This is a genomic window from Sphingomonas sp. ERG5, assembly GCF_000803065.1.
Classification (GTDB): Bacteria; Pseudomonadota; Alphaproteobacteria; order Sphingomonadales; family Sphingomonadaceae; genus Sphingomonas.
This window is the reverse complement of the sequence record NZ_JSXI01000076.1, coordinates 1-54,994: the sequence shown is the minus strand read 5'-3', so window position 1 is coordinate 54,994 and position 54,994 is coordinate 1. Positions and strand designations below refer to the sequence as shown.

At 63.0% G+C, this 54,994-nt stretch carries 58 protein-coding genes and 3 pseudogenes (1 of these 61 cut by a window edge); 20 read left to right on the top strand and 41 right to left on the bottom strand.

From position 1 onward, the window contains the following. The 4 genes in view from mobF to OO12_RS24470 are tightly spaced (at most 16 nt apart) and all read left to right on the top strand, a layout consistent with a single transcriptional unit that may run on beyond the window. Window positions 1-2,897, top strand: partial view of a MobF family relaxase gene (gene mobF / locus OO12_RS24480; RefSeq protein WP_020997447.1) — the 3' portion only. 148 nt of this gene lie to the left of the window's left edge; the window shows 2,897 of its 3,045 coding nt (coding positions 149-3,045); its start codon lies beyond the left edge, outside the window; the stop codon is at window positions 2,895-2,897. Continuing rightward, window positions 2,894-3,181 (top strand): hypothetical protein, encoded by a 288-nt coding sequence (locus OO12_RS24475; RefSeq protein WP_034161356.1) that lies wholly within the window; start codon window positions 2,894-2,896, stop codon window positions 3,179-3,181. Before mobF ends, OO12_RS24475 begins: the two co-directional genes overlap by 4 nt. Next, window positions 3,171-3,374 carry a hypothetical protein gene (locus OO12_RS27775; RefSeq protein ID WP_019054080.1) on the top strand — a complete coding sequence of 68 codons (204 nt, stop codon included), beginning with the start codon at window positions 3,171-3,173 and terminating at the stop codon, window positions 3,372-3,374. Before OO12_RS24475 ends, OO12_RS27775 begins: the two co-directional genes overlap by 11 nt. A gap of 16 nt (window positions 3,375-3,390) precedes the next feature. After that, window positions 3,391-3,765 carry a hypothetical protein gene (locus tag OO12_RS24470; RefSeq protein ID WP_020997446.1) on the top strand — a complete coding sequence of 125 codons (375 nt, stop codon included), beginning with the start codon at window positions 3,391-3,393 and terminating at the stop codon, window positions 3,763-3,765. A 62-nt stretch (window positions 3,766-3,827) separates the two neighbouring features. Here the strand turns inward: OO12_RS24470 and OO12_RS24465 are convergent, their stop codons facing one another. Together OO12_RS24465 and OO12_RS24460 are read right to left on the bottom strand one after the other, a co-directional pair. Beyond that, a complete protein-coding gene (locus OO12_RS24465) occupies window positions 3,828-4,199 on the bottom strand; it encodes an HVO_A0114 family putative DNA-binding protein (protein WP_020997445.1) in 372 nt (123 codons plus the stop codon). Then, window positions 4,196-4,555 (bottom strand): toxin-antitoxin system TumE family protein, encoded by a 360-nt coding sequence (locus OO12_RS24460; RefSeq protein WP_020997444.1) that lies wholly within the window; start codon window positions 4,553-4,555, stop codon window positions 4,196-4,198. Before OO12_RS24460 ends, OO12_RS24465 begins: the two co-directional genes overlap by 4 nt. Window positions 4,556-4,799: 244 nt before the next feature. Here OO12_RS24460 and OO12_RS29215 point away from each other — a divergent pair, with 244 nt between their 5' ends. Then, a complete protein-coding gene (locus tag OO12_RS29215) occupies window positions 4,800-4,976 on the top strand; it encodes a DUF5818 domain-containing protein (protein WP_228451650.1) in 177 nt (58 codons plus the stop codon). Window positions 4,977-5,200: 224 nt separating this feature from the next. Further along, entirely contained in the window at window positions 5,201-5,398 is a 198-nt protein-coding gene (locus OO12_RS27770; protein WP_082006772.1) for a hypothetical protein, read from the top strand. 8 nt (window positions 5,399-5,406) lie between these two features. Here the strand turns inward: OO12_RS27770 and OO12_RS24450 are convergent, their stop codons facing one another. From OO12_RS24450 to OO12_RS24360, 19 genes are all read right to left on the bottom strand, one after another. Beyond that, window positions 5,407-8,448, bottom strand: a complete 3,042-nt coding sequence (locus OO12_RS24450) for a conjugal transfer protein TraG N-terminal domain-containing protein (protein WP_020997443.1) — start codon at window positions 8,446-8,448, stop codon at window positions 5,407-5,409. A 13-nt stretch (window positions 8,449-8,461) separates the two neighbouring features. Continuing rightward, window positions 8,462-9,940, bottom strand: coding sequence for a conjugal transfer protein TraH (locus tag OO12_RS24445; RefSeq protein ID WP_020997442.1), 1,479 nt, complete (start codon window positions 9,938-9,940; stop codon window positions 8,462-8,464). After that, window positions 9,940-10,755 carry a conjugal transfer protein TraF gene (traF, locus tag OO12_RS24440; RefSeq protein WP_020997441.1) on the bottom strand — a complete coding sequence of 272 codons (816 nt, stop codon included), beginning with the start codon at window positions 10,753-10,755 and terminating at the stop codon, window positions 9,940-9,942. Before traF ends, OO12_RS24445 begins: the two co-directional genes overlap by 1 nt. 10 nt (window positions 10,756-10,765) lie before the next feature. Continuing rightward, window positions 10,766-12,901, bottom strand: a complete 2,136-nt coding sequence (locus OO12_RS24435) for a conjugal transfer protein TraN (RefSeq protein WP_034161354.1) — start codon at window positions 12,899-12,901, stop codon at window positions 10,766-10,768. A 2-nt stretch (window positions 12,902-12,903) separates the two neighbouring features. Further along, window positions 12,904-13,674: a type-F conjugative transfer system pilin assembly protein TrbC gene (gene trbC / locus OO12_RS24430; RefSeq protein ID WP_020997439.1), complete on the bottom strand. Its 771-nt coding sequence runs from the start codon at window positions 13,672-13,674 to the stop codon at window positions 12,904-12,906. A 14-nt stretch (window positions 13,675-13,688) separates the two neighbouring features. Further along, a complete protein-coding gene (gene traU, locus OO12_RS24425; RefSeq protein ID WP_020997438.1) occupies window positions 13,689-14,711 on the bottom strand; it encodes a conjugal transfer pilus assembly protein TraU in 1,023 nt (340 codons plus the stop codon). Continuing rightward, window positions 14,708-14,974, bottom strand: coding sequence for a hypothetical protein (locus OO12_RS24420; protein WP_020997437.1), 267 nt, complete (start codon window positions 14,972-14,974; stop codon window positions 14,708-14,710). Before OO12_RS24420 ends, traU begins: the two co-directional genes overlap by 4 nt. Further along, the gene (traW, locus tag OO12_RS24415) at window positions 14,971-15,600 is read right to left on the bottom strand and encodes a type-F conjugative transfer system protein TraW (RefSeq protein WP_020997436.1); all 630 of its coding nucleotides are present in this window, start codon (window positions 15,598-15,600) and stop codon (window positions 14,971-14,973) included. The genes OO12_RS24420 and traW overlap by 4 nt, the downstream gene beginning before the upstream one ends. Before the next feature lie 41 nt (window positions 15,601-15,641). Next, the gene (locus tag OO12_RS24410) at window positions 15,642-16,160 is read right to left on the bottom strand and encodes a S26 family signal peptidase (RefSeq protein WP_020997435.1); all 519 of its coding nucleotides are present in this window, start codon (window positions 16,158-16,160) and stop codon (window positions 15,642-15,644) included. Further along, a complete protein-coding gene (locus OO12_RS24405; RefSeq protein WP_020997434.1) occupies window positions 16,144-16,746 on the bottom strand; it encodes a type-F conjugative transfer system protein TrbI in 603 nt (200 codons plus the stop codon). The genes OO12_RS24410 and OO12_RS24405 overlap by 17 nt, the downstream gene beginning before the upstream one ends. After that, window positions 16,733-17,086: a hypothetical protein gene (locus OO12_RS24400; RefSeq protein ID WP_020997433.1), complete on the bottom strand. Its 354-nt coding sequence runs from the start codon at window positions 17,084-17,086 to the stop codon at window positions 16,733-16,735. The genes OO12_RS24405 and OO12_RS24400 overlap by 14 nt, the downstream gene beginning before the upstream one ends. Next, complete coding sequence (gene traC, locus OO12_RS24395; RefSeq protein WP_020997432.1) at window positions 17,083-19,689, bottom strand: type IV secretion system protein TraC; 2,607 nt, start codon at window positions 19,687-19,689, stop codon at window positions 17,083-17,085. The genes OO12_RS24400 and traC overlap by 4 nt, the downstream gene beginning before the upstream one ends. A gap of 6 nt (window positions 19,690-19,695) precedes the next feature. Then, window positions 19,696-20,871, bottom strand: coding sequence for a conjugal transfer protein TraV (locus OO12_RS24390; RefSeq protein WP_020997431.1), 1,176 nt, complete (start codon window positions 20,869-20,871; stop codon window positions 19,696-19,698). After that, window positions 20,868-21,728 (bottom strand): DsbC family protein, encoded by an 861-nt coding sequence (locus OO12_RS24385; protein WP_020997430.1) that lies wholly within the window; start codon window positions 21,726-21,728, stop codon window positions 20,868-20,870. Before OO12_RS24385 ends, OO12_RS24390 begins: the two co-directional genes overlap by 4 nt. 11 nt (window positions 21,729-21,739) lie before the next feature. Further along, the gene (locus OO12_RS24380) at window positions 21,740-23,119 is read right to left on the bottom strand and encodes a TrbI/VirB10 family protein (protein WP_020997429.1); all 1,380 of its coding nucleotides are present in this window, start codon (window positions 23,117-23,119) and stop codon (window positions 21,740-21,742) included. Then, window positions 23,119-23,913 carry a type-F conjugative transfer system secretin TraK gene (locus OO12_RS24375; RefSeq protein ID WP_020997428.1) on the bottom strand — a complete coding sequence of 265 codons (795 nt, stop codon included), beginning with the start codon at window positions 23,911-23,913 and terminating at the stop codon, window positions 23,119-23,121. Before OO12_RS24375 ends, OO12_RS24380 begins: the two co-directional genes overlap by 1 nt. Further along, the gene (locus tag OO12_RS24370) at window positions 23,913-24,485 is read right to left on the bottom strand and encodes a type IV conjugative transfer system protein TraE (protein ID WP_020997427.1); all 573 of its coding nucleotides are present in this window, start codon (window positions 24,483-24,485) and stop codon (window positions 23,913-23,915) included. The genes OO12_RS24375 and OO12_RS24370 overlap by 1 nt, the downstream gene beginning before the upstream one ends. Window position 24,486: 1 nt before the next feature. Continuing rightward, window positions 24,487-24,771 carry a type IV conjugative transfer system protein TraL gene (gene traL, locus OO12_RS24365; RefSeq protein WP_019054103.1) on the bottom strand — a complete coding sequence of 95 codons (285 nt, stop codon included), beginning with the start codon at window positions 24,769-24,771 and terminating at the stop codon, window positions 24,487-24,489. A 69-nt stretch (window positions 24,772-24,840) separates the two neighbouring features. Beyond that, window positions 24,841-25,155 (bottom strand): hypothetical protein, encoded by a 315-nt coding sequence (locus OO12_RS24360; protein ID WP_020997426.1) that lies wholly within the window; start codon window positions 25,153-25,155, stop codon window positions 24,841-24,843. Between the two features lie 346 nt (window positions 25,156-25,501). Here OO12_RS24360 and OO12_RS24355 point away from each other — a divergent pair, with 346 nt between their 5' ends. Both OO12_RS24355 and OO12_RS24350 read left to right on the top strand, forming a co-directional pair. Beyond that, entirely contained in the window at window positions 25,502-25,861 is a 360-nt protein-coding gene (locus OO12_RS24355; protein WP_020997425.1) for a hypothetical protein, read from the top strand. A 90-nt stretch (window positions 25,862-25,951) separates the two neighbouring features. After that, complete coding sequence (locus OO12_RS24350) at window positions 25,952-26,473, top strand: hypothetical protein (protein ID WP_034161352.1); 522 nt, start codon at window positions 25,952-25,954, stop codon at window positions 26,471-26,473. Window positions 26,474-26,711: 238 nt separating this feature from the next. On the opposite strand, the gene OO12_RS27765 is transcribed toward OO12_RS24350, so the two are convergent. Further along, window positions 26,712-27,554, bottom strand: coding sequence for a lytic transglycosylase domain-containing protein (locus tag OO12_RS27765; RefSeq protein WP_228451648.1), 843 nt, complete (start codon window positions 27,552-27,554; stop codon window positions 26,712-26,714). Window positions 27,555-27,961: 407 nt separating this feature from the next. On the opposite strand from OO12_RS27765, the gene tnpA reads away from it, so the two are divergent. Next, window positions 27,962-28,381, top strand: a complete 420-nt coding sequence (tnpA, locus tag OO12_RS27255; RefSeq protein ID WP_020997422.1) for an IS66-like element accessory protein TnpA — start codon at window positions 27,962-27,964, stop codon at window positions 28,379-28,381. A gap of 254 nt (window positions 28,382-28,635) precedes the next feature. On the opposite strand, the pseudogene OO12_RS29465 reads toward tnpA, so the two are convergent. From OO12_RS29465 to OO12_RS24330, 3 genes and pseudogenes are all read right to left on the bottom strand, one after another. Further along, a pseudogene (locus OO12_RS29465) lies at window positions 28,636-28,743 on the bottom strand (transposase); the annotation flags it as partial. 191 nt (window positions 28,744-28,934) lie between these two features. Then, window positions 28,935-29,115, bottom strand: a pseudogene (locus OO12_RS29460) (IS110 family transposase); the annotation flags it as partial. Window positions 29,116-29,224: 109 nt separating this feature from the next. Beyond that, window positions 29,225-30,160 carry an IS5 family transposase gene (locus OO12_RS24330; protein WP_020997421.1) on the bottom strand — a complete coding sequence of 312 codons (936 nt, stop codon included), beginning with the start codon at window positions 30,158-30,160 and terminating at the stop codon, window positions 29,225-29,227. A 173-nt stretch (window positions 30,161-30,333) separates the two neighbouring features. On the opposite strand from OO12_RS24330, the pseudogene OO12_RS24325 reads away from it, so the two are divergent. Beyond that, window positions 30,334-30,726 (top strand): annotated as a pseudogene (locus OO12_RS24325) (transposase); the annotation flags it as partial. Between the two features lie 399 nt (window positions 30,727-31,125). Here the strand turns inward: OO12_RS24325 and OO12_RS28800 are convergent. The 4 genes from OO12_RS28800 to OO12_RS24310 all read right to left on the bottom strand — a co-directional run bounded on the left by OO12_RS28800 (window position 31,126) and on the right by OO12_RS24310 (window position 34,571). Next, window positions 31,126-31,290 (bottom strand): hypothetical protein, encoded by a 165-nt coding sequence (locus OO12_RS28800; protein ID WP_160296903.1) that lies wholly within the window; start codon window positions 31,288-31,290, stop codon window positions 31,126-31,128. A gap of 232 nt (window positions 31,291-31,522) precedes the next feature. Beyond that, window positions 31,523-33,127 (bottom strand): acyl-CoA dehydrogenase family protein, encoded by a 1,605-nt coding sequence (locus OO12_RS24320; RefSeq protein ID WP_020997504.1) that lies wholly within the window; start codon window positions 33,125-33,127, stop codon window positions 31,523-31,525. Beyond that, window positions 33,127-33,375: a hypothetical protein gene (locus OO12_RS29380; protein ID WP_020997503.1), complete on the bottom strand. Its 249-nt coding sequence runs from the start codon at window positions 33,373-33,375 to the stop codon at window positions 33,127-33,129. The genes OO12_RS24320 and OO12_RS29380 overlap by 1 nt, the downstream gene beginning before the upstream one ends. Continuing rightward, window positions 33,372-34,571 carry a CoA transferase gene (locus OO12_RS24310; RefSeq protein WP_020997502.1) on the bottom strand — a complete coding sequence of 400 codons (1,200 nt, stop codon included), beginning with the start codon at window positions 34,569-34,571 and terminating at the stop codon, window positions 33,372-33,374. The genes OO12_RS29380 and OO12_RS24310 overlap by 4 nt, the downstream gene beginning before the upstream one ends. A gap of 167 nt (window positions 34,572-34,738) precedes the next feature. Between OO12_RS24310 and OO12_RS27750 the strand changes: the two genes are divergently transcribed. Beyond that, window positions 34,739-35,494 carry an IclR family transcriptional regulator gene (locus OO12_RS27750; RefSeq protein WP_020997501.1) on the top strand — a complete coding sequence of 252 codons (756 nt, stop codon included), beginning with the start codon at window positions 34,739-34,741 and terminating at the stop codon, window positions 35,492-35,494. A gap of 176 nt (window positions 35,495-35,670) precedes the next feature. Here the strand turns inward: OO12_RS27750 and OO12_RS24305 are convergent, their stop codons facing one another. Then, window positions 35,671-38,676, bottom strand: coding sequence for a Tn3 family transposase (locus OO12_RS24305; protein ID WP_020997500.1), 3,006 nt, complete (start codon window positions 38,674-38,676; stop codon window positions 35,671-35,673). 6 nt (window positions 38,677-38,682) lie between these two features. Further along, window positions 38,683-39,297 carry a recombinase family protein gene (locus OO12_RS24300; RefSeq protein ID WP_020997499.1) on the bottom strand — a complete coding sequence of 205 codons (615 nt, stop codon included), beginning with the start codon at window positions 39,295-39,297 and terminating at the stop codon, window positions 38,683-38,685. A 195-nt stretch (window positions 39,298-39,492) separates the two neighbouring features. On the opposite strand from OO12_RS24300, the gene OO12_RS24295 reads away from it, so the two are divergent. Continuing rightward, the gene (locus tag OO12_RS24295) at window positions 39,493-39,789 is read left to right on the top strand and encodes a BrnT family toxin (protein WP_020997498.1); all 297 of its coding nucleotides are present in this window, start codon (window positions 39,493-39,495) and stop codon (window positions 39,787-39,789) included. Then, window positions 39,755-40,087: a BrnA antitoxin family protein gene (locus OO12_RS24290; RefSeq protein WP_020997497.1), complete on the top strand. Its 333-nt coding sequence runs from the start codon at window positions 39,755-39,757 to the stop codon at window positions 40,085-40,087. Before OO12_RS24295 ends, OO12_RS24290 begins: the two co-directional genes overlap by 35 nt. A gap of 237 nt (window positions 40,088-40,324) precedes the next feature. On the opposite strand, the gene OO12_RS24285 is transcribed toward OO12_RS24290, so the two are convergent. The 6 genes from OO12_RS24285 to OO12_RS29200 form a co-directional block, all read right to left on the bottom strand. Beyond that, complete coding sequence (locus OO12_RS24285; RefSeq protein ID WP_020997496.1) at window positions 40,325-41,401, bottom strand: IS5 family transposase; 1,077 nt, start codon at window positions 41,399-41,401, stop codon at window positions 40,325-40,327. 31 nt (window positions 41,402-41,432) lie between these two features. Next, window positions 41,433-41,606, bottom strand: a complete 174-nt coding sequence (locus tag OO12_RS27745) for a recombinase family protein (RefSeq protein ID WP_020997495.1) — start codon at window positions 41,604-41,606, stop codon at window positions 41,433-41,435. A gap of 210 nt (window positions 41,607-41,816) precedes the next feature. Then, window positions 41,817-43,364: a DHA2 family efflux MFS transporter permease subunit gene (locus OO12_RS24280; RefSeq protein ID WP_006966681.1), complete on the bottom strand. Its 1,548-nt coding sequence runs from the start codon at window positions 43,362-43,364 to the stop codon at window positions 41,817-41,819. A 14-nt stretch (window positions 43,365-43,378) separates the two neighbouring features. Beyond that, window positions 43,379-44,509: an HlyD family secretion protein gene (locus tag OO12_RS24275; protein WP_006966679.1), complete on the bottom strand. Its 1,131-nt coding sequence runs from the start codon at window positions 44,507-44,509 to the stop codon at window positions 43,379-43,381. Window positions 44,510-44,524: 15 nt separating this feature from the next. Further along, complete coding sequence (locus OO12_RS24270) at window positions 44,525-45,511, bottom strand: efflux transporter outer membrane subunit (RefSeq protein ID WP_152616639.1); 987 nt, start codon at window positions 45,509-45,511, stop codon at window positions 44,525-44,527. A 3-nt stretch (window positions 45,512-45,514) separates the two neighbouring features. Continuing rightward, a complete protein-coding gene (locus OO12_RS29200; RefSeq protein WP_152616638.1) occupies window positions 45,515-45,949 on the bottom strand; it encodes a hypothetical protein in 435 nt (144 codons plus the stop codon). A 99-nt stretch (window positions 45,950-46,048) separates the two neighbouring features. On the opposite strand from OO12_RS29200, the gene OO12_RS24265 reads away from it, so the two are divergent. From OO12_RS24265 to OO12_RS24255, 3 genes are all read left to right on the top strand, one after another. Continuing rightward, complete coding sequence (locus tag OO12_RS24265) at window positions 46,049-46,642, top strand: TetR/AcrR family transcriptional regulator (protein ID WP_006966673.1); 594 nt, start codon at window positions 46,049-46,051, stop codon at window positions 46,640-46,642. Window positions 46,643-46,812: 170 nt separating this feature from the next. Beyond that, the gene (locus OO12_RS24260) at window positions 46,813-47,397 is read left to right on the top strand and encodes a recombinase family protein (RefSeq protein WP_020997492.1); all 585 of its coding nucleotides are present in this window, start codon (window positions 46,813-46,815) and stop codon (window positions 47,395-47,397) included. Between the two features lie 4 nt (window positions 47,398-47,401). Beyond that, window positions 47,402-50,380: a Tn3 family transposase gene (locus tag OO12_RS24255; RefSeq protein ID WP_020997491.1), complete on the top strand. Its 2,979-nt coding sequence runs from the start codon at window positions 47,402-47,404 to the stop codon at window positions 50,378-50,380. A 446-nt stretch (window positions 50,381-50,826) separates the two neighbouring features. Here OO12_RS24255 and OO12_RS24250 read toward each other — a convergent pair whose 3' ends face one another. Both OO12_RS24250 and OO12_RS24245 read right to left on the bottom strand, forming a co-directional pair. After that, window positions 50,827-51,471 (bottom strand): glutathione S-transferase family protein, encoded by a 645-nt coding sequence (locus OO12_RS24250; RefSeq protein WP_020997490.1) that lies wholly within the window; start codon window positions 51,469-51,471, stop codon window positions 50,827-50,829. After that, window positions 51,468-52,049, bottom strand: a complete 582-nt coding sequence (locus OO12_RS24245) for a TetR/AcrR family transcriptional regulator (RefSeq protein ID WP_020997489.1) — start codon at window positions 52,047-52,049, stop codon at window positions 51,468-51,470. The genes OO12_RS24250 and OO12_RS24245 overlap by 4 nt, the downstream gene beginning before the upstream one ends. 122 nt (window positions 52,050-52,171) lie before the next feature. On the opposite strand from OO12_RS24245, the gene OO12_RS24240 reads away from it, so the two are divergent. Then, window positions 52,172-52,549 carry a DsrE family protein gene (locus OO12_RS24240; RefSeq protein WP_020997488.1) on the top strand — a complete coding sequence of 126 codons (378 nt, stop codon included), beginning with the start codon at window positions 52,172-52,174 and terminating at the stop codon, window positions 52,547-52,549. Between the two features lie 81 nt (window positions 52,550-52,630). Further along, window positions 52,631-53,260, top strand: coding sequence for a pyridoxamine 5'-phosphate oxidase family protein (locus tag OO12_RS24235; RefSeq protein WP_020997487.1), 630 nt, complete (start codon window positions 52,631-52,633; stop codon window positions 53,258-53,260). Here the strand turns inward: OO12_RS24235 and OO12_RS24230 are convergent. Continuing rightward, window positions 53,241-53,705, bottom strand: a complete 465-nt coding sequence (locus OO12_RS24230; protein ID WP_020997486.1) for a nuclear transport factor 2 family protein — start codon at window positions 53,703-53,705, stop codon at window positions 53,241-53,243. The two genes, OO12_RS24235 and OO12_RS24230, sit on opposite strands and share 20 nt — an antisense overlap. Before the next feature lie 294 nt (window positions 53,706-53,999). On the opposite strand from OO12_RS24230, the gene OO12_RS24225 reads away from it, so the two are divergent. Together OO12_RS24225 and OO12_RS24220 are read left to right on the top strand one after the other, a co-directional pair. Then, window positions 54,000-54,299: a BufA1 family periplasmic bufferin-type metallophore gene (locus OO12_RS24225; RefSeq protein WP_020997485.1), complete on the top strand. Its 300-nt coding sequence runs from the start codon at window positions 54,000-54,002 to the stop codon at window positions 54,297-54,299. Between the two features lie 48 nt (window positions 54,300-54,347). Beyond that, a complete protein-coding gene (locus tag OO12_RS24220) occupies window positions 54,348-54,683 on the top strand; it encodes a BufA1 family periplasmic bufferin-type metallophore (RefSeq protein ID WP_020997484.1) in 336 nt (111 codons plus the stop codon). A gap of 87 nt (window positions 54,684-54,770) precedes the next feature. Here OO12_RS24220 and OO12_RS29455 read toward each other — a convergent pair. Next, window positions 54,771-54,994, bottom strand: a 224-nt coding sequence (locus OO12_RS29455; protein WP_443024601.1) for a hypothetical protein, incomplete at its 5' end; no start/stop codon positions are given.

The following is a 54,994-nucleotide window of genomic DNA, read 5'->3' as shown; positions in this document are numbered from 1 at the left end:
GGGATGCGTTCGAGGCGATCTTGAACGGACATCTGCCAGATGGCGATAAGGTTGGGCAGGTCGAGGGGCGCCGCCTAGGCCTCGATCTAACCTTTTCGATGCCCAAGTCTGCCTCAATCCTGGCACTGGTCTCGGGCGACCGGCGGATTCTGGGTGCACACCTGGCCGCGGTGCGTTCGACCATGGCGCAGCTTGTCGAGAAGCAGTTCGCCGAGGCCCGCAATTACGAACGCAGCCGCAACGGCGAGCCCGAGCGGACCGGCAATCTCGTCTATGCCCTCTTTGCCCATGACACGAGCCGCGCGCTCGATCCGCAAGGCCATATCCACGCCGTGGTCGCAAACCTCACCCGCGATCTCAAGGGCAACTGGAAGGCACTGTGGAACGGTGAGATCTGGAAGAACAATACGACGATCGGCCAGTTCTACCATGCCGCCTTCCGCGCCCAGTTGCAGAAGCTCGGCTACGAGACCGAGGCCGCCGGCAAGCACGGCGCTTTCGAAATCAAGGGCGTGCCAGGCGAGGTCATCAAGGCGTTTTCGACCCGCGCTGCCGAGATCGAGGCCAAGATCGCCGAGATCGGAGCCACAACTCTGGCGACCAAGAAGCAGATCACGCTTTATACCCGCGATCCCAAGCTTGCGGTCGAGGATCGCACCGCGCTGGTTCGGGGATGGCAGGACCGCGCTGCCGAACTGGGCTTCGACGGCAAGCCGCTCGTCGCAGAGGCCATGGCGCGGGTACAGCACCAGGCTAGGCCATCGCTTCGGGAAACCGCCTCTCAGGCTTTCGGCGAGATCGCCGAGCGGATCAGTGCGGCCATGCGTCCACCGAGCGCGCTGGCTGTCAGCGGGACGGCGGCACTGTTCCTCCCCGCTGAAACCATCAAGGCCCAGCACGCGACCGCGTCCGCTATCCGGCACCTTTCCGAGCGAGAGGCGGCATTTTTGCCCCATGCCATCCTGGCGAGTGCGCTCGGCTTCCAGATCAAGGGCCTCGAGGGTGAGGCCGTGGCCGCACGGATCGGGGAACTTATCCGGGAGGGCCACCTCATTCCCGGCAAGTCCGATCGCGCCGACGGCCACTACGACCTGGTGACGACGCCTGAGGCGCTGGCGCGCGAACAGCAGATACTTGACCGCCTAGATGCCGGTGCCGGTCAGGGCCGCGCTTTCATGGCGCCCAATCTGGCCATGGCCCGGCTTCAGGAGGCCGCTCGCGAACTCGGGCTCGAGCGGGCCGGCGTCGATAGCTGGCAGTTGAACGAAGGTCAGCTAGCCGCCGGCGTTGCGATCCTTTCGGGCACCGACCGGTTTCTCAACATCCAGGGCGTTGCTGGCGCCGGCAAGTCGACCCTGCTTGGTGCGCTGGGCAAGGTGCTTGGCGCAGAAGGCATCAAGCTGATCGGCCTCGCCTTCCAGAACAAGATGGTCGCCGATCTGCGCGGCGGTGCTTCAGGCACGATGTCGGTCGAGCAGATGAAGGAAGCCGGGATCGAGGCCTGGACCATCGCCAGTTTCATCAACAAGCATGGTTCGGCGGCAGCCCAGGGATCTGGCGATCGCTTCGAAGCCTCCAAAGCAGCGCTGCGCAATACCGTCATCATCACCGACGAGTCCTCGATGGTCTCTTCGCGCGACATGCTGCGGCTCACCGCAATTGCCGAGCAACTCGATGTCGCCAAGGCGCCGTTCATGGGCGACCGCCAGCAATTGTCGGCGATCGAGCAAGGCAAGATGTTCGCGGTCTCGCAGGCCGCTGGCCAGGCGACCGTGCGGATGGACGAGAGCATCCGTCAGAGGAATTCGCCGCTCCTGCTGGCGGTCGCGGGGCTCTCGAACGAAGGCCATGCCAGCCTCGCGCTTGATCTGCTGGCGGCGCACGGCCGGGTGATCGAGGCGGGTCAGAACCACGTCGCGCGCGCCGCCGAGCTCTGGTTGTCGCTGAGTCCGGAGAAGCGCGGGGCGACGGCGATCTTCACCGCCGGGCGCGACGACCGGACCCAGATCAATAGCCTCGTACAGCAAGGGCTTCTCCAGGAGGGCGCGCTGAGGGGCGAAGGCATCGCGCTCACAACGCTTCAGAGCGCCAATGTCAGCCGCGAGGAACTGCGCTTTGCCTCAACCTACCGGCGCGGCCAGGTCCTCGAGGCGCGGATGGATGTGCGCGAGATTGGCCTCGCGCGCGGTGAATATGCGATTCTCGACATTCGCAAGGACGGCAAGGTCACGCTCGAGAAGGGCGGCAAGCGCCTGAGTTTCGATCCCGACCGGATCGATCCAAACCACAAGTTCGACCGGCTCGGGCTCTATGACCAGAAGTCCATCCGGATCCATGATGGCGACACGGTGTTCTGGCGTGACAAGGATGCCGTCCGCGACATTGCCAAGTCGACTTACGCGAAGGTTATCGAAGCAAAGCCTGACGCGGTCACGGTCGAACTTGCCGACAAGCGTCAGCTTACCCTGCCCGCCAATGACCCCATGCTGCGCCGTCTCGATCTTGGCTATGCGCTCAATGCCCACATGGCGCAGGGCATGACCAAGGCCCATGCGATCGAGGTGATCTCGTCTTCCCAGCGCAACCTCGCGACCCAGCGGACGCAAAATGTCCTCAACACCCGCGCCACTGATGACATGCATGTTGTCACCGATGATCTCGGGGCCCTCAAGTTCCAGCTCGACCGCACACCGGGCAACAAGACTTCCGCGCTTGAGGTAACCGGCAAGGTCGAAGTCGATGCCGGATACACCAATCCCATCGAAACCCGCCAGGTTCCCGAACTGCGCATGAGCCCGGAGCTCAGGGCCAAGCTAGATGCGGTGCTGGGTCCGGTGCCAGAGGCGCCGGTGCGGCAGCTCCCCGTTCCCGAAAAGTCGCTAGGGCTCGACCTGTGAGGCGCCGGCCAATCCCCGCCTTCACCCAGGCACGCGCCACCCGGCTGTTCGATGGCTGTCACGCGACCCTCATCTGGCTTGCGGTGCTCGCCCTCGCCGCACCCGGTTCCGATGTTCAGGCGCTTGCGGTCTGGGCGATGATCGCTGTCGCGCTCGCCGCTGCATTCGTCGCGCTTTGCCCGTCAACGCCGGGCGGATTGGCCGAAAGCGCCGCTTCGAACCCTGCCCCAGCCAGCGTGCGCGGCCCTGCCAACCCAGAAGAGGACCAGACGCATGTCCTATGATCATCAGGAAATCGGCGACTTTGCCAACGAACGCGACGCCCAGGACTGGGCGGAACGAAACAACCTCGATGTCCGCGACCTCCACTACCGCAGTCGCGGCAGTCGGGGCGTTACTCTGAGCGTGCGCCGGTCGGCGCTCGGGGACTCTGCAACCAGCGACCTCTCATATGGCCGCCGGACCGGCTTTTTCTGAAACCAGGAGACCACCCATGAAACTGAAATACCTGTTGTTTGCGCTTCTTGCCGTAGGTGCCCAGCCTTCGCTCGCTGCCGAGCCGGCATCTGGCCTTGGCGAGATTGCGATTGAGCCTGCCGCTGCAGTCACCGCAGTCCGCAGGCAGGAACTCCAGCGCGTCGCCGATGCCCTGACCGCCGAAGCCAGTTCGAAAACAGGCGTGAACACGCGAGAAGCCGTCGAGGCCATCAAGGCGCGGATCAAGGCGATGAAGCGGCCCTCCCCTCATGCCGGGCAGCCGGACTGCGATGATTGTCCTGACAAGGCGGTTGCTCCCCGCCCCGATTCTGCCAGCCAGGTTCGCAACCGCGACTGCATCGACTGCGTCGAAGAAGCGATCCTGGCCTGACCAGACGGCGCGGCCCGGGTCGCCTCCCACCGGGCCGCGCCACCATTTTGGGGATTGCGCGATCAGGCAGCCTGCGCGCGCAACGACAGGTCGAGCCGTATATCGTCGTAATTCACGCGCGGAGCGAGTGCCCGGTTAGGCCGCTTCTCGAAACGCACGAGACCGTAACGCTCCATCGTCTTCAATGTGCGTGACAGATTCGACTTGGCTCGTCCGGTCCGTTCGACCAGCGCCTGCAAGGACTCCGGCTTTTCCTTGGCGATCAGCGCCAGGAGTTCCCGGTTGCGATCGGACAGCACCTTGGCGAGGCTCTCGATAGAAGTGAACCAAACCTTCGGCGCCTGCGCCGACTGCTTCAACTCGCCCCGCGCGATGGCCATGGTCCGGGCTTTGTAGTCCGCCGGGCTGGCGATTCCGATTTTCAACGTCGTCATAGCTTTACTCCTCGCTGCGCCAGCACCGCTTCGACTTCCTTCCAGAAATCGGCCAACAGGCTGGCGGCATCAGCGTATTCGTAGGGCCTGATGGTACGCAGCCGATGCTTGTGGTCGAATGCAGCCGTTTGTTTCGCCCCCGGTCCCGAACCCGATGTCACGGGATGGGCATTGTCGAATCCGACCAGCCGCTCGCCCTTCCCGTCGTGCAGAGTGAGCGAGTAGCGTAAGCCGTGCGGTCTCTCGGGTGAGCTTGCCACACGTTTGACCTCGAACTTGACCCAGTGGTTCCCCGAAGGCTCGATGACAAACACTTCGCCATCGAGCGGAAGCAAGGCACGAGTCGTGCGGCTCATCCACCCTGCATAGTTATCATACGCTGATAACTATGCAACTCGTATTACCGGCAGGGACCTTGGTCGGCCCATTGGATGGGTCACTAGAACGTGCCACTTCCTGCGATGGCTGGGCAAAATCGATCCTGAAGGCTAAGGCCGACCGAGGCCCGCGGGATGCGCCTCAGGCAGTTTCCTCTATCCGACACCAAGCCACTCTATGAATTCGGCCAGTTCCTAATCAACGAGCTTCCATGTCAGAACTATTGAACCCGGTGCTCGCGGACCGATCCTGCGCGACGTTGACGGCGTGTGCTGGCGGCTTGGCTTCGTCGATGAAAGCGCGGCGGATGGACTCAGTGGGCGTGTCCGGGTGCGTGGCCGCATCGTCGATGTCGACCGGATCGAGGTGGAATACGTCGAAGCGCAGGACGGGGTCTGAGCGCAGGATCAGAGGGTCTATTCACCGCACATTATGCGGAGAATAGCTGCCATAATCTCCGCATCGTTTAAGGTCGGGGCGCAGTCGCAGGCAGGGTGGTCGGCGTTTCGCGCCGGGGAGTGCGAGGGTGCGAAAAGGGTGGCGGGGGCTCACCCTTTTTCCTGGCACATCATTGAAAAATCGGCCCGATCAGGGTATCGATTGCCAGAGCAAGGAGCCCCACCATGAACCACGATCGATACGGACTGGATGGGCAACCTATTTATCCGCGTCCCGGGCATTTCGATCACGTTACCGGTCAACAGCTGCCGACTTTTCGCGGCGAAGGTCAGGCTGGGCGCAGCCCCCTTACTATGACGCTGGCGGTCTTTATGGTCATAGCAGGTGCAGCGCTCGCATATATGGCGAATATCTTCGGATAGGCTCACTGTCAGCTTGACCGCTTCGCGACATGCAGATGGTCCCGAGCCGGATTGTCGGGGAACCGCTCAAAGTCCACAGCATATGATGAGCCGAGGCGTTGCTGCACGCGCTCTGCCCATTGCTCGCCCTGCTCGTCCGAAATGTTGTTCCCACGAAAGTCCAGCGCCCGGTTGTCATAATGGGCGGAACCAGCCACGTGCTGGGTACTGTCGTTGCCTGAGGTGACCACGGGCCGAGGGAGTCCGAGCGCCCTTGCCTCCTCTGCCACCACGCCCATGGCCGGAACGAGTTCACCATCCATCCGACCTAGTTGCGCGCTTGGTTTGACACCTAGTCCCAGCTCTCGCGCAAGCTTTGCTCCATCAACCGGTCCATCCGGAGCCGCCAGATGCGTTCCTCCTTCCAAGGGAGAAGCCACGAGCGCCGATGAGCGCCCGGAAGACGGCAGTGCAACGCTGTCCGGCATGCCAAGTTCGGCGTTGCTGCCGATCGAGCCCTTGCCCGCAATATCGGCTACGTCCGCCAGTTCGTCGATGCGCCGATTGCGCAGATCACTCATCAGGTCATCCATGATGTAGCTGATGGCCTGATCGCGCCTTGCGAGATCGCGGTAGTCGAGGCGCGGGTTCGAGATGTCGGGAAGATGCCATTCAGGATGTTCACGCTGCAGGGCCTCGTAGCGATCCTGGATCAAGTTCGACATGTCGCTCGACACCTGGAATCCATGGCTCTCCGCGTAGCTGGCTTCGGACATCATCCTGCCACCAATCTCGCGGTAGCGCGCAGCCGCCGCGCGCCGCTCGTCGGCCTCGGCTATGCGCCAGTCGGTGCCTTCGCTGGCAGTCCGGCTCTGGCTGGCATCGGTGTAATCGGAGTTCTGGCTGAATGTGCCCGACGACCGGACATCGCCGCTGTTGCCACTGACCACGACCCGGCTGCCCACATCCTCGGACTTGTCCGTCCCGCGCGTGACCTGGTTGGTAGCGGAGCGCTCGGTATTTGCGCTCGCATTGTCTCCGGTCTCCTTTCGGCCCGACAGTGCAGCTGACATTGAGGCAGACACACCACTCCCGATGGCACCTTCAAGCGGCGTTCCGATTGTGCCTGTACCCGTAAGCGACGCACTTGTGCCGAAGGTCCTCGCCGAAAAATTCCCACTCGATCGACTGTTGCCCTGCCGCAGGATCAGATCGTCATTCGTGACTTCGCGCGTGGACTTGCCCGACGAGCCCTCGACCATCACATTGCCGCCGACATTATGCGTGTCTGACGAGCGCGACCCGCGCTCGCTTCGCGACCCGCTGACCTCGCTGCTAGCAGCGACCGCACTGCCGAATGTTCCGCGCGAACTGCTCCAGGTCGCCGAGGTGCCATTCTCGATGCGCTCGGCCTCGTTCATGTACCACTGACCCTGGTTCCTGAGATCGCTGGCGTAACCGCGTGTCATCGACGCCTTGAACGGCAGCTGCGAGATGGCGCCGCTGCTGTCGATCACCGTGTGGCCCTCGCCGTATTGATGGTACATCCGGCCATCATCGCCCCGGAATCCTGAATGGGCGGCCCCAGCCATGAGATTGGGCGCCTGGTTCCACTGCGCCATCTGGCGGTTGTTCGCATTGAGATTGCCATGGCTGACATCACCGAAGGCATAGTTGCCGGTGGTCCGCTCGAGCGCGGCCGCATCCGCCCCGCCCTGCGCAGGGGCGAGCATCGAGCCCATGTTGGAGGCGACCGACATGGTGCCGCGCATCACCATGAGAGCAAGCACCGGCACCGACATCATCAGGAACCCCGCCATGGTGGCGACGTCCTGATTGACGGCATCGATCCCGGCCCAGTTCACAAGGCTCACCCCGCCCGCCGCCGCCGCATTGGTCTGCGCTGCGAGGCGGTCCATGATGAACATGTGAATGAGGACGTAGATTGGTCCCCATGCGGCAAGGTAGAAGAAACCGGCAAAATAGCCCTTGAGCGTCGCGATACCGCTGCGCGGAAACAGCAGCAGCGGAAAAACGATCGGGAACAGCGCGTAGAACACGACCGTCAGCACCACGTTCAGCACCGGGATCCAGATCAGTCCCTGCTCGGCCGCAGTCGTCATCGCGTTGCGGGTCTGGGCATCAGCGCGTTGCAGCGCGAAGGAATCGCTGTCAGCATTGCCGAAGTCGAGCTGGGCGGCCTCGAAAGCATCGACCATGCTCTTCTGCTTGAAGAACTGGTTCCGGGTCATGGCGCTGCCGGTGAGTAGCTGCGAGACCACCGGCACATCGGCAGCGAGCTTGGCACCGGCGGCAGCCTGAGTGAGCTTGGGGTACATCGAATGCGCGAAAGGCAGCGCATAGGCATTGATCTCGGTGTCCCACCGCCCATCGATCAGGCCCCAGGCCTCGGCGCAGGTCTTGCCCTCGATATCGACCGTCCCGCCACCGGTATCGGTCAGATATTTCATGCCACGGTTGGTGGCGGCACCCACCCCAAGATCGGCCCAGAGATCGGTCGACTCGCTGAGCAGCTTCAAACTCTTGGTGCCGAGCAGGATGTCGTAATAGGCGCATTGCTTGAGGTAGCCGTCCAAGTTGGCCTTGAACACGGGATTGCGGATCTCGAACCCACGCACCTTGTCCCACATCCGCGCGCCATAGACGAAGCCGCCATTGGAATAGTTCAAGGCCGCCGGCATGACGAAAACGGTCTCGGCGGTGCGGGTGAAATAGTCGCTCACCTGGCTGGTGAACGAGGCCATTACGCCGAGCCCGATCGACACATTGGCGACAGTTGCGGGCGCGAGGCCCGGATTGATGCGGTCGGTGACCTTGATCGTGACCGTCGGCACCATGAGCACGAGGTAGATCAGTGTCGACTGGATGAACCAGCGAAACCAGGCGCGCCAGTCGAGATCCATCGCGGTGATAAGGAGCGCGTAGATCAGCCCCATCACCATTACGACCCGGATCAGCGACTTGAACCCGCCCGAACCGGTCCAGGCGGCGATGGCGTTGAAGGTGTTGACGAGATAATCGCCGCCGCCGACCGTGTAGACCTCGAGCATCCGCCAGCGCCCCTTACTGGACCTGTTGGTTCAAGGTGCGCGAGAAGCGCAGCGCCGCCGACATCTGCGGGCTCAATTGCGTGCGCAGGGTCTTCTCCAGCATCTGCGTGCGCTGGATCAGCGCAAAGGTCTGGTCGAAGCGGTCAGAAGTGCGCGCCGCGATCCCGAGGAAGTTGCGGCGGGTTTCGTAAAGTCCCTCACGCCATTCGCGTAAGCTATCAGCGTCCGCGCCGTTGAAGTCGGACCGCGAATTGATTGCCATGTCGATGAACCGCATGGTCATGGTGGTGACCAGATCGACCGCAACGATTTCGGAAAGGTCGTTGATCTCCTGGGCCGAGATCCCGAACTCGGCGGCCGCGCTCACGGTGATGATCTTGTAGACCGGCACGCTCGCCATGCCGAGAAGCTGGACCTCGCCCGTCGTCAGCGAGGCTCCGGGATCGCGCACCTTGAGGGCCATGGACTCGATAAGCGCGCGCACCTTGGTCTTGATCGCCGCGTTGGGTCCGATCACCATGTCGATCTCGCTGGGGTTCATGCACTTGGTGGTATCCGAGCCGCAGCTCCAGACCTTGTGCGGCGTCGATGACGTGCCATCGAGCATGGCGCTGATCAGCGCGCTATCGGCGGGGCCGATGAACTGGACGCGCGGTTTGCCGCCAGTGCCATTGGGGTCGTAGATCACCGTGCCGACCAGCGTCATCAGGAACTCGCGGAACTGGGCATCGAACCCGCCGTATTTCTTGCCCAAAGCCTCCCAGGTATAGTTGTTGGGCATGCCCGCCTGTTCGCGCATGTCCGGGTCGGAATTTGCGCCCTTCAGGGCCTCGCGCTGGCCGCCGTTGTTGCATTGCTGGCGCGCCTTGGCCCAGTCGGCGACCGCGCCCTGGCTGTTGGCGATCGCCTCGCAGATCACCGAGGAGGCCGTGTCGGAAGTCGGCCACAGCCCGCCCACCAGCGCCTGCGCGGTCTCGCAGCTCGAGATGTTCATCTGGTTCATCTGCTGCACCTTCTGGGCAAGCTCATCCATGACCTTGCCGATTTCGGGCGAGATCGTGTCGATGGCGAGCTTGAAGGCGAAGCCCAGCGCGTTGTTGGCGGTGGCTTTGAGCATCGCCACCAGTTCGGCGGTGTTGATGAACGAGAACGATCCCGCGAACAGGTCGATGCCGCCGCAGCCGGCGCGCGCATGCGGCAGCTGGATGTTGAAGGGCTGGATGTTCTTTTGCGGGAACCGCGACCAGACCGCGCCACCCGAATAATAGCCCGCCGACTGGCCCTGGTAGGCGCTGGGACCCGTGACGTTCCCCTGCACGCCCATCTCGGACATGAAGCTCTGCATCTCGCCCTCGACGCCGGCGAGTGCCGGGGTCGGCGAAGCAAGTACGATCGAGCCGGCGAGCAGGGACCCGAGCACCCGCTTCGAGCCACCCGAAAGCCGGGTCCGGAGCTTCATCGCGCAGCGGCGGGAGGATTGAGACTTGCGCATCAGTAGTCACTCCCGGCGGTAACCTGGGTCAGCTGGAACACCCGCTCCATGATCTCGTCCTGGCTGAGGATGCCGTAACCAATCGGCATGGGCTGCTTGGTTATGCTGTCGAACAGGACGAGCGCGGGCACTTGCCGGTCGGTGCCCATGCCAAGGCGCTCGTATTGGCCGCTATCGACCATGTAGCCGGGGAAGACCGCCGAAGGGCCGCCGTCCATCGAGACGGCGAGCACCGAGAGCCCGTACTTGTCGCTGACGGCTTTGAGGATCGGCGAGAAGATGTCGCAGGCCCCGCAGCTCGAAGCGTAGAAGTAGAACACCCCGTAGCGCTGTGAGAGCTGGGCCATGACCAGGTCGCGGTCGCTCTTGCGCTGGTCGATCCACGCGCGCTTGCCAAGCGTCGAAACCGGGCGCTGCAATGTGTAGTCGAGCCCGGGATCCTGCCACAGTGCGCGCTGCCAGACGTCGGCGAACATCGAGGAGCGATCAAGCTGCTCGCGCTGGAAGCGGACATAGGCAGTGACGTTCTCGGGGCTCGGCTCGAGGATCGCGCGCGCCTTCAGCTCCTCGAGACTGGTACTGATCGCGGCCAGGCGATCCCGCGCGGACGCTTGCGGTACGGCAGTGATCTGCGGCGTCTCCTTCGGCTTTTCGCAGTAGAACCAGGTGCCGAGCCTTCGCTCTTTGCAATAGAGCGCGTCTTCCTGCTGTTCGACTTCGACGCCGTCGCCGTCCGCCGCGATGGCCGCAGGGATAACGGGTGCGACATGTGCCGCCAGCAAAGCCGCCAGTGCGGCGAGCGTACCTCTACTCATGGCGATCTCCTCACGGCTTGTGCGCGGCGTAATAGTCCGCGATTTTCTGCTGGATCTGGACAAGGGCGGCGGCTTCGTCGGGGAGCTTCGCGGCCTCCATGAAGTCGGCGTAGACCTCGGAAAAATCCATCGCGGCAAGATCGAGCTGCTGGAACTCGAAGATCGAGAAGCCTTCGCAGGTCTCGGTCTTGGGCTTGCCCCAGGGCTTGCCGATCTGCGGGCGGCCCTGCTCCTGGAGGATGCGGCTGATCTTCGACTGGAAGCAGCAATAGACGTCCTTCTTGGTGACGCAGATGCCAAGGAAGCTCGATGAGCAATAGGTGCCGACCTTGTGGCAAAGCCCGGCGTCGTCCTTCTCGTCGAGCAGCTTCTCGGCCGCATCGCACAGCCACGGCGTCAGCAGCGGTACGCCCTTGCCCGAGCAGCAGTTCGACAGCCCGAAGACCTTGTGCGAGCAGCTCTCGCGCGTGCCGCGAAACAGCGTGAGCGCGGCTTCATCGAACTCGGCATTGGCCTGACCGAGCGCGTTTAGCGCAACGACGGCATCCTTGAATTCGTCGGAGGCCTCGCGCTCCACGGCTTCGCATTCGCCGTTCACGCAGTAGACGTCGCCGCCGCAGATATACTGGGTGGGTTCCTGAACCGTGCCCGGGATCGGGCAGGTGTAGACGCGCTCGATCACGTCGCAGGTGCCATCGCTGCGCGGCGGATCGTCGAGACAGATTTCGCGGGTTTGCGAGCAGCCCGCAGTCGCCTCGAGCGTGCCGCAATCGTTGCCGCCGCCGACCACGGTCTGGCATTGGTATGTCTTGGTCATTTCCCAGCAGGGCCGGGTGACTGCCACGCCGCCGACGACCCGCGTCTCGTTTGCCGCAGTGCATTGCTCGCTGGCATAGGTGCACGAACCAAGGTCGATGGCGCAGGCGTTGTCGGTCCAGGTCTCGACGAACCATTTCGAGATCGCGCTTTCCGCCGTCATCCCCGCGAAGTTCGACGTGCAGACGTAGACCTCTTCGGGCGCTGCGGGCTCAAGGCAGGTGAGATAGCCGCCTCCGAAAGGGTCGCCGACGAAGTCCCAGGTCTTGCAAAGTGAGCGCTCAGCTAGGCCAGCTGCGGTGGCGCTGGTGGCCGTGCAGCTGGCATTGGAGGCAATCGACCCGCATTGCTGGAGGCCAGTCAGGTATTGCAGCGGCGTGCCGGTGACGGGATCGAAGGTCAGGGCATCGGCGATCCCCTCGCGGTTGCAGCGATAGACATTGCTCACGACCTGAAATGCGCCCGCAGGCGGCGGCTTTGGCACGGTGCCCATGAGGTAGACGTTGGGGTCGCTGACCGGGCTGTCGCAGTCGTAGTAATCGACCGTCAGCGCGTATTCGGGAATCGGATAGCTCGCGGTCCTGCGGCACATGGCATTGCCGGCAAGCGATGCGCAGCCATCGAAACCAGAGCCTGTGACGCAAAGGTATTGGTAGAGCGTCTCGTTCCATTCAGCGACCGACAGGCTGCGGGTGCAGGTCCGCAGCTGCTCCACCACGCTCGAGCCCACGTGGCAGGTCCATTCTGCTGTATTGGCTGTGCCCGAGCCGGGCGGTAGCGGCGTGCAAGCGCCCGTCGAACCATCGGCGCTAATGCCGTCCAGATAGGCGTTCGGATCAGCCTCGATTGCGGTCGCACGCGAAAGATCGCCGCGGGTGACATCGACGGTCGGTCGGGTGGTGGAATTTGCGGTCTGGTAGGCCTCGCTGTTCCAGCCCGCCACCGCGCCATCGCTCTGCATGGCTTCGGGGTTGGTGTAATAGCTCGTCTGGCCCGGATAGGTGTCCTGATAGCCCGGAATCTGTCCGGCCGCGCCCGGAGCCTGGGTCAGTCCTTCGTAGGCACCGCGCAGCGCACTTCCTGTGCTGCGCGCCTCGGCTTTGGCCTCGTCCACGGTCATGGTGCTAGGCGCGGAAGGCGGCGGCGGTGAAGGCGGCGCGATGCCGGGGTCGATCGCGGGAGGTAGGACAGGCAGGTCTTCGATCAGGTCGTCGGGCGGCGGGATATAGACCTGTGCGCTTGCCGGCTCGGCGGTGAGCACTGCGCCGAGGAGCAGCAGTGCTGGCGTGAGCCGGGTCCAGGCTGGCCAAGGGTGGGAGCGCGGCTGCATGGTCAGTCCCGCTTGCGCAAGTTGGCGAGCGCCACGCCGGCGATGCCGGCGCCCGGTCCGCGCGCCGAAGCAAAACTCTCAAGCGCGTATTCGACCGTGACGTTGCCCGCCATGCGGTCGTGGTCGGGTGCGGCGCTCGAGCAATCGAAGCCGTCGCAAAGCTCGTATTCGCGGCCCGTCACCACGAAGGTCGGCGCGGCGGTGACCTTGAAGGCACGGAACAGCCGCGGGTCGATCGCGATATGGGCCTCCTGCGCCTGGTCGGTGACCACCCGTTTCAGGCCCTCGACAAAGGCTTTGGTGCTGCTGTGCGGAAACCCCCGGAACACGACCACGCCCCCAGCCTTTGTCGTGTCGCGGATCAGTGCGCTCAAGGATGACTGCGGCATCGACAGGCTGGCGAAGACCGTTAAGAGCGGCCCCTCGCCCATGGGTGCGCGCGTGTTCGCGGCGGCACCGTCCAGCAGTTCGTCGAAGTCGACTGGCCCGGCAGGACCCTTGGGAAGGCTGGCTGGATCGATCGAGGAAACCGCCTGCAGGCCCTCATCCCTCAGTTCCTCGGCCTCGGCCCGGTGTGCCTCGCCCCTGCCCGCCACCTCGTCGACAAAAGCTTGCGCGTCCTTCACCTCTTCGGTCCCGCGCGCCTTGATTGCGCCGAGATCGAGCCCGTCCACGGTTTGTGCAACGGTCTGGGCGAGCGCGGCCGACACTGCGGCAAGCGCGAGGAACCCCGCCATGCCTGCAAGCGTGGGCCCAGGAAGCTTCCGGATCATTGCGCGCGCCCTCCTCACAGCATGCAGCAGTTGCGCTTGCGCCAGACGAGGTAGCCAAAGTCCTCGCCCTTCACCGGGAAGGACTTGCCGGTGTGCGGAATGATCGTGGTCGCGCCGATCGGCGCGCAGGCGTAGCGACCCTTCACCGTCGAAATGGGATTGGTCATCTGCAGGCGGTATTGCTGTTTGCGCATCACCGGCATCAGGTACTTGTGGCACAGCGCCTTCGAGCCCATCGTGCCCCAAGCGAGCGCCTGGCGGTGGACCTTGTAGAGCATGCGTTCCGCGACGAGGCGCGAGGCCTGGACCTGGGTTACATGGGCCGGGACATGGCCGTTGAGCGGGTACATCGAACCGTTGCAGCCCGCGCACCAGAACATCTGGTCGATCGGCAATTTCGCGGTGGAAGCCACGCAATCCGCGGCGCAGGCGGCCGCGGCGATCGGATTGGCGAAGAGCGCGACTTCGGGATTGAGGATCGAGGTCAGCGCCGAATCCTGCCACAGCGGGTCGAGCTCAGTCACATAGGCGACGTCGAAGGTGGTCTGCTCGAAACAGAGAAAATCGGTGAGGATCTCCATCCAGTAGAGCAGCGGGTAGATGTAGTAGTGCGACTGCCACTGCGAACTGTTCTGGGTCTTGCCGCCGACCTGGCTACGCCCCTGGACATGGCCATTGCCGATATCGAAACCCGGGTTGAGGCTGATCCCGCCAAGATTGGGGAAGCACCAGGCTTTGTTGGTGACATCGATGAGCCGCACCGGCTCCCAGAAGCCGACCGAAATGCCGATGCGCGGAATGGGCGAGCCGCAGGCACAGAGCGGAAAGCTCGGATTCTTGGGATCGGGCCGCGAGCCCTTCCAGATCGAGAGGCCGCCGATTGACAGCGGAAACAGGCACGACCAGCAGACATCGGTGATCGGATTGACGAACTTGCCGTGGCACGTGACCGACGCCGCGCGGGCGGGGCTCGCCGCCGAGAAAGCCATGGCCAGGACGGCGAGCGTCATGACGAAGACATTGCGCAGCGCTTTCATGCCCCCTCCCCTCGCGCAAAGACCTCGTCTGCGCGGATCTTGGCGCGGAAGTAGAACAGGCCATGGATCGGCGCGGCGAGGCACAGCGCGGCCGCGACGAGGGCACCTTTCGGGCCAAGCAGCGCGAGGAGCACTTGCAGCCCGAGCACCGCACCGACGAGGCTGGCGCAGAGCGCCATCCAGACAAGCCGCATGGTCCTGAGATCGCGCGTCTCGGGCGCAGCCTGCGGGGTCAGCATGGCGATGAGCAGCGGGTGCTTCATGTCGCCGGCGCTCCCCTGGGACTTGGCGCCGCTCGCACCAGCGGGATCTCGGCAACCTTGAGCGCGTCACCGGACTGGCTCACCACCGCAGGCGTGTGGCGGATGCCGAAGCGGGCGACGAGCATGCCGCCCTGGTCGAAATAGAGCCGGCGCTGGCGGGGTTTCATCTCATCGAAGGGCGAGCCCGAGACAAAGACGATCTTGGCCTTGAGATCGCTCCAGCTGCGCAGCGCCCAGTCGACTTCGGCGGCGTTGTTGCCGTCGACGAACACCAGGTCCTGGCGCAGCTGCACGAAACCCAGCGGATTGACCCTGGTGCCGCGCGCAGCGATTCTGTTGCCCTTGGTGTCATGAATGTCGTCTTCGGTGACGATCGAGGGATCGAACAGCCATTCGCGCCGCACTGTCGCTGCCGAGAGCCCTTCGACCGGCTTGGGCCGCCGCACGCTGGCTACCGCCTGGTTTTGCATCTGGCGCTGGAGCGCCGCGATCCCGCCCGAGGCTTCGAGCGCGCGTAGCTTCGCCTCGATCGTGGTCAGGAGATCGGTCTCGATGATCGGAAAGGTCTCGCCCATCTGGCCGTGGTCTGCGGCTTGCAGATGTGCCGCGATCGGCCATCCGGTCATGGCAGCAAGGCACGCGCCGAGGGCGAAGAGGCGGGGCCTGGTCACAGGATCGCGTCCCCGGTGCCGATAATGCGGGCCCGGCAGACAAAACCGATGTCGGCATAGCGGCTGTCGAGCCCGTCGCTATGCGCCGTGCCAAGGTAGTAGCAGTGTTCCGGGATACGTCCTGTCGGACCCGGCATGAGCACCTCGCCGCGCCTGGTACGGGGTTTGAGCCGGGCAACTTCTGCCCCGTTGATCAAGACCGCATTGCCCTCGCGAGTGACGAGATCGCCGGGCATGCCGTAAACCCGCTTGGCAAAGGGTGCCGATTTTGGCCCGAAATGTGCCGTGATGATCGGGGTCACCGGCGGCGTGAACACGACAAAATCGCCGCGCTGAGGTCGGCGGTGCTTGTCGATGAAGAACGCCCAGTTGGGCAGCGACTCGGTCGTGTTGATCAGGATTGCGTGATCATCGCGCCAGGCGCTGAGCCAGGCAGTTGCCGCGAGTAGCCAGGCGAGACCCCCGATCGCAAACCAGCGCTGCGCCTGCGGCGAGATCTCAGTAGCCGGGGCCACGGCCCTGCCCCCCCGCCAGCGCGGCTTGCGGCGCTGCTGGCCCCGCCATCGCCGAGCGCATCGCGCCCATCACATCGTTCGCAGCCTCGTTGGGATTGAGCGAGGCTGGCTGCGGCATGCGGACCTTGGTGTAGACTTCCTTGCGCAGGCTCGCGGTGATGTCGGGAACATTGCCGGCGAGCACCGCCTCACCGACCAGCACAATCTGGCCACTCGCGCCGCGCGTCTCCAGATTGCGCTGGATTTCGGCCATGAATGCCCGGGTTTCCGCAGTGACCTGATCGGGCGGTGTTGCCGACCGTGCCTGGGCCTGGACATATTCGCCGACAATCGCTGAAAGCTGGACCCGCGCAATTGGCGGTATGGCATCATCGGCCATCAGTTTTTTGGTAACCCAGGCGCCCCAGAGACCGGCGGCAACCAGGCCGCCAACCAGCGCCACCGGCATCCAGCCCATCCTGCGCGGCGGCGCGGCGGGGAGGACGGCGGCTTGACCTGCGGGGGTCTGCAGCCCAGCCTTGTCCTCAAACAAGGGGCCGTCGCTTGGCGCCGCCGCATCGCCGGATGCGAGCCTATTCCTGGCCATCGGCCTTCTCCTTTATCTGGTTCACAAGATCGGTGAGCGCGCGCCGCCGGAAAAAGCCCGCAGCAAGGAACAGCCCAGCGCTCCACGCCCAGAACAGCGCGCGGAACGCATCCTGGCGTTCGGCCCCGGCGGCGACATAGCGCGCGGCCAGGTTGCCGAGATGAAGCATGGTGCCTGCAAAAGTGAACTGGCCGAGCGCCGCGAAGAATGCCGCCCAGACACCGATCACACAGGCCGCGGTGACGGTCAGCCAGCCCGAAAGGCGCAGTGCGGCATAGCAGGCGTCCTGGAGCCTGCTCGGGGCTAGCCATGGTGGGCAGCGAGGCGCGCTCAGGCTCATTCGGCGGCTTCCATGAATTCGCCCTCGTGGAAATCGGGCGCACCGGGCGGGGGCGGCACAAAATCGGGAAAGGCGACGCGCTCGATCGCATCGGGCAGCGCCATGCCGCCCTTCACCAGTTCCTCGATCTTCGAGAACACGCGCGGGCTCGAGGAATAGAGCGTGGCCGAATAGGGATCGAGCACCAGGCGGCCGACCGCGAGCGTCTCGGGGCCCTTGATCAGCACGTCGGAATATTCGGTGCCGCTCCGCTTCAGCGAGCGCAGCAGGGTTTCGGTATAGCGGTCCATCTCGAAGCGCTGGTGCTTGGCGAGGTCGCTCACCGTCTCTTCCTTCTGCTGGAGCACGACCGACCAGTCGGAATTCTCGAGCGCGGCGAGCGAGCCTTCGGACTTGTAGAAGTCATTGAGGGACTGCGTCGCGGTGATCAGCGAGCCGCCATATTTACGGCAGGTGCGCGCATAGGTCTCGATCGCCTGGCCCATCTGTCCGCCGCCCAGCAGCTGCCAGGCTTCGTCGATCATCGTGAGCTTCGGGATCGAGCGGTCGAGGTCGCGCATGACCCGCAGCGTCAGAAACATGAGCGCCGTGAGCGCGACCGAACGCAGTTCGGGCTTAGAGGAGAGGTCGGACAGTTCGAACACCGTGAGCCCGGCGGAAAGATCGATCGAGCAGGCGCCTTCGAAGAAACGGCCGTAAGTCCCGCCGGTGAGGAACGGCGCCATGGCATCGGCAAGATCGCCGGCGAACGGCGAGGACAGCGCGCGCAAGGCGGCTGCAACATCGTCGATCGTCCCTTCGCGCTGTTTTGCGCGCCAGACCGCGCTCACCGCGGAATCGATGAGGCCGCGCTCTGTATCGGAGAGGCGGTCCTGCTGGCGCGCCATCTGGCCGACGATCGCTTTGAGCATCGCGAGGCATTCGACCTCGTAGTCCTCGCCGTCCTCGTCGCTGGTCAGCGCCGCGACATCGATCATGTCGAAGGGGTTGAGCGAGAAGCCAGAGGAGAGCTTGAACTCGACAAACGCCCCGCCGAAGGCTTTGGCCATGTGTTCGAACGAGCGGCCATCGTCGATAACGATGACCTTGGCCCCTGCCCCCGACATCGCCGCGCAGACATCCTGCAGGAACACCGACTTGCCCGAACCCGACTTGCCGAAGACCGCGACATTGTGGTTGCCGGCTGCGTTCTGGAACGGTGACCAGAAGAAGGGCTGGCCGCGCCGGCCGATGAGCAGCACGTGCGGGATCAGCCCGCCCATATGCTCACCCTGAAGCGGCGCGATCGACGCGGCGGTGGTCGTCAGCATCGTCTTGAAGCGCTTCATGCGCCGCAGGTCCGCCGACAGCCCATTGGGAAACGAAAGCGGCATGGCCGCGAGCAATCCCATGACCTGAAGGTAGCGCTCGTCGATCAGGTCCCACCCGGCCCCCTTGTAGACCGACTTAACCATGCGCTCGTTGATGTCGCCCTTTCCGAGCGGCGAGAGCGCGCCGACGCCGTAGTAGGCCTGACACAACTTGCGGCCCTGACGGATCTGTCCTTGCACGTACTGCCATTCATCGCGCTGCTCGGAGAGCTGGGGGAGGAAGCGCGCCGATCGGCTGTCGGCCAGGCTCGTCGTACGCATGACCTTGAGCCCGGTGCGCGAGGCGACCGCTTCATCGTCCTGGAAGGACAGACCAAGCACGGTCATGACGTTGCAGCCAAAGCGCAGCTTGTCGTTGACCATGTCGCCGATGATTTTCTGGACGTCCCACGGCGCCCATTGCTTGGGCAGGTGACGCACCGCGAAAAAGCGCCAGTCGAAGGTGTCGGGGACGACCTCGCCGATCACCGGGGCGCCGTCGATCTCCTCGCCGGTGGGGCGGAAGCGCTCGGTCTTGAGCACGATCCGGTCGGGCGTGACCTGGGTTTCGAGGTCGCGGCGGATGCACTGCACGTTGATCGGATCGAGCTCGGAATAGTGTTCGGGCCTGTCGGCGTTGTCGACCGAGGGGCAGAGGAAATCGTCGAGGAAGGCGATGAGCTCAACGGGCCCCATATCGCGCGCCGGGATCGAGAGCGCCTGGCAGGTGCCCATCAGGCTGTCTCGCACAGTCGAAAGCATGTCCGCGCCGATCGGGCTTCGCAGCGAAGCGCCCACGCTCAGGATCACCCGATGCGAGCGCACGAAGAAGGGCGCGTCCTTGGAGATCGACATCCACGCCCCGCGCCGCAGCCAGCGCGCGCGGTGCATTGCCGCGCGCCCATAGACGCCCTTGGCAACCACCCGCGGCATGACCCAGTCGGCGATGCGCTCCCCGATCGACGGGCTTTGCCAGTGGATCAGCTGGATCTCGCAGCCCGAAGGCACGGCATCGGAGAGGAACTGCGTCAGGATCTCGCCGCTGCGCTCGTCCGCCCCCACCATCGGGGCGAGCTCGAGGATGAAACCGACAGACTCGGTGTTGATGAACATGCGGCTCTTGGCGTCGAAGCTGCGGTATGGGAGCCAGTTCGACAGCATCGGTGCGCCGAGCAGCGGGCGCTGCGCCTCGGGATGCGCCTCGTCGCCGAAAAGCAGGGTGAGAAAGCTGTCCCAGAAGCTGCGGGCGGCCATGACGCGCTACTCCTCGACCTTGCCGGAAAAACCGGCGGGCGGGTTGGCGACCTTGGGGGCAGGCAAGACCTGGGTTTGTGCCGCAGGTTGCGCGGCGGCCGGCTCTACCGGCCTTTCAAGTGGCGGCGTTTGAACCGTGCCGACGCTGCCCGGCGCCTTGGGGACCCGCGCAAGCTGCGCCTGGACTTCGGACTTGATGGCATCGACCGGCGACGCTGCGCGTCGCTCGGTGCCCCTTGCCCGGGCTTCGGCAACGAGCCTCGGGTCGGGCGGCCCGCCTTGTACCTGCGGGGCGACCAACGCCTGGGTGGGGGCGTCCCTGAACTCCTGAGCGGTGTCATTCATCCCCGGCATTGGCGCAGTCATGGTGCCGGCCAGCGATGCAGGGATCGCAGCTGCGGCATCGCCGCGGCTCGCGAGCTGATCACCCGCATTGGGCTCGCCCGAGGACAACTGCATCCAGCCTCCCTGGTCGGCGACGGTATGGACAATGCGCGGTTCGTGCAGGTTGCCCGCGCCATCGACGTAGGAGGGGAACACAACTTTCAGCACCCGTCGCTCGCGGTGGACGAGACCCTCGCTGGCGGCAGCCAAGCGTCCGCGTCCGGCAGGTGCGAGGGCCGCGACTGGCGCGGGCCTCCGTGCCGATGGCTGAAAGTACGGCCCGGCGGGACTCATTGGCCGTGCGTTCTGGATAACGGAAAGCGCCTGGTCATCGATCACGGTCGAGGGCGCGCAGGTGCCGCCCGGAGCATTGCACGAAAAACTGCCCTTGATGTTGCTGCCCAGGAAGGTGGTGCAGGCCGCCATCTGCGTCGCGGCAAGGCCAAGAACGGCAGCGCCCGCGACTTTCGAGCGCGGCGAAGCCTTGCGCCGGGCCGCCAGCGCGCCGAGCTTTCCGGCAAGCCGCCAGAAGGCGTGGGCAGCCTCGAGTGACATCGAAAGCGCCGACAGGCTCGCAAAGCCAGAGGATCGGCGCCAGGCACGCCGGCGCAAGTGACCGAGTTCCTGGGGCGCGAGGTCCCTGCCAGTGGCAGGGCCAAAGGCGGCGCGGATATCGGTCCACAGGGCGGTGGCTTCTGCGAGGCTCAGCCGCACATCGGGGATCGTCACTTGCCCGCGCGAGCGACGTCTGGCGGCGCGCTGGAATCCCGCAAACTGCTGGTCCGACAGCCAGGTCACGAGCGCGCTCCCTTGAGCCAGGTGACCAGGAACTCCTTGGGGCGGAATCCTTCGATGACTGCGCCGTCCGAGCGGACGATGACCGGGGTTCCGGCAATACCGTTCTCGCGCGCGAAGCGTTCGTTGGCATCGAGCGGCGAAGTGTCGCAGGCGCGGGTGTCGGCGATCGGCTCGCCCGCATAGGCAGCCTTGACGGCGCGGCGGCGGTCGCGCGCACAGAACACCTGGTTGGCCAGATCGCGGCTGCCAAGCACCGAGATCGGCCGCTCGATCACCCGCACGTTGAGGCTCTCGAGCACACCTGAAAGCGCGCGGCAGTAGCCGCAGCGAAAATCGCTGAAGACGGTGACGGTCTGGCCCGATGGATTTCCCCAGACGATGCCGCCGGCCTCGGGCAGTGCGGCCAGGGACATCGTCCGGGGGGCCGCCTGCGCGGCAGCTGTGTTCATTCCGCGGCGCGGCGCTTCGACGGCTTCGGCCTCACGCCGGCTACCCGCAGCGCCGCCTACCAGAAGATCGGGATTGACCTCGAGCAAGCGCACAGCGGTCAGGTCCTGGCGGGTCTGCATGTCGTAGACCCGCCCGATCATCAGGTAGCGCGCGGACTTGTCGACGTAGAACAGCTGCGAGCCTGCGGTCACTTCGCAGACACCGTCGACCACCTGGCAGTTGACGCGGGAGACCTGCGTGCGCGGCAGGCGCTCCTTGAGCAGGGCTGCAACCGACGTATCCTGCGGCGATGGCTTGGCGGGAGCGCCCTCGCCTGCCTGCGCCCAGACCAGCGATGCGCCGCTGCCGAGCGTCACGGCGGCAAGTGCCCAACCTATTTGGCGCAGGTGCAGTTGTTCAAGCTTCATGCGATTTCTCCTCACCCGCTGATGAACACGCCTTCGAGGAAGACGATTTCGACATCGATCCCGGTCGGCATCTCGATCACGGGCTGATACTGCTCGGCCCGCTCGATCAGGTATTTGGAGACCATGTCGGCCGAGGTCGCGACACCCTCGCCAAGCCCGCCTTCGAGGATCTCGCCGGCCCCGAGCTTCGGGCGCTGGCCGTTCACCGAGACATTGGTGCCGGTCATCAGCGAACTGGTGTTGGCCGAGAACCCGCGCCCGAACCCGCCGGCGAGCCCGGCGAGAAACGCCTGTCCGACAAGCGCGCCTTCGCGGCTCACCACCCGGCCGCGGACCCCGGTCTTGCCGCCGAAGGCGATGAAGCCCTTGACGTCCGAGACCGCGTAGCGGCCCCCCGGCTGCGGGCAGGTCATGCGCTGGAGTTTGACGTAGACCTTCTCCGAGGAGAGGTCGGCGCGCGCCGCTCCGTTGACGAGGCAGCCTGCGATATTGGTCGTGAGCAGCCGCCCGTTTTCGTAGACCGAGCGCGCTGGTCCGGTAATCCGCAGCACGACCGGCAAGGGATCAGTCTGGCTCTCGACCCCCGCAATGGCATCGACCCCGACGATCACCTTGGCGACCGCGATCGAATTGGGCGGCAGATAATTTGCGCTGTCGGTAAAGACCGTATTGCCCTTGGGCACCGGTGTGCCGGTCCCACTCGCGCCTTCGCTGAACGAAACCAGGCTCACTTCACTCCCGCGCATCACCGGAAGACCTGCTGCCGAGGCCGCTGCCTGTCCGGCGGGTGTCGTGGGCAGCGGTCCGCCAACCCGCGGTGCGCCGGCCACCTGGTAGCTTGGCGGACTGGTGCGTCCGTAAAGGGCGTTTGGTCCAGCGCTCGCTCCAACCGGCGATTGGCGCGCGGCATTCAGCGCTGCGCGCAGCTGCTCGTTTTCCGTCTGGTAGGCCGACAATACGCGTTCGGTATCGGAGGAAATGGCCCCGCCCTGGCCCCCGCCTGCACCTTGTGCGCTCGCCAGTTGCTGCTCGAGTTGATCGGCGCGCTCCGCCCGGGCGGCGAGTGCGCGCATGTTGTTGTTCATCGACATCATCTGCGCTTCGGACTGCGCGCGCCACTCCTTCTCGGCCATGTTCTTGTTGACCATTTCGTCGACCGAGACGCCTTCGGCGGCTTGCCTGACCTCGGCATCGCTCGCCTTGCCGCTATCGTCGAAGATATAGAGAGAGCCCGCTACCAGCGCTGCGGCGCCTGCTGAACCGAGCAGCAGCATCTGCTTTTTCCGGGTCACCTCGTTGGCGGCGATGGCATCGCCGAGCGGCGAGGCATCTTCGCCGCCGCCCGCATCGAGCGCCTTGGGTACTTTCCGGAATATCCTGCGCAGATCCATCACCGGCCTCCATTTGCCTGAATGAGGTAGACGGCCGTTTCCTGGCCTGCGGCGAGCTCGCTTACCGGGGTCATGAAGGCGACCGCGCCGCGTGCGGCGAGCATGTTCTCATTGAGCACCTGGGCATCGCGGCCAGAGTTGCGCACGCGCAGGATCAGGCCCTTGAGGTCCGCGCCGCGGTATTCGCCGACTTGCTGGACCTCGAGTTTGCCGACCGTGACCGGTTCGAGCACCGACTGACGGATGTCGAAACCGTCCAGCACCTCGCTGTGGTACATTGCCTGGGCAAGCCGCACCGCCGCGTCCTCGGGTGAGGACCGCACTTCCCAGTCACGCGCTTGCTCGGCCTTGATCGCGGCATTGGCGATGAACACCTGCTCGGCGTCGCTCCCGCGCACCTGGCAGACGAACTTGTAGACGAAGCCCTTGCGGGTCGTGCCGAAGAACGAAAGGTTTGGCCGAACGAAGCCATCGGGGACCGAGATATAGATGTCACCGCGCACCGGCTCGTTGACGACCTTGAAGTCTTCGCTGGGGATTCCGGTCGTGATCTTCGACACCGAGGCAAACTGGTCGCCCGCGAGACTGATCCGGGTGAGGTCCTTGGCCGAGGCCACGCAACTCACCGTGCCATTGTCGGCAGCCATCACATTCTGGTCGGCGAGCGCGGGCGATGCCAGGCACAGCGCGCCCAGACAAATGAGTGCCGCTCCCAGCGGTCGCCCGGAGGCGGCAAAGGGCCGTCCCGCCAGCGCCGCGCCTGCGCCAATCGCGCCCCATCCCAGCCCTGCCATCATGGCTGCTCCCCCTTCTTGTTGTTTTCGGTGATCCGGCCGAACCCGGCGAGCTTCAGCGAGACGCCCGAGTAGCTCCACACGAAGCGGAAGGTGCGCGCTTCAGCGGTCACTTCCTTCGATCCGACGACAGTGTGGAGCGTGCCGTTCACCTCGCTCGTGAGGGCGTCGGGATCGACGCTCAGATTTCGGATCGTAAAGTACTGCGAGACGTTCGAGCCGTTCTGCTCATTGAACACCTTCATCAGCTCGGCCTTCATCCGGCCGTGCGTCCTCGGATCGGTTATGCTGAGGATCGATTCCATCCAGTACTGGAGGTTTGACGGCGAGCGGTTCAATGTCAGCAGCGCGGCATCGCGCGTCACCAACTCGAGATAGTCCTTATCGACCTGGCTCGAGGTCAGCGTCAGCGGCCGCGCCAGCACCGGCTGGAGCACCACCTCGCGATCACGCTTTAGCGCGGTCAGCGTCAGCATCACCGAGACGCCGAACAAGACCAGACAAGAACTGGCCAGCAGGTTGCGCTGCTTCAGGAGCCGCTGCGATTGCTGGTGCGTGATCGAGAGGTCCATGTCAGCCCGCCATCAGTCGAAGATGCGAGGGCGGCGTTGCCTTCAGACCCATGAAGGCACCCGGCAGGTACCAGTAGGCCGTATGAATGATCCACGAAACGGCACGTCCCGCCTTCAACTTGCGCAATCCCCACCAGGCCAGCACGCTTGAAATGAGCCCAATCAGAATATGTTGAGACAGGACGCCCCAGGCAAATGGCAGGATCATCGCGAGGAATTCATCGAGCGTCCAAAAGCCGATGAGCTCGGGATCATCGAGATGCGCCGGGACCGTGTATCTGTTCATGAGGCAACCCCGCCCTCGGGCCGGTCCGCGCTGAGCCTGTTGAGGCCCAAGCGGATCGGCAAACCCGGATCAGACCGTCGCGGTGACGGCGGCGGTGACGATCGGCACGCCCGTGCCCGCGCCGACACCGACGCCGACCGGAATTGCGACCTGGCCGAGGCTGAAGCGGCCCGATGCAAGGCCGACGATGCCGCCGGCGAGCGAAAGCACGGTGATGATCTTGCCGCCAGAACCTTCGAGGAAGCCGGTAAAGCTCGAGAGCGCCGTGTTGAAGGTCGTGTCGGCACCGGCCATTGCGACTTCGCTGCCGAAGAGCGCAGCGACAGCGACCACGGCCGCCGTCTGCAGAAGAGTCGCTCCCTTCCCTTTGAACTTGTCTTGCATCGCATTGTTCCCTTTCTCGAAACCGCCTCCGTCATCTAGGGGCCTCTCGAAAGAACAGGTCAGCGCGCCGCTCAGCAATTAACGATTGGTTTCTTGGTCTTTGCGAATCGCAACATTTGCCGAATTCAGATTCATTATCGGTGTTGATTGCCTGATTGGGAAATCAAGGGTGCTGTATTGAGAACAACGATTATCCTCAAACGAGATCGCGATCCCCGGACAATGCAATTGGCATTATCGGAACAGGAAACCGGTCGGCGAATCGCCTGCCCCAAAGGACAGATTCGCAAAATTAACGATTCTGGGTCATTATGGTGCCGACCATGGAACTCCCGGCGCAAACAGAATGGCAAGCGGCACACGCAATATCCGGATGCTCATAAACCAGGACTGCTTTGCTTTCCTGGCCGATGCCATGTGCGAATACTCCAAGAAAACAACGCGATTCCAGAGCCTCCGCTCCACTGTTCAACATGCTTGCGCGAGCACGAGATTGATCGCACTGGAACGCGAGGATCTGGAGCGGTTCCTTGCCGAACACCCTGTCGACGGCCAGATCAGGGTCTGGCTCGAGGTCAAGCCAGACTGGATCGCCGACTACGACGCAACGCGCCGGAAAATCGCGCAGATCAGCGGAAAACCGGTGCAAGACAAGGCGGTCATCCCCTTCGTGGTCCACCTTGCGCAGGTCAGGGGTGTCTTTTGATCCATAACGGATTGTGCAAGACAAGCAGCACGTTCGCACCTTGACAGTCTATGGCATCCCATAGAGAAATTGGCTCGGGAAGGACGAGCCATGCCGCACCGCACTGTGACACCCGAAACCGTGTTCCGGCCGAGGCCTGCCTCGATGCATGACTCGGTTTTCTCCTTCGGCGAAATATCGCCGAGGCTCACCGAGCAGGAGCAGTACAAGCGCCTGATCGACGACCAGGCTGCTAAGCAAAGCGTCCCGCTAGCCCATTTGGCCGACCGTCTCGTGATCGGGCGACCGCGATTGCACAAAGTCATCCGGAAGAACCTGGCGCTTAAAGATGACCTCCGGGACCGCCTGTTTGAGGCACTCGGAATTGATTGCGTGCGCGCCAAGTTCTGTGTTGCTTTCCTGCATGATCACACGGTCTACGATGATCCTGACGTATTTCTGGTTTGTGAGGGCCTGAAAGGTTTCTACTGCGAGATCATTTCACGCCGTCGCGGCGAAATCCAGGTGGCCCTGCGCCCGACGATCATCCACGAAGCCTTGGGCCGGGCCTATGAACTGCTCCTTTCCCACCAGGAGCGAGTGATGGAGAACGACCGGGCCCTTCAGGCGTGAAGCCAGAGGCGGTCCACGCCTGGACACAGCTTTACGCAGCCGTTGGCCTGCTTGCCGTCATCTGCGCGGGCTGTGCGGCTTTGAAAACAATCCTTGAGCTCCGAGGCGGCGCCGTCGTCCTCCCACATACGACGTGGAAGCAGAAGTTTCTCTTGGTTCCACGTCTCTGGTTACGGTTTCAGCTAAGCTACCTGACCGGGTTTCCGTGCATCATGGGCATTACGTTGCTCTATGCGCACTATATCGGGTTCGAAGCGTTCAATCCATCATAGCGTACCAGTTCGACGCTACGGTAACCTGACGCGATCACAGCCGTCATGGCCACATTTCCCCGAAATTCGGCATCGGTGGTTGCAACGCCCAGTCGTGCAAGTCGTGCCCAATTGGTGGTGATCGTGCGCACATAGTTTCGGGTTTCCGGAATGGCTGGCACGTAACCTCGTTGAAGAGCGCGTCGTTCCGGGCCTGCATTGTAAGCGGCAAGTGCTAGGTCCACTCGTCCGAAACGGTCAAGCTGTTGACGCAGGTACCGCGCACCTGCCCGCATGTTTGAAACTTTATTAAACGGATACGATAGCCCAAGCAGGCGGGCGGTTCCCGGCATGATCTGCATGATTCCCATGGCACCAGCACTGCTGATCACCCAGGATTTATATCCGGACTCCTGCGTGATAACAGCGTCGAGAAGATTGGTCGGGAGGCCGAACTCGCAGGCTATGGCTGCGACCGTATCGAAATTGAGTGCCCTGCGACTCTCGATTTCCCGTGGCAGCCACCAGGCCGGAGCGTAACGAGCACTTTCGCAGTTCTCAGTGTTTCTTGATCCGAACTCGCGTTCATATTTCAGCTGCCTGCGCGGCATCGCCCCTGCTTCCGGCCATTGCTCCACTTCAAAATTGCCACCAGCCACCTGCGCGCCAGGATAAGGCTCAACCGCCGACGAGGGCCTATCCCAATGTTCAAGTCCATTCTGTTCGAAATGCGTTCGTAACGACAACTCGACGAGTGGCTCGGGAGCGTGATGCGGCAATTGAGCATCAAACTTCTTTTGGGGCCCGTTATGTAAGCTGGCGAAATCCAAGATATCAGCTTCACGTGCAGCAGCACTACAGCAGCAAGACGCCACTAGACTGAAATGGATTGCAAATTTGGATAACCTCACAGTGCACCCGTTTTGAGCGAACTGAGCTGGCAGGACTGCGCAGGTTCAGCAATCAAATATTTCCGCCTGAGTCAATCGGAAAACTGCGGTCTGTAGGCGGCATGGCCAAGAAAAATATGTTCCAAAGCTGACTCCAAAACCGAAATACGTTCCGCCAATCTATTGATATTGACCTGCTTCCCAAATTCTGGGCCGTTTTGAGCGGGAAAATTCCAGTTATGATCGGAGGGCCAGGATACGGAGTGTGTGGTAAGCGGTAAAAATCCCCCACATTTTCAAGCTGCCGGGAGTTGGTAGTTTCGCCGTGCTGTCTGGCGAGGTGATCAATGAGCGATGAAACTGATTTCGAAACTTGTATCCAAACGAGCGTACCGGCCCGTGCGGAACGGCTTGATGTGATCGAAACGGCTGGTGGCAAGCGCCGGTGGACACGCGAGGCCCGGGCGCGGATTATTGCGGAAAGCCTGGAGCCGGGAGCGAATGTGTCGGAGGTGGCGCGCCGACACGGGATGTTTCCGCAGCAGCTGTACACATGGCGGCGTGAATTGCGGGAGCGGGCGGAGGCCATGAGCTTTGTTCCGGCGATGGTCGAGAGGGGGAATGCCGGCGCATTGCTCGGCCCACCGCCGCAATCGGTGGGCGGGCAGATCGTCATCGAGACTGGCAACGTGAAGATCCGCGTGCCCGAGGACGTGAGCGCCGATCATATCGAGCGGGTGCTGCTGGCCGTGCAGGTGAGCGCGTGATCATCCCGCCTGGACCGCTCAAAGTGCTGGTCGCGACGCAGCCCGTAGACTTCAGGCAAGGGAATGGTGGGCCTCGCCTCGCTGGTCGAGCGCGAACTCAGACTCGATCCCTTCTCTGGTATGCTGTTTATCTTCCGGGCGCGCTGGCAAACCGGACCCGGAACTGAGCGAAGTCGACCTGCGCCTGTTGCCCCGGCGGCGTCTCGAAGTGCACCGCAAAGGGACTGCCGCCGCCTGCCGGTCGCAATGCGCACAAGCCAGGCGGCGAATTGCCGGCCTGACCGGAATTGGCCAGGATCGCTGACCTTGGCTGCCGTTGCGCCGACTGTGATGACGCCGATGCCCGGAATCGTCGCGAGGCGCTTGGCGAGCTCGTTCTCGCGATGGAGCGAGATCATCAGCTTTTCGATGGCAGCGAGCCGCGCCTGAAGGTCTTTGACCTAGCTGGCCAGGATCCGCAGCACATCCATTGCCACGGCGGGAATCCCCGCGATGGCGCCTGCCAGTATCCGGTCGATCAACCCCAGGGCCTGATGTATGCTGCGGGCATGATCTGTACCGAACTCGGCCAACATCGATCGGATAGCGTTGGTGAGCTGCGTCCGTTGCCGCACGAGAAGGTCGCGTGCCCGGTGAATGCTAAGCTCGGCCTGTTTTTCGGGTGACTTGATAGCCACGAAACGCATACTGGGGCGACGGACCGCCTCGCAGATCGCCTCGGCATCGGCTGCGTTATGAGACCTGTGCGCGGGTGGGTGTAGAGCACTGGAACTGAACCGTTTTCCATTTTGCGATGGGAATTGTCCTATGTCGCCACCGTTGTGATCGGAGCGGTGGTAGCCTTCATGCTTGGGCTGCGATAATGTTCATGGTGCGTTTGAGGTTGTAGGCGATGGTGGTCAGGTGGACTTGGACGGCGGCTTTGGCGAGGCCTCGCCATCGCATTCGGCGCTGGCCGTAGCCGCGCTTCCATGTCCCGAAGATCTTCTCGATCCGGCCCCGCACCCGATGGATCGGTTGGTTCCATTCTTTGAGCTTGCGCAGCGTTTCCTGTTCGTCGCGGCCCCACATGCCAGTGGCGACGATCCGCGGTATTCCGCCCTTTGCCCGTACAGCATCACGGAAGTGATTACCCCGATAAGCACTGTCGGCGAAGACCTCGCCGGGATTATCGGGCAGGGCATCAGGACCCGCCCTGCCATCATTGATGTTGGCGGACGTGATTGCGATTTCTTCGACCAACGCAGTGTCGGCATCGGCACCGACATGAGCTTTGAAGCCGTGAACAGCGGGCTTGCCTTTATGTTTGACCCAGCGCGCATCATCATCACCCTCGCTGGCGGACGCAATGATCGTGGCGTCGACCAACGTGCCAGTCTTGACCGTGATCGCTTTGGCCTTGAGCTGCGCCGTTATGGTCGTGAAGAGCAGGCGATCGAGCTTCTGGGCGATCAGCGCCTTGCGAAAGCGGACGAAAGCCGTCCGCTCAGGCGTCGCTTCCGTTCTTGAAAAGCCGCAAAAGGTACGGAATGAAGCGCGGTCATCGAGGGCCTCGGCCAGCTTCACATCCGACAGATCGTACCACACCGACAGCAGCAACGCTTTAAACATCGCCAGCGGCGGCCATGCTGGTTCGCCCTTCGCACTGGCATGAACTTGTCCAAGAATGCCCGCAATGTGGTCCCAGTCGATCAGATCGGAAAGATCATCAAGCGACGAAGCGCTCCTTGATGTAACCGCAAAACCAAGCCGCTCCTGACCAATCGAACGATGTGCCATCCGTCCCTCCTGGATGCCAGAAAGGCTCATAGAATCAGATAAATAGCCCGCCGTCCAGAACTACCCGCGCACAGGTCTCATCAGGCCCCTCCGCGATCCAAACGCCGCCGGGATCGACGATGCGTGACTCAGATCCTTGTGTAGGTTTTCTGTTCCGTTGCTACTCAGACCCCTACGCCGTCAGCAGTGCCTCGGTGCACGACAGTCAGAAGCTCGAGGATCTGCTCGACCCCGGCAACACCGCCAGCACCGTGTGGGCCGACAGCGCCTATCGCAGCAAGGAGGCCGAGGAGAAACTCGCCGCGCGCGGGTTCACGAGCCGGATCCATCGCCGCGGATGCCGGGGCAAGCCGCTCACGGCACGACAGGAAGCGGCCAACAAGACCCGCTCGTCAGTGCGGGCGCGCGTCGAACATGTGTTCGGCAGCCAGCACACCAGCATGGGTGGCAAGCTGGTGCGCACCATCGGCATCGTGAGGGCGAGCATGAAGATCGGCATGCAGAACCTGGCCTACAACATGCGCCGCCTCGTCGTGCTCGAACGCGGCGCGCTGGCAGCCGGATAGCGCCTGAAATCCGCGAGCCAGTCGCCAAATCGGCCGGATCATCCCGAAATGGCGGCCCCAACAGGTGGCCGAATGGCCAAAATCGATGACCTTGCGGGCCGTCACCTCGGCACGCGACCTACGTCAGCCTGAAAACGCCATTGTTCGAGGTGCCCTTGCGTCTTTGACTCCGAGAATTGGGGCCGGCACAACCCGGCAAACACAATGATCGCTGGCGAGGTAGGCGCGCAAGGTGAATGTCATCTCCTCCACATCAATTCGATCGGTCTTGGTACATTGCCCGCGGCGCGAAATCAGGAAGCTCGAGACATTGAGCACGTAGACATCGCGCGAGCCAGAATCCGTCATATCCGGCCTCGAAGCAGACCTTGAGTTCGACGGCTTGTCCGAACTCCCGGGTCAACCAAGCTTCGATTTTTTGAGCTGCTCCATAAGGCGTTCGGTATCGCCGCCGCGAACCGCCCCGACGTTAACCTTTGTCCCCTCCGGTAGCAATGCGCCGATTGCCCAGCGCGCGCGGCAAAGTTCAATTGCAGCAGAGCGGATCAGAGGTGCATCAGTCATGACTGGCCTCCGGCTTTACGACGGACTATCCGACGCCCGTCCGAGCCGGACAATCATAGGATCTACACCAAGGATCGGCCGCACGGTGCCAGCGGCAGCAAGCCCCCGCTCACACTGATGAACCTGATGATACACCCAGCCAGTCACCGTAACCATGGGCGGGAAAATCGCATTCCCGGTGGTCCAGAGAATGGTGACGGATCACGGCCGATCCATGCCCTGAAGTAGCTCATTAGTTCGGTCCCCCTGCCATGCCCTTGGCGATAACCTGCGCCTGGATTTCGGCGGCACCTTCGAAAATATTGAGAATGCGCGCGTCGCACAGCACGCGGCTGATCTCGAACTCCAGCGCGTAGCCGTTGCCTCCGTGGATCTGCAAGGCCGCATCGGCATTGCTCCACGCCGCGCGCGCGCCCAGCAGCTTGGCCATGCCGGCTTCGATGTCGCAGCGCTTGCCGGAGTCCTTGGTACGGGCAGCAGCATACGTCAGCTCGCGCGCCATCACCATGTCCACCAGGCTCATCGCCAGCTTGTCGGCCACGCGCGGGAAGTTCACGATGGCCTTACCGAACTGCTTGCGGTTCAGCGCATAGTCCAGCCCCAGTTCCAGTGCGCGGCGAGCGACGCCGACGGCACGCGCGGCGGTCTGAATGCGCGCGCCCTCGAAGGTGCGCATCAACTGCTTGAAACCCTGCCCCTGCTCGCCGCCCAGCAGCGCTTTGGCCGGTGCCAGCATGCCGTCGAAGCTCAGTACATATTCGCGCATGCCTCGATAGCCCAAAACCTCAATCTCGCTGCCGGCCATGCCTTCGGCCGGGAACAGGTTACCTTCGGTGCCGCGCGGCTTAGGCACCAGCAGCATGGAGAGGCCCGCATAACCTTTCGCGTCAGGCAGCGTGCGCGTCAGCATCGTCATCAGGTCGCTGCGGCTGGCATGCGTGATCCAGGTCTTCGCCCCGTAGATCGCCCAATCGCCAGATGCATCCTGCACAGCGCGCGTCTGCAGCGAACCAAGGTCAGAACCTACATCAGGTTCGGTGAACACGGCGGTCGGCAACACCTCGCCACTGGCGATCAGCGGCAACCAGTGCGACTTCTGCTCAGCCGTGCCGCCCAGCACGATCAACTCGCCGGCAATCTCGCTGCGAGTGCCCAGCGAACCCGCGCCGATCCACCCGCGCGACAGTTCCTCGGTGACTAGGCACATGACGAGCTTGCCGAGGCCGAGGCCGCCAAATTCCTCGGGAATGCAGACACCGAACGTGCCGAGTTCGGCCATGTGGGCAACGGTCTCGTCGGGGATCAGCTCGTTGGCGAGGTGCCATTTGTGCGCGTTGGGGATAATCTCGCCGTCGGTGAAGCGGCGATACTGCTCGCGGATCGCGTCAAGATCGTGGTCGTGGAACGTTTCGCTGGGCCACTGCCCTTCGGCCAGCGCCTTGGCCAGCGCGGCACGGGTAGCAGCATGGTCGCAATAGATCACTTCGGCACAACCGGCCGCCAGCGTACGCACGGCATCGCCCAGCCCGAGGTCCGCCGGCCGGAACAGCTCGTTCTGGCCCATCGGCAACCCGCCGACGAGCTGCGCGATGGTCTCGGCAAAAGCCAACCGCGCGACCATGGCGTCCACCGGATTGACGTCGCCATTGCTTTCCAGCCAGCCTGCAACGGCTTCCAGCGCGGCAACGCCGGTCGCAACCCAGGCGAAGCCGTGCGCAGCGCGCTGCTCGGTATCGATGTGCGCGGTTTCCAGCCGGGCGCGCAGCGCTGCCAGTGCGGCAGCTTGGTATTCTCGGCTCGCGTCGAGTGCCTTCGCATATTGTGAGGAATTTGGCATCATGCCCTCTCGAAGATCGCGGCGAAGCCTTGGCCACCGCCGATGCACATGGTTTCCAGCCCGTAGCGCGCATCGCGGTGATGCGCTTTGCGCAGCAGTTCGGCAAGGATGCCGGTGCGTTCGAGCATGGACTTGATGGTGGTGGCGCCAAGATCTCCGGCGGACAGGTTGGAAAGCGCGCCGCCGAACTTGCCGACGGCAGTGCGCAACGGGGAGACGATGGCTGCCCTGCGTACGGGCTGGGTCATGCGGCGGTTCCTACAATTCCCGAGTCGACGAGGGCGGCGAATTCGCCCGAAGAGAGGCCAAGGCGTTCGGTCAGCACCTGTTCGCTGTGCTGGCCATTACGCGGGGCCGATTGCGGTGCACCGCGTTCCAGCTGCGGGACCGAGGCAAACGGACCGGCGGCCGGATAGCTGACGCCGCTGGGATTGATGGCAGTGCCGAAGATCGGGTTGTTGCCCACCATCACCGGGTCCTGCGCAGCTTCCAGCATCGTGCGATAGCTGGAATGGACCACCCCGCCGGCATCGAGCGTAGCAGCCAGTTCGGCATGGCTCTTTGCGCCTACAGCGGCCTCGAAGATCGGGAACAGCGCATCGCGATTGGCAAAGCGCAGCCCGTCATCCTTGGCAAAACTCACACTTCGCTGGGCTTCGACGATAGACACCGCTTCGGTGATGCCGAGCGCAATTAGCAGATTGCTCCACTGGCGCGGGGTGACAACGACCAACATGGTGCGCACCCCGTCGGCGGTGACGAAATCGCGACCAAACAGGCCATAGACGGCGTTGCCGAGGCGGGGGCGGTTCTCACCGCTGTAGAGCACTTCGGCGATGCCGCCGAGGTTGGCGACCGTGCCGATGGCGACATCCGAAAGCGGAATGCGAACTTCGCCGCCCTGGCCGGTGGCGGTGCGGCGCTGGATCGCGGCAAGCAGTGCGAACGCAGCATAAGCGCCGGTCAGCAGGTCCCACGCCGGCAACACATGGTTCACCGGCTCCGGCCCCGGCCCGGTCATCATCGGATAGCCCACCGCGTTGTTGACCGTGTAATCCAGCGCGGGCGAGCCATCGGCCCAGCCCATCACGCGGACGGTGATGAGATCAGCGCGGCCTTCGGCCAGCTTGGCATGGCCCAGGAACCCCTCGACCGGGAAGTTGGTCAGGAACTGCCCGGTTTGGCGCACCAGCCGTTGCAGCAGTTCGCGACCCTCGGGCTCGCCCAGGTCGAGCGCGACCGATTTCTTGGCGCGGTTGAGATTTTCCCAATAGAGCGAGTCATTGTTCGCCGTCACTGGCCAACGGCGGAAGTCCGGGCCGCCGCCTATCTGGTCGACGCGGATCACCTCGGCGCCCATCTGCGCGCAGTAGAGCCCCGCACTGGGGCTGGCGACGAACGACGAAGCCTCGATCACCGAGAGGCTCGACAATAGATTGTACATCGAAATTGCACTCCACAGCCTAAATTGCCGCCTTTCGGAAACGACCTTGGGTTCGCTCTGCCCGAGAATCGGACTCAGTGCTGAAGCTCAAGCATGATCTACAATCGACGATCAATTGTTGCAACATTCCGCAATGTTTTGCATAATGCTGCAAAAATGGAGTAGCCATGTCACACGTCCGGTCCGTTTCTCAGGCTTTTGCAATCCTGCGACTAATTGGAAAATGCGGTCCCTTGACGCTTTCTGAAGTTGCCAATGCGCGCGAATTCAGTCCTTCGACGTGCCTCACCATCTTGCGCACACTGATCGACGAGGGGATTTTGGAGCGCGAAACAAAGGGTAAACGCTACCGACTCACGCCTGCATGGGCTGCCTCCAGTCCATTCACCGGCGATCCAATTCAAAGGGCGATCGACCAACTACGCCCGACCATGATAATACTCAGCGAGCAATTTCAAGCCACGGTCGGAGTTTGGCAGCTTACCGCGGGCAGGCGTTTGCGTTTGGTCGCACACCTTGAAAGCAATGCCCCGATGCGAATCCAAATGGCGCCCGGGCAGCGTCAACCACTGGGCGGTGGCGTGATGGGCCGCATTCTTTCGGCGGTTCAGGGGGTCGATGATCTCGAGTTAGCAAGGCGCTTCAGCGAAACACGATGGGAGCGCCCAATCACCCTAGAGGAGTACACAAATGATGTGAAGCTAGCTCGAAGGCGTGGCTTCGCAATCGATGACGGAATACTCCACGCCGGCATATGCTCAGTTGGATGCGCACTGACAGGACAATTCCAGGGATTCTTCATTTCAATCTCAATATTTGCCGGATCGCGAAACGAAGAAGAACTCGTTAGAATTGGTAATCACTTATCGAATCGGTGTCACGATTTGGCACCTCAAACTAGCTCTACTTTGGCAAAAGTTTGATTTTTGGGATTCCCAGCGGACAAAATCACTAATTCACAGGGAGCCAGCGTTTGTGGAGGCTGGCGATGGACCGTCGGCGCCGACGCGACTGCCTTGCGATCGCTGGACGCTTTCTCGGCCACGGAGGTTCGGGGTCTGAGTAGCAACGGAACAGAAAACCTACACAAGGATCTGGGTCACGCATCGTCGATCCCGGCGGCGTTTGGATCGCGGAGGGGCCTGAGTTCTCCGCGCGCCACGATATCCGGCAGCGTGAAGGCGTAGCGGCCCAGCATGTTGATGTGTTTGAAGCCAAGAGGTGACAGCCGGGCAACGTCCTCAGGTCGCACGTCGAAGCCTTCGGCGCGGAGGCGATCAAGCGCGGCGTCCATGTAGATCGTGTTCCACAGGACGACGAGGTTCACGACGAGACCGAGCGCGCCGAGCTGGTCTTCCTGGCCTTCCCGATAACGCTGCCGCAACTCACCGCGCTTGCCATGGAAGATGATCCGCGCCAGCTGGTGGCGACCTTCCCCGCGGTTGAGCTGGACGAGAATACGGCGGCGGTAGCTCTCGTCGTCGATGAAGCGCAGCAAATAGAGCGTCTTGGCGAGACGGCCAAGTTCCTGAAGTGCCCGGGCGAGCTTGGTCGGACGATCGTTGGTCTGCAGGGTGCGTGTAATCCCGGCGGCGCGGACGACGCCAAGCTTCAACGAACCTGCCAGGCGCAGCAGGTCGTCCCAGTGTTCGGCGATAAGCTTGATGTTGATCCGGTGGGCGGAAAGTTCGTCAAGCGCGCCGTAATTGGCCTTGCCATCGATGCGCCAGAACCGGGCACCGCCGATGTCGGCAAGCCGCGGGCTGAATTGATAACCGAGCAGATGGAAGATGCCGAAAACCGTGTCGGTATAGCCAGCAGTGTCGGTCATGATCTCGGTCGGGGTGAGTTCCGTTTCCTGTTCGAGCACGACGGCGAGCAGATTGAGGCTGTCGCGCAGCGTGCCGGGCACCGTCACCGCGTTCAGCCCGGTGAACTGGTTGGAGGCGAGATTGTACCAAGTTACACCCCGCCTCTGACCGAAATAATGCGGGTTTGGTCCCGAATGGATTGTCCGCACGGGCACGGTAAAGCGCAGCCCGTCGGCGGACGCGACCTCGCCACCGCCCCATGCATGGGCCAGCGGGATCGCATTTTGGGCGGCAACAAGCATGGCGTTTGCGGCGGTCAAGGTGTCAGCGCGCAGGAAGTTCTGCTTGACCCAGCTCAGCCGCGATCGGCGCAGCGCTGGAGCGTCTAATCGGACAAGCGGCTCGAAGCCGGTATTCGTCGCCTCGGCGACGAGCACAGCGCAGATCGTGGTAGCGACGTCCTCGGCTCGCGCGGCCCCTTCGCTTGCATGCGTGAAGGCGGCTGCAAAGTCCGTGCGTGCGTGAACCTCCAGGATGAGTTCGGGCAGATCGAGCCGAGGGAGCAGCGCATCGACCGCGGCACGCAGCGCGATCAGGCTTGGCGGTTCTTCGATCTTGTCGAGGGGTTCAAGGGAGAGGTCTGCTCCCTGCATCGACCGCACGATCGTGACCGCGGCGTTGGCCGGCAGGCGTGCTTCGGTTTCGCGGTAGGCAAGATCGAGCCGTCGCGCGAGGGCGCCGAGTTCATCTTCGGATGACGCCGATACGCCGACGGTCCGGCAGATGACTGGTCTTGCTGCTTCCCATGCCGCCCCGGAGAGCAGCCCCTTGCGCGGATCGGCATAGCGCAGCGATCGGACCGGAAAGATGTCGCGTCGCCGGATCGCGTGGCGCAACCGGTCGAGTGTGCAGAGCCGATAGCCGACCAGATCGAGTGTGCCATCCTCGTTCCGAAGCTGCCTCACCCAGCTTTTCGGAGCAAAGGTGGTCGGCGGCGGGCCAGGACGTTTGCCGCCAGCGTGAACGATCCTCAGAAACGCGATGGCGTCGAGCAATGGCTTGCCTGACGGCGCTGCATCGAGTTCGAGGCCGGCCAGCAGTGCGGGCAGATAGCGGATCTTGCGTTGATGTTCGCGGAGTTCGCGGAAGTAGATGTCGTCGACCGGCTGCGCGAGGGCGCCGATGCGTTCGATCGCGGCCGCGAGCGCTTTGGGGTCCACCAATGCGAAGACTGCCGCGCGAACATCGGCGTCAACAGTAGCTTCATCCAGCAGCACGGCGCTGGCATCGCGAAGCTTGAGCGCGGCGGCGTCGAGATCGCGGAGCGACCGCATCCGCGCTTCTCGCGACACGGCCTGGGCGCGAGCAAACATAGTCGTCGATACCGCGTCGAACAGGTCGATGACGTCGTCGCCAGCGCTCGCTTCGAGCGAGCGGATGAACGCGACAAGCGTCGAGGCGCGGCGATCGTCCGGCAAACGCGATACTGCCTGGGCGCGCGCGGCCGAAGCGAACCGCGCCAGTGCCGCGGCTTTGCCCGGCGGCACGCGATCGAGTTCGGGCAAGCCCTCGGCAAGGGCGCGGATTTCGGTCAGGCGGGCAATGGCGCGGCCGATTTCTGGACCGCTTTGCACATAAGGGCCGTCACGTAACCGGTCGAGCGGACTCTGGCGTTCGTTCGCCGGCACGGTAACGAGGCGGTCGAGCCGTTCGCGTTGCTCGGTCGTGAGCGTCTCGGTCAGGCGGCGATGCAGATAGGCGTGCGTCCGGGATCTCACCTTCGCGACAGCGCGTTCGAGCACCGAGATACCGGGTAGTATGACTTTGGCCGCCTGGAGCCAAGCAACCGCCCGCTCGAACAAGGTCGAAGGCCGATCGGTGCCCGTCCAGCACAGCGCATACAAGAAGCGGTGAAGCCGGAAGGTGACACCAAAATCGGTCAACAGGCGATAACCGTAGCGCTCGCGAATGCGCGGGCAGTGGCGCCAGCGCCCAGCACTCGCAACATAGGTCGCCATCAACTCGGCCGACCCCGCTATCGCCAACTGATCGCCGGCAAAGCGGACGACCGCTGCCGGCGTCAGCGCTGGGTCTTCGAGGAATGTGCCGAGCAAGCGGATCGAACCGAGCTGAACCGCGACACCAAGACGGTTGTGGTCACCGCGATGCTCGCCGACGAAGGCGCGGTCAGCGTCATCGAGGTGGAAGTGGCGCGCCAGTTGATCCTGGGTGGGATCGCCGAGGAATCGACCGTACCGGTTTGCCTGCTCGTCGGAAAGGAATCCGACCGGCATGATCGTCTAAACCGCGCGCGTGGATTTTGTGCGTTTGCCCAGGAGCGGGGCGGCGAGTTCACGCGGCTGCCCCTTGGCATCGACGTAGGCGTAGAGCGTCGACACCGAGACGCCGAGTTGCTTTGCGACATCGCGCGCGGCGTTGTCGCGATCAGCCATCATCGCCATTGCGGCCTTCAGTTTCTGCTTCGTCATGACACGCGGGCGTCCGCCAGCACGACCGCGGGCGCGAGCTGCCGCCAGGCCCGCCATGGTGCGTTCGTGAATGAGGTCGCGCTCGAACTCGGCCAACGTGGCGAAGATCCCGAACACCAGGCGCCCGGTGGCGGTCGTTGTGTCAACGTCGCCGGTCAGCACTTTCAGGCCGACTCCGCGCTTCTGGAGGTCGCCGACCAGTCCGACGACATGCGGCAGGGAGCGGCCGATCCGGTCCAGCTTCCAGACGGCCAAGGCGTCGCCGCTGCGTGCGACCTCGAGCGCTTGGGCCAAGCCAGGCCGCTCGGTGGCGCGGCCTGAGCACACGTCTTCGTACACCCGCTCGCAGCCCGCACATTCCAGCGCGTCGCGTTGAAGGTCGAGGCTTTGCTCCCCGGTCGATACCCGCATGTACCCGATCAGCATGGCCCGTGCTCCCCTCTGCGCAAAAATCTACACAGTGTGGGGTTTACCGGCTACAGGTTTCTGGACGGGTTGATATGAGAATATGACGCGTGCTGGCACGCTCTGGCCGACGATCGCCGCCGTCGCAACAAACGACGGTTTGTTGGAAACTGACATGACGCTTGCGTAATTATGAAATTATAATTATATGAAGCTATGACAATCGGGCGCTTTGAATGGGACGAGTCGAAGAACCTCGCCAACCAGAAAAAGCACGAGATCAGCTTCGAGGACGCCGCCGAAGTGTTTGGCGATCCGTTGCATGTTACAATCATCGATCCCGGCAGCGGGCACGAGGAGCGGTGGAAGACATACGGGATCGTGGATGGCTTTGCGGTGCTCATGGTCACTCACACGGACCGCGATGACGACGGCATCGAGATTATCCGGATCATTTCGGCCCGACGGGCGACACGACATGAAAGGCAATATTATGAGCGTGAAAATGGTTAGCTATAAAGCGGATGATCTGCCGCCACGGACCGACGCTGATCGTGCTCGGCTCGCGGCGCTAGCAGCGCGTCCCGATAGCGAGATCGATCTCAGCGACATTCCCGAATTGACCGAAGAAGATTGGAAGAACGCTGTTCGGGGCAAGCATTACCGCCCCGTAAAAGCGCAGATCACCGCCAGCCTCGATAAGGACGTGCTTGCTTGGCTCAAATCTGAAGGTCGTGGCTATCAAACCCGGATGAACGCCATTCTCCGTCGCGAAATGCTTCAGGCGCGCGCATCAGGCGCGCGGGGATAGGAGATTGGGCGGTTTCGGAATTCCTTATGTAGGTTTTCTGTTCCGTTGCGCCTCAGACCCCCACCAGCAGCGTGTCCCCCTGCCCGACGCGCTCGAGAGCCCGCGCCAGGTGGGCACCTCCATCAACCCGGTGATTTGATCAGAATTGGGTTTGCGGCGTCGGATTTGGCGTGATTTCAAGCCCTGTGTGATTGTGTGCCGCCGGTTTTCAGTGCTTTTCCTGCGTTCTGGGCGCACTTATCCCATGGCAGCTCGTCGTTCGTGGAAGATCAGACGGTGCATGTTGTAGACGAGGTTGGCGAGCGTGATCTTGGCTTCGGCGCGCTTGATGCCGATGGTGCGGATGAACAGGCCCATCTGGTCTTTCTGCCGGGCGAAGACGTGCTCGACGCGGGCGCGGACTTTCGATTTGGCGGCGTTGGCCTTGGCGGTCCGCTCGGGCATCGGTCTGCCCCTCGGCTTCCTGCGATGGATACGGCTGACCCGGCTCTGCCGCTTGAGCCATGCCTCGTTGGCCTGGCTGCGATAGGCGGTATCGGCCCAGACATCCGACGCGGTGTTGTCGCTGGTGACGACATCGCGGAGCATTCGCCCGTCGAACCGGGCGCCATCGGTGACCTTGCATTTGCGGATGAAGCCGAAGGTCCGGCAGATCGAGATACTGTTCTTATAGCCAAAGCTCGGGATGGCGATGTCGATGCCGGGCTTGCCGTTCGCCATCGGCTTGGCCTTGGCGAACTTCACAGTCCAGCGCGCGTCCGTATCCTTTTGCGCCGCCCGGGCGGGCTCGTCAGGCCATATCTCGCTGGCTGTTTTGCCCGCCTTGATCGCATCCTTCTCGGGCGCGGTGTTGCGCTGCTTGGGCGCAGCCACCAGCGTCGCATCGACGATCTGACCACCCATGGCGAGATAGCCGCGTTCCTTGAGTTGGCGGTCAAAATCGGCGAACACCGCGTCGAGCGCTCCCGCCTCGGTGAGCTTCTCGCGGAACAGCCGGATGGTGTTGGCATCGGGTGTCGCCGCGCCAATGTCGAAGCCAAGGAACCGCAACCAGCTGAGCCGGTCGCGGATAAGATACTCCATCCGTGCATCGGCAACATTGTTCTGAGCTGCCAAAACCAGCACCTTGAGCATCGCCACCGGATCATACGGCGGGCGACCGCCCTTCGCCCCATCCCCATAGGACAGCGCCGCCGTCAACGTCGGGCGAAACGCCTCGAAGTCGATGATCCGCCCCAGTTGCTCCAGCGGGTCGCCATAGGCCGACAACCGCTTCAAATGATCCGATAAACCGAACAATCCCGCCTGACGCATCACAGCCTCCCGTCAGGTACAATGAATCAAATCATCCGCAAAATGTCGAGAGGTTGATGGAGGTGCCCAGGTTTGGGCGATCGCGGCTGCCGCCGCTCGCCTTGTCCTCCAGGATCATAGTACAGCCCTCGGCGCGCAGCGCATCGAACTGCGCGGCGGTGTCCTGTTCGTCCGTCGAGACGCGGGCGTAGCCGATCAGGGCCATTTGGGGTCAGTACATAGAACGGACCCAGATATACGCTAAGCGCCGACAGCCCCGCTCAGGTGTCGGCAAACACCTGTTTATCGCACATCGCTGACCGCAATTTGCGATTGATGAGAGCGTTAGCGTCTGAAGCGGTGTGTCAGCCGGTTTCGTCGGTCTGCCTTTGCCACTCCGCCAGAATTATTCGCTATCTGACTCCCAAGGGCTTTCTCAATGCCCGCCACTCATGTCGATCGGGCCCTTCGGCTTTGGCGCGAACCAGATGATCGCTGCGGCGAAAGCGAAGCATATCGCGATAGCGGCGAACATGTTGAGGGTCGCTAGCATCGTACTCTGACTTTCGACCATCCCGGTCAGCATGGCTGTCGCGCTTCCATGCGACATGCCTTGTGCCGTCATCGCGTCGAGCGTGGCTTGCCCTTGCGACATCGCACCGGCCAGCTCGGTCTGATTTTCCCGCGCTGCGCCGCCCCACCCGGTCTGCACCAGCGAGGCCGCGAAGGCGCCTCCCACCGTGCGCATGAAGTTGGAGATGCCGGCGGCATCGGCCTGCTCGTCAGGGTCGACGGTGGCCATGCACAGACCCGTGACCGGGATGAAGAACATCATCAGGAACGGCCCAGTCGCGAGCATCGGCCAAGCCATCTGCGCGAAGGTCATGTCCGGCGTGAAACCCATACGCCATACCGATATCAGACCAAGCCCGAGGATTCCGACTGAAACAATCAGCCGCGCATCCATCTTTTCGGCGAACTGCCCGATCACGGGTGAGCTGAGGACCGCCAGGATGCCCATGATGCCGGTGGCATAGCCCGCCCACGTCGCTGTGTAGCCCATATTCTGCTGGAGCCAGAGCGGGATCAGCACGACCGTCGCGAAGAAGGCGCCGAATGCTACTGAATAGGTAAGCGAAGCGGCCACGAACCCGCGGTGACGGAAGACACGTAGGTTCACGATCGGATGCCTCTCGGTCAGTTCCCAGATCAGGAAAGCGACGAACCCGATCGCGGCGATGATCGCCAGCGCGCGAATCTCATTGGCGGCAAACCAGTCATGGTTGCGGCCTTCGTCGAGCATGATTTGCAGCGCTCCGACCCAGATGATCATCAGGATGAGGCCGATCACATCGATCCTTGCCTTGACGATTTCCTCGATCTGGCCCCGGAACAGATAGAGCAACCCTATTCCCCCGGCCATGGCGACCGGCACATTGATGAAGAATATCCACTCCCACCCGACATTGTCGGAGATGGTGCCGCCCAGAATAGGCCCCGCGATCGGGGCAACCGTGGTCGTCATCGCCCAGATGATCATCGCCACCGACGCCTTCTCGGGCGGAAAGATGCGCAGCAGCAGCGTCATCGAAAGCGGTATGATCGTGCCGCCGGCCAACCCCAGCAGCACGCGCGCCCCGATCAGCATGCCAAGCGTGCTGGACAGGCCGCATAGAAGCGAGAGAATTCCGAACAGGAGATAGGAGGTTATGAAGACCCGCTGCCCGCCAAAGCGACGCGAAAGCCATCCGGTGAGCGGTACGGTTATCGCTTCCGCAACCGCGTAGGAGGTGATCACCCAGGTCGCCTCCGACACGGATACGCCGAGCGAGCCCGCAATATGCGGGATCGAGACATTGGCAATGGTCGTATCCAGCACGACCAGGAAGTTGCCCATGCCGATCAAAATCGCGGCAAGGATAAGCTTGCCACCCGTCAAGGGTTGAACTGCGGTGACTCCAGATTCTGCAGCAGCGTCGGCCATGGCTCAGTCCACGATCAATTGGAGACGTCGATGTCGGCTGTCATCGACAGCCCGACCCGCAACGGATGTTCGGTGAGCTGCCGGGGATCGAGCCTGATCCTGACCGGGAGGCGCTGGACCACCTTGATCCAGTTGCCGGTGGCGTTTTGGGCAGGTACGACCGCGAAGGCCGATCCCGTTCCGCCGGAAAAGCCCACGACCGTGCCACGATATTCGACATCGCTGCCGTAGAGATCGGAGGTGAGCGTCACGGGCTGACCGCGCTTCACCTTCCTGAGCTGCCCTTCCTTGAAATTGGCATCCACATAGACCGCGTTCACAGGGACCACGACCATCAGGCTCGCTCCGGCCTGCACGCGTTGGCCGACCTGGACCTGGCGGCGGGACACCACACCATCGACCGGGGCGCGGATGACGGTACGATCGAGATCGACGCGCGCCTGGTCGCGTGCGGCGCGTGCGGCAAGGACCTCCGGATTATCCTCCGGCGCTGCCCGGTCGATCAGCGCGCGATTGGCGTCACGGCTGCCGATCGCGGCGGTGCGGTTCGCGGTCGCCTGAGCGCGCCCGGCGTCAGCATCCTTGAGCCGCGCGAGCGCCGTGCTGTAAGCATTGCGAGCGCTCGTCAATTCATCGCCGGAGACCGAGCCGGAAGCAGCAAGCGCTTCCCGACGATCAAGATCGATCCTTGCTCGCGACAGATCGCCCCTGGCGACAGCAAGCTGGGCGTCTGCCCGTGTCTCGTCTGCGGCGCGCGCCGCGACCTGGGCACCGAGACCGCTGTCGGTCGCGACAAGACCGCGTATCCGCCGCTCGGTGGTCGCCAACTCCGCCTCTGCGCGCGCCAGCGTCAGTCTGGCATCGGTGTCGTCGAGCCTGACCAATATATCGCCGCGCTTGACCGGCAGCGCATCGTCCACGAGCACATCATGGACGGGTCCGCTGATCAGCGGCGTGACCTGCGCCACATTGGCGCCGACATAGGCATTGTCGGTTTCGACATGGCGTGAAGCAATCAAGACGTCATAAGCAAGATAGCCACCTCCAAGAATGGCGACTGTCGCTCCAAGGCCGATAAACAGCTTCTTGCGCTTCGCGTTCTGCGGACCGGCGGGCGGTTCCTCGGTGTAGGTGAGTTCGTTCATCGAAAGGGTTCCTCTTCAGGATCGAAAACCGCCGCCCAGCGCGCGCGCGAGCGCGACATCGAGGGCGAAAGCGCGGGCCTGCAGCGTTGCGACGGTGCGGCGGGGGGGAATGAGCGCGTCTTCCGCCACGAGTACGTCCAGCGAAGTGGCAAGACCGCCGCGATAGCGGTTGTTGGCGACCGCCCAGGCCGCACTTGCAGCGCGCTCGGCATCGCGGGCTCGGTCGAGCCGCTGGCCAAGCGCGCGTTCGCTGGCGGCGGCATCGGCGATTTCGCGCAGCGCCTGTATAAGCGCACCGTCATATTGTGCGACGGCCTCGCGATAGTCGGCTTCCGAGGCTCGGTAGCGGCCGCGCAGGCTTCCGCCGTCAAAGATCGGCAGGCTTATCGCAGGGCCGACTGTTCCGAACTCGGAGCCGGACTTGAACACATTGTCCAGGCCCAGCGCCTGCAATCCGATCAGTCCGGCTAGATTGATATTGGGGTAGAAGGCTGCACGCGCTTCCTTGATCCGGCTCGCGGCCGCTTCGCTGCGCAACCGTGCGGCGATGATGTCAGGACGACGGCCGATCAGTTCGGCGGGCAGATTGGCGGGCAGGCCGAAGTCCTCGCGGGCGATTGGAGCAGGCCGCGTGATGGTAAGGCCGCGATCCGGCCCAGCGCCGAGCAGCACTGCGATGCGATTGCGCGCCAGAACAAGCGCTTCGTCGAGCGCGGCCAATTCGCCCTGCGAGGTCGCCAATGCTGACCGGGCGCGTTCGACAGCGCCCGCGTTTTCGAGCCCTTCCGCCTTGCGGCCTTCCATCAGTTCGAGCGTACGCCCACGCACCTCGACAGCGCGCGCAGCGGCATCGCGCTCGGCATGGAGAGATCCCAGGTCCGCATAAGCGGCGGCGATTCCGGCAGACACGGCCAGTCGCGCTGCAGCCGCCTCCGCTCCGGCAGCCGCCGCACTTGACCGCGCCGCGCCTAGTGCTGCCCGGTTCTTGCCCCAGAAATCCAGCTCCTAATCTAGCCGGAGTGTTGCAACACCATAGTCGGGCCAGCCCTGGGGCGCGAATTCGCGCGGGAAGAGATAGTTGTAGCTCTGCTTGGTCGCACCGGCTTCAGCATTCGCATTGAGCGAGGGCAGCAGGCGGCTGCGGGTCTCCCCGACCAGCGCCTGGGCGCGGGCGAACCGGGCCTCGGCGACGCGCAAATCGGTGGCGCCCACCAGTCCTTCCGCAATCAGCCCCGAAAGCTGAGCGTCGCCAAAATCCTCCCACCAGTGATCTGACGGCCAGGCAGCGTCCGGCGCGGCAAAGCTGTTCACGCTAGCTATGCTCTCAACGGCTGCTCGCGCAGGCAATGCGCTTTTCTGTGGCAGGGTTGCGCAACCGCCCAGCAGGAGCGCGGCGGTGAGTACCGCCATTCCCCCGCGCTTTTTCACAAGCGACTCCATACCGAACTCCAAAACCATACAGTTCGGTCATTTATGAGCAGGCCCTTGTGCCTGTCAATCTAAAACCGTACATGGTGGTTCAAGAAAGGAGTGATGCGAATGCGAGTGAAAACTGACGCACGGCGTAACGCGATTTTGGCAGCGGCGACGGACATATTCCGCGAGGTTGGTTACGCGCGCGCAAGCATGGCGATGATCTCGGCGCGGCTCGGTGGATCGAAGGGCACGCTATATGGATATTTCAAATCCAAGGAGGAGTTGTTCGGCGCGGCGATGATGGAGGTTATGGAGGGGCAGGCGGCAGACGCGGTGCGCCTCCTTGATGCATCTGAACCCGATATCGCCCTCGTCCTGCGCCGGTTCGGGATGGCTTATCTGGCCTTGCTGACATCTGCTGATGCGGTAGCGATCATGAGGACGGCGATTGCCGAGGGCGCAAACTCGAAGCTGGGAAAGAGCCTCTACGACGCGGGTTGCGGAGGCACATGGGCTGAAGTGAAGACCTATCTCACTCAGTTGCAGACAAGCGGGGCAATCCGTGGTGCTGATAATCGGTTCGTGGCAGCTCACCTCAAGGGTTTGCTCGAAGCGGGGATCATCGAACCGCCGTTGTACGGAGCGGAGCCATGGTTCGACACCGAGCAATCGGTTGCCTTTGCAGTAGATGCGTTTCTCCGTGCCTATGCGATCTAGCTTGATCGAAAAGGAGCGCCCCCACTGCTTAGCTATGACGGCAAACACATGTTTTCGGACACCCTTGGGTGATCCCTCGGCTTTGGTCGGCAATCCTGCGCCTGAATAGTCGACAAACCCTGTCGCTTTGACGTAGTGTACGACAAAGTGGTTTTGAGGGTTTTTCGTACATGCTGGTCGGATATATGCGAGTGTCATCGGCCGATGATCGCCAAACTGTCGATCTTCAGCGCGACGCTCTGGTCGCGGCGGGTGTCGATCCGCGTAATTTGCATACTGATAAGGCATCGGGAGCACGCGACGATCGACCGGGCCTGAAGGACTGCCTCGATTATTTGAGTGCGGGTGATACGCTGATCGTGTGGAAACTCGATCGGCTTGGGCGATCGTTGCCGCATTTGCTGGCGATCGTCACTGACCTGAAGGCGCGTGGCATCGCGTTCCGTTCGCTGACTGAGCAGATGGATACGAACACGCCGCACGGCGAACTGCTATTTTCGCTGTTCGGCGCGCTGGCGCAATATGAGCGCGCGCTGACGCGCGAGCGGGTGATGGCGGGACTGGCGGCTGCAAAGCGTCGAGGGCGCCAGGGTGGACGGCCTCCCATGATCGACACTGAGACCCTTGAACGGATTACTGCCGCGCTTGATGGCGGAGCAAGCAAGGCATCCGTTTGTCGCACCTTCAAGGTGCCGCGTTCGACCTTGATTGGCACTCTTGCCCGGATCGGTTGGGCGCCGCCCGCTAGAGCCTAACCCGATGCCTCGTCGCGCCGTGCTGTCGGACGAGCAACGCATGGCGTTGCTCGCACTTCCCGATGATGAAACCACGCTCGTTCAGCACTGGACGTTGAGTGAGGATGACCTGGCTATCATCGTGCGCCGCAGGCGACCGCATAATCGTCTGGGTTTCGCGATCCAGCTATGCGCGCTGCGCTATCCCGGCCGTTTGCTGCGCCCGGGCGAATTGATCCCCGATACGCCGCTCGCGTTCGTCGCCGAGCAATTGCAGATCGCGCCCGAGGTGCTGGCCGATTATGCGACGCGCGGCCCGACCCGGTACGAACAGCTCGATGCGCTGCGCGAGGGCTTTGGGTTCACACAGTTCAGCCGGCCATTGCGAGCGGCGTTGCAGGAATGGCTGCTGCCGATTGCGCTGACGACGACCAGCGGGGCTGGGCTGGCACGGTCGCTACTAGGCGAGTGCCGACGACGGCGCATCATCGTACCTGGCATCAGTTCGGTCGAACGGATGGTTGCGCAGGCGTTGCTCGACGCCGAGCGCCACGTCGCCGAGCATCTGACCCGAGGGCTGGAGACTGGGCAACGCCGTCTGCTTGACGCCCTTCTTCTGCCTCACGCCGGCACGAACCTCAGCGGCCTCGGATGGGTGCGGCAGCCGCCCGGCAAGCCCGGTCGCAAGACGTTCGCCGTCATCATCCGGCGGCTAGCTCTGCTGCGCGATATCGGGATCGATCCCGATATCGCGGCAGGCATACATCCCGAACGCCTGCGACGCCTCTGTCAGGAAGGGGCTCGGCTGACGGCGCAACATGTCCGGACGCTGCAAGCAACGCGGCGCCGTGCGACGCTGGCGGCAACCGTACTCGAAACCATCGTCACGCTTACCGACGATGCGGTGCTGATGTTCGACCGCCTGCTGGGTCAGATGTTTCGGCGCGAGCAGAACGGTGCAGACACAGCGCTCAAGCGCGACCGGCGCACCATCAATGGTAAAATCCGGCTACTCGCCCGGCTCGGCGATGCCCTGCTCACTGCCAAAGTGTCGGGCGGCGACATCGGCGCCGCGGTCGAGGCCGTAGTTGGATGGGACGATCTCGGCCGTGAAGTCGATGAAGCCCGCAAGCTGATCCGCCCCGATGCCGTCGATCCCGTTACGATCGCCGCTACCAACTACCCCGTCCTCCGACAGGTCGGTCCCTTGTTCATCGCCTCGTTCACGTTCGGAGCGGTCCCGGCCTGCCATACGCTCGCGCGAGCAGTCGCTATCATGCGCGACCTTCATCTCGGTCGCCTGAAAAAACTGCCGCCGGATACGCCGGTTGCCTTCATTCGGCAGGCCTGGCGTCGCGCGATCGGCCCCGGCATTCCCGATCGCAGAGTTTATGAATTTTGCGTCCTGGTCGAGCTTCGGGACAGGCTTCGTGCCGGCGACATGTGGGTCGAGGGAAGCAGACGCTATCGTGCCGTCGAGCAACAGCTTATTCCTGGCCCGGTATTCGCCACCATGCGGGCAGCCGGCCCTTTGCCGATTCCGGCACCTGATACGGCCGATGCCTGGCTAGCCGAACGGCGTACCCGGCTCGCCCGTAGATTGGCAGAGGTCGAGCGAAAAGCGGAGACGGATACGCTGGAAGACGTACAACTCAGCCTCGGCAAGCTGCGGATTTCGCCGTTGAAGGCGGTCACGCCGGCTGAAGCGGATAGCGCCCTTGCGCCGCTTTACGCCCATCTTCCCGCGATCCGCATCACCGATCTCCTTGCTGAAGTCGATCGATGGACCGGATTCAGCCAGTGCTTTACGCATCTGCAAAGCGGTCGGGTTGCCGATGAACCCCGCGCTATCCTCACGGCGGTGCTCGCCGATGCAACCAATCTTGGTCATACGCGCATGGCTGAAGCCTGCAATCTCGTGACCCAACGCCAACTCAGCTGGCTCGCCTCGTGGCATTTACGCGAGGAAACCTACGGTCGGGCTCTCGCCAGGTTGGTCGATGCCCAGCACACCGCGCCACTCGCCGCCCTGTTTGGGGCCGGGACATCGTCCAGTTCGGATGGTCAGAACTTCCCGCTCGATCGCCGTGCCCAGGCGACCGGTGCGGTCAATCCGCACAAGGGCGCGGAGCCTGCCGTCTCCTTCTACAGCCATGTCTCGGATCGCTACGCGCCGTTTCATTCCACCGTCATCTCCGCATCCGCGAGCGAGGCGGCGCAGGTGCTGGACGGGCTGCTCCATCACGGTGCTGATCTGCACATCGAGGAGCATCACGTCGATGGTGGGGGCATTTCCGACCATGTATTTGCGCTATGCCATCTACTCGGATTCCGGTTTGCGCCGCGCATACCGAATATCTCCGCGCGCCGGCTTTACCTGTTTGACGGCATCGAACCCGGCCCCGATATTGCGCCGCTCCTCGCGGGCAAGGTCGATGAGGGCCTGATCGCTGCCCATTGGGACGACGTGCTGCGCTTGGGCACCTCGATCCGCACCGGCGTCGTGAGTGCGTCAATCATGCTGGAACGGCTTGGCTCCTATCCCCGCGCCAATGGCCTGGCCTTGGCACTGCGCGAGATCGGCCGCGTCGAGCGCACCCTGTTCACGCTCGATTGGATCGAACAACCCGAACAGCGGCGTCGCGCGACCCGCGAACTCAACAAGGGTGAGGCCGAAAATGCGCTGAAACGCGCCATCTTTTTCCACCGGATCGGCCGTATCCGCGATCACGCATTGCAAGCCCAGACCCATCGAGCGAGCGCACTCAACCTCGTCGCCGGTGCTATCGTCCTCTGGAATACGACCTACATGCAAGCCGCCCGCATGCATCTTGCCAGTCTAGGCCGGTCGATCCCGCCGGACCTGCTGCAACACCTTTCGCCGCTCGGATGGCAGCACATCAACCTCACCGGCGATTATCTTTGGACCGACCCCGATGCGCCATCGCCGGCCCTCAGGCCGCTTCGCCAGATGCACGCCGTCGAAGGCCCGGCGAAACCTTAGCGTATATCTGGGTCCGTTCTATGTACCGCCCCCAGCGCAGCGGCGTACGTCGCCGAAATCGCCGAATTTTCAGGCAATAAAATCAGGCCAATAGCGACGAGCCCGTTCAAGGCTCCCAACCGCATCCATACAGCACGTTTCCAGAATGCAGGCCGCGCGGCCGCAGTGAATACCTTCTGTCGTGATTGCTCTTGGCTTAGCTCCATGATCCCACCGCCGGCCGAAATGCTGCGCAGGTTTCGACATGAGCCGACCAAGCGCATGCGATGCCCGCCCTCGAACATCCTCAAGTGGGAGCGCTACTCTAATGGGAGCTTGACCTCTTTGTGCGTGCCCGTTGCTGGCGTGTCAATTCACTGCCGAAAATCCCACCTTTTATCGTTGGATCAACCCCAGCCGATTGCCCGCGGAAGGGGGCAGGTCCGCCACGGGACGTGTCGACGTCCTTACGCGGTTGCATGATGCGCGAACGGTGCTCCCGGCGCGTAAAGGCCGACCGGATGAACCGCGAACGGCACAAAGCCCGGAAGCCTCTCAATCCGCTCGAGCCAGGCCCCGATACGCGGATAGGTATCAAGACCGACATTCCCTTCCGGCGCTCGGGCGACATAACTGTAGGGCGCAATGTCGGCGATCGTCGGTCGATCGGCGGCAAGCCAGCCGGTCTGCTCGAGTTCGGCCTCGATCACCGCGAGCAGGACATGCGCGCGATCGATCGCGGCCTGGGCATCGATCTTCGCGCTGAATAGGGTGACGAGTCTCGCGCTTGCGGGACCCTGAACGAGCTGACCGGCTGCCACGGACAGCCAGCGCTGCACCCGCGCCGCGCCCAGCGCATCGTCTGGATACCAGTCCGTTCGGCCGAACTTGCGGGCGAGATAGACGAGGATCGCATTGAAGTCCGCGATCGCAATTCCATCGTCCTCCAACACCGGAACCTGCCCGAATGGGTTCATATGGAGGAAGTCAGCGCTCTTGTGCTGGCGCGCCGCGAGATCGACTTCGACCAGGTCGAACTCGACGCCAATCAGGGAAAGGAACAGCCGCGCGCGGTGGGAATGCCCTGATTTGGGGCTGTAATAGAGTTTCACGCACGTTCTCCCATGTCTGCGAGCAATTCGCCCGGAAGCGCATCGAGCGCCTTGCGGAAGGGTTCGGTCGACTCCAGCCCTCGTGCGAGCACAAGGCTGCCTTGAATGAGCGCCACGCCGCGTTCGGCGCGGTCACGCGCCGTGGTGGCGGAGTAGCCTGCCTCGGCCACGACACTGGCCAGTGCATCGACGAAGGCTTCGAACATCTGGCGGATCGACGCCTTGAACGGGCTTGCCTCACCGATGGTCGATGACAGCAGGTTGAGCAGGCAGGCCTGCTTGCCGCCGCGGTAGAAGACATCGAGTTCACGCGCCATCGCGAAAATTCGATCGCGGGGGCTGCCCTCACCGGCGAGAGGCTCCAGCACATGCACGGTGAGCCAGCGCCCCGCTTCCTGCAGAACCTCCAGACCCATCTGCTCCTTGCCGCCCGGAAAGCGGTGATAGAGGCTGGCCTTCTTGAGGCCGGTCGCCTCCGACAGCAGCGCGAGCGACGCTGCCTCATAGCCGACATCACGGAACGTTGCGCTCAAACGATCGATCAGGGCGTCATTTTCTATCAGCGCCTTGCGGGCCATGCGGGCGGGTCTCCATATTTACCGAATGTTCGGTTTAATATCTTGACGGCCTTCTGTCGAGCCCCTAGTTCAATTTTACCGTTCGTTCGGTAATGATTCGCAAACAGCAGACGGAGAACCCCATGAGCAAGGCCGCCATCATCATCTATTCCGATCCCAAGTCAGGCTCCGAAGAAGCGCTGGGCCGCCTCTTCAACGCCCTGTTCCTCGCTTACGAACTCAAGGAAAAGCAGCAGGAAGTTGCTATCATCTTCCAGGGTGCCGGTACGCGCTGGCCGGCCGAACTGGTCAAGGCCGATCACCCGGCGCACGGGCTTTACGAAGCGGTCAAGGATGTCGTGGCCGGCGTCTGCGGCGGTTGCGCAGATGTTTTCGGCGCGACCGAGGACGCGCGCAAGACCGGCCTCAAGCTCGACTATGAGAAGGCGATTCCGGGAACACCGGGCATTCTCGACGTCTCGACCTATCTCGACCACGGCTACAGCCTGGTGACCTTCTAATCCGGGTTCGGTGCCCGGCCGCAATACCCCCGACCCGACGGCCGGGCACCGGCAACTCCCGTTTCTCAGGGCAGTACAAGCATGGATGACCACGGCTTTACGAGCGACATTGCCTTCACCGAGACGGTGAAGCAGCTCCAGACCCGCAATGGCTCCCGAGAGGCCTATGCCAGGATGGAGGCCGGCAGCGGCTGGTCCGACCGCATCACGCCACAACTGGCCGATTTCATCGCTCGGCAGAACAGCTTCTACCTCGCGACTGTCAATGCCGATGGGCAACCCTATATCCAGCATCGCGGCGGACCGCGCGGCTTCCTCAAGCCGATCGACGATCGCACGCTGGGCATGGCCGATTTCAGGGGGAATCGGCAGTTCATCTCGCAGGGCAACCTGCTCGAAAGCAGCAAGGCGTTCATCTTCCTAATGGACTACGCCAACCGCCGGCGCATCAAGATCTGGGGCGAGGCGTGGATGATCGAGGGCGACGAGGCATTGCTTCAGACCGTCATGCCCGAGGGCTACGCTGCCGCACCGGAGCGCGTGCTCCTGTTCAAGGTTTCCGCCTGGGACCCGAATTGCCCCCAGCATATCCCGCGCAAGATCGATGCCGACGAAGTCGATGCCGTGCTGGCAGAGCGTGATCGGGAGATCGCCGAGCTTAAGGCGCAGATCGAACTTCTGCGGCAGGCTATCAAAGACCGAGATCGGTAAGCCCGGGGTGGTCAATCGGCCGCGGGCCAAGGGGCCAAAGAAACTTCCGGTCGGCCTCGCTGATTGCAAGGTCGTTTATGCTCGCAAAGCGCAAGCGCATCAGTCCCTCGCGATCGAACTCCCAGTTTTCGTTGCCATAGGACCGGAACCAGTTGCCGGAATCGTCATGCCATTCGTAGGCAAAGCGCACAGCGATGCGATTTCCGGCGAACGCCCAGAGTTCCTTGATCAGCCGGTAATCAAGCTCCCGTGCCCATTTGCGGATAAGAAAAGTTTCGATTTCCGCGCGGCCGGACACGAATTCAGATCGGTTCCGCCATCTGCTGTCGGGCGAATAGGCCAGCGCTATGCGGGCAGGCTGGCGAGTGTTCCAGGCGTCCTCGGCGGCCCGGACCTTTGCCAAAGCGGTATCTGCCGTGAATTCCATTTCAAGGGATTCGGTCATCTAAAGATGCTCCAATTGGGGTGGTTTTGGTCGTGGAAGTTGCAGTCAGTCGAAATTGTCACCCCGGCAGACACGGAACACTCCCTCTTGCTTGCAGCGAAAACATCTTGCGCTGAATTAGGTAGTTTGGAATGATCGGTCAAGACTAGCTTGGCCGGTCGAATGCGACCATCAGACCATTCCCGGAAGGGTCGGTATGGAAAAATCGCGGTTGATGTAACCAAACGTGCCGAGCGACCGAACTGGGCTCTGTGAGAGCAAGAAGTCTCACTTCAGTTTTGAAAGGACCCCCACATGAAATCCACTACCGGTATCGCTGCCGCCGCCGCCACGCTCGCTGCGGCTGCGATACTTGCCACCTCGCCTGCTTCTGCCGCCAATGGCCAGGCCGGTGCCAAGGAGAAGTGCTACGGCGTCGCGCTGAAGGGCCACAACGACTGCAAGGCAGGTCCAGGCACCAGTTGCGCGGGCACCTCGTCCGTCGATTATCAGGGCAATGCCTGGAAGCTCGTGCCTGCAGGTTCCTGTGTCCAGCAGGGCGGCACGCTCGAAGCACACGCCGGCAATGCACGGCCCGTGCCCCAGCGCGGCTGAGCCATTCGCCCTTTGGGACCAGCCCATCAACGTCGGAGCACGCGAGCCATGATCAATTCAGCAAATCCGGTTTCCGGTCTCGCCGTGGCGCTCGCGGGCGCTGCGATGCTGGCTGCTTGCGGTCCGGGTAAGACGGGCAACGGCACCGATGCTGCAACGCCCACGAACGCGGCAAAGGTTGCCGAACGCGAGAAGTGCTTCGGCGTCGCCCTCAAGGGGCACAATGACTGCAAGGCTGGTCCCGGAACGACCTGCGCGGGCACCGCAAAGGTCGATTATCAGGGCAACTCCTGGAAATATGTCGAAGTGGGCAACTGCGTGAAGCAGGGCGGCACGCTCACCGAGCATGCCGGCAACGCTCAACCTGTCCCCCAGAAGGGCTGAAGCCCTCGGGTCGTGACGGATACTGGCCGATATGGACATCTCACCCCAACTGCCCCCTGAGGTCGGGATAGGACTGAAGCCCCAGCATTATGCCGAGGTCCTGGAATCTGTGTCGGCCAGTATCCAATCATCCGCGAGCGCCGCCTTGTCCCGGCCCGGCTGGGTCGAAGTGCATCCGCAGAACTGACCGGCCCCCACTGAGTGGTCCGTGTTGATTGTTAGTGCATTGTTGCCTCCGTTGCCATTGCCGCCTGGAGGTGGAGCGAAGCGGAACCGGAAGGCGGCAATGGCGGAGAAGCCGTTTCCGGGGC

Bases quoted from the DNA above. Each gene is read 5' to 3' on its own strand.
- OO12_RS24460 (WP_020997444.1), bottom strand. From the start codon at position 4,555: ATGAGCCGCACGACTCGTGCCTTGCTTCCGCTCGATGGCGAAGTGTTT.
- OO12_RS24300 (WP_020997499.1), bottom strand. From the start codon at position 39,297: ATGCTGATCGGGTACATGCGGGTATCGACCGGGGAGCAAAGCCTCGAC.
- OO12_RS24470 (WP_020997446.1), top strand. From the start codon at position 3,391: ATGAAACTGAAATACCTGTTGTTTGCGCTTCTTGCCGTAGGTGCCCAG.
- OO12_RS24320 (WP_020997504.1), bottom strand. From the start codon at position 33,127: ATGCCAAATTCCTCACAATATGCGAAGGCACTCGACGCGAGCCGAGAA.
- OO12_RS24350 (WP_034161352.1), top strand. From the start codon at position 25,952: ATGCCGCACCGCACTGTGACACCCGAAACCGTGTTCCGGCCGAGGCCT.
- OO12_RS24380 (WP_020997429.1), bottom strand. From the start codon at position 23,119: ATGGATCTGCGCAGGATATTCCGGAAAGTACCCAAGGCGCTCGATGCG.
- OO12_RS24465 (WP_020997445.1), bottom strand. From the start codon at position 4,199: ATGACGACGTTGAAAATCGGAATCGCCAGCCCGGCGGACTACAAAGCC.
- OO12_RS24450 (WP_020997443.1), bottom strand. From the start codon at position 8,448: ATGCTCGAGGTCTACACGGTCGGCGGCGGCGATTATCTCGTCAACACC.
- OO12_RS24330 (WP_020997421.1), bottom strand. From the start codon at position 30,160: ATGGCACATCGTTCGATTGGTCAGGAGCGGCTTGGTTTTGCGGTTACA.
- OO12_RS24360 (WP_020997426.1), bottom strand. From the start codon at position 25,155: ATGCAAGACAAGTTCAAAGGGAAGGGAGCGACTCTTCTGCAGACGGCG.
- OO12_RS24235 (WP_020997487.1), top strand. From the start codon at position 52,631: ATGGATGACCACGGCTTTACGAGCGACATTGCCTTCACCGAGACGGTG.
- traU (WP_020997438.1), bottom strand. From the start codon at position 14,711: ATGAAAGCGCTGCGCAATGTCTTCGTCATGACGCTCGCCGTCCTGGCC.
- OO12_RS29200 (WP_152616638.1), bottom strand. From the start codon at position 45,949: ATGGAGTCGCTTGTGAAAAAGCGCGGGGGAATGGCGGTACTCACCGCC.
- OO12_RS24220 (WP_020997484.1), top strand. From the start codon at position 54,348: ATGATCAATTCAGCAAATCCGGTTTCCGGTCTCGCCGTGGCGCTCGCG.
- OO12_RS24405 (WP_020997434.1), bottom strand. From the start codon at position 16,746: ATGGCCAGGAATAGGCTCGCATCCGGCGATGCGGCGGCGCCAAGCGAC.
- OO12_RS24245 (WP_020997489.1), bottom strand. From the start codon at position 52,049: ATGGCCCGCAAGGCGCTGATAGAAAATGACGCCCTGATCGATCGTTTG.
- OO12_RS24355 (WP_020997425.1), top strand. From the start codon at position 25,502: ATGGCAAGCGGCACACGCAATATCCGGATGCTCATAAACCAGGACTGC.
- OO12_RS24225 (WP_020997485.1), top strand. From the start codon at position 54,000: ATGAAATCCACTACCGGTATCGCTGCCGCCGCCGCCACGCTCGCTGCG.
- tnpA (WP_020997422.1), top strand. From the start codon at position 27,962: ATGAGCGATGAAACTGATTTCGAAACTTGTATCCAAACGAGCGTACCG.
- traC (WP_020997432.1), bottom strand. From the start codon at position 19,689: ATGGCCGCCCGCAGCTTCTGGGACAGCTTTCTCACCCTGCTTTTCGGC.
- OO12_RS24260 (WP_020997492.1), top strand. From the start codon at position 46,813: ATGCTGGTCGGATATATGCGAGTGTCATCGGCCGATGATCGCCAAACT.
- trbC (WP_020997439.1), bottom strand. From the start codon at position 13,674: ATGATCCGGAAGCTTCCTGGGCCCACGCTTGCAGGCATGGCGGGGTTC.
- OO12_RS24305 (WP_020997500.1), bottom strand. From the start codon at position 38,676: ATGCCGGTCGGATTCCTTTCCGACGAGCAGGCAAACCGGTACGGTCGA.
- OO12_RS24255 (WP_020997491.1), top strand. From the start codon at position 47,402: ATGCCTCGTCGCGCCGTGCTGTCGGACGAGCAACGCATGGCGTTGCTC.
- OO12_RS28800 (WP_160296903.1), bottom strand. From the start codon at position 31,290: ATGACTGATGCACCTCTGATCCGCTCTGCTGCAATTGAACTTTGCCGC.
- OO12_RS24385 (WP_020997430.1), bottom strand. From the start codon at position 21,728: ATGAAGCTTGAACAACTGCACCTGCGCCAAATAGGTTGGGCACTTGCC.
- OO12_RS24435 (WP_034161354.1), bottom strand. From the start codon at position 12,901: ATGCAGCCGCGCTCCCACCCTTGGCCAGCCTGGACCCGGCTCACGCCA.
- traF (WP_020997441.1), bottom strand. From the start codon at position 10,755: ATGAGTAGAGGTACGCTCGCCGCACTGGCGGCTTTGCTGGCGGCACAT.
- OO12_RS24275 (WP_006966679.1), bottom strand. From the start codon at position 44,509: ATGAACGAACTCACCTACACCGAGGAACCGCCCGCCGGTCCGCAGAAC.
- OO12_RS24400 (WP_020997433.1), bottom strand. From the start codon at position 17,086: ATGAGCCTGAGCGCGCCTCGCTGCCCACCATGGCTAGCCCCGAGCAGG.
- OO12_RS24445 (WP_020997442.1), bottom strand. From the start codon at position 9,940: ATGCGCAAGTCTCAATCCTCCCGCCGCTGCGCGATGAAGCTCCGGACC.
- OO12_RS29380 (WP_020997503.1), bottom strand. From the start codon at position 33,375: ATGACCCAGCCCGTACGCAGGGCAGCCATCGTCTCCCCGTTGCGCACT.
- traL (WP_019054103.1), bottom strand. From the start codon at position 24,771: ATGAACAGATACACGGTCCCGGCGCATCTCGATGATCCCGAGCTCATC.
- OO12_RS27775 (WP_019054080.1), top strand. From the start codon at position 3,171: ATGTCCTATGATCATCAGGAAATCGGCGACTTTGCCAACGAACGCGAC.
- OO12_RS27770 (WP_082006772.1), top strand. From the start codon at position 5,201: ATGAACCACGATCGATACGGACTGGATGGGCAACCTATTTATCCGCGT.
- OO12_RS24420 (WP_020997437.1), bottom strand. From the start codon at position 14,974: ATGAAGCACCCGCTGCTCATCGCCATGCTGACCCCGCAGGCTGCGCCC.
- OO12_RS24295 (WP_020997498.1), top strand. From the start codon at position 39,493: ATGACAATCGGGCGCTTTGAATGGGACGAGTCGAAGAACCTCGCCAAC.
- OO12_RS24375 (WP_020997428.1), bottom strand. From the start codon at position 23,913: ATGGCAGGGCTGGGATGGGGCGCGATTGGCGCAGGCGCGGCGCTGGCG.
- OO12_RS24310 (WP_020997502.1), bottom strand. From the start codon at position 34,571: ATGTACAATCTATTGTCGAGCCTCTCGGTGATCGAGGCTTCGTCGTTC.
- OO12_RS24280 (WP_006966681.1), bottom strand. From the start codon at position 43,364: ATGGCCGACGCTGCTGCAGAATCTGGAGTCACCGCAGTTCAACCCTTG.
- OO12_RS27745 (WP_020997495.1), bottom strand. From the start codon at position 41,606: ATGGCCCTGATCGGCTACGCCCGCGTCTCGACGGACGAACAGGACACC.
- OO12_RS24290 (WP_020997497.1), top strand. From the start codon at position 39,755: ATGAAAGGCAATATTATGAGCGTGAAAATGGTTAGCTATAAAGCGGAT.
- OO12_RS24230 (WP_020997486.1), bottom strand. From the start codon at position 53,705: ATGACCGAATCCCTTGAAATGGAATTCACGGCAGATACCGCTTTGGCA.
- OO12_RS27750 (WP_020997501.1), top strand. From the start codon at position 34,739: ATGTCACACGTCCGGTCCGTTTCTCAGGCTTTTGCAATCCTGCGACTA.
- OO12_RS24285 (WP_020997496.1), bottom strand. From the start codon at position 41,401: ATGCGTCAGGCGGGATTGTTCGGTTTATCGGATCATTTGAAGCGGTTG.
- OO12_RS24240 (WP_020997488.1), top strand. From the start codon at position 52,172: ATGAGCAAGGCCGCCATCATCATCTATTCCGATCCCAAGTCAGGCTCC.
- OO12_RS24265 (WP_006966673.1), top strand. From the start codon at position 46,049: ATGCGAGTGAAAACTGACGCACGGCGTAACGCGATTTTGGCAGCGGCG.
- OO12_RS24370 (WP_020997427.1), bottom strand. From the start codon at position 24,485: ATGGACCTCTCGATCACGCACCAGCAATCGCAGCGGCTCCTGAAGCAG.
- traW (WP_020997436.1), bottom strand. From the start codon at position 15,600: ATGACCGGATGGCCGATCGCGGCACATCTGCAAGCCGCAGACCACGGC.